Origin of the sequence: Streptomyces sp. NPDC001513, assembly GCF_042894695.1 — a bacterium.
Classification (GTDB): Bacteria; Actinomycetota; Actinomycetes; order Streptomycetales; family Streptomycetaceae; genus Streptomyces.
Genome location: NZ_JBIAVU010000005.1, coordinates 1 through 54257 on the forward strand (window position 1 = coordinate 1; position 54257 = coordinate 54257).

Consider the following 54257-nt stretch of genomic DNA (forward strand, 5'->3'; position numbering starts at 1 on the left):
TTTCAGCGCCGATGGTACTGCAGGGGGGACCCTGTGGGAGAGTAGGACGCCGCCGAACAATCATTGTGGGGAAGCCCCGCACCAAGCCTTCGGGCCCGGTGCGGGGCTTTTCTGCGTTTATCCGGATGAAGTCTGCGTGGTCCGCTGGTTAGGATCGGCGACTATGAGTGATATCCAGCATGTGATACGTCCGGTGCGTGCAGACGAGTGGGAGAAGGTCAGGGACCTGCGGCTCGCTTCGCTCAAGGATCCCGTGGCCCCGATCGCCTTCCTCGATACCACCGAACTCGCCGAGGCCAGGTCGGACAGCTTCTGGCAGGAGCGCACCGCCGGCGCCGCTTCCGGGCGGGCGGTGCGGCAGTTCGTGGCCGAGGGGCCCGACGGGGTGTGGAACGGCTCCGTGGCCGTACTGGTCGAGGAGCTCGGCACCACCGACTTCCTCGACCGTGAGATCGAGACGACCCAGGGACACGTCGTGGGCGTGTACGTCCGCGAGGCCCAGCGGGGTACCGGGGTCGCCGAGGAGCTGTTCCGCGCCGGGCTGGAGTGGGCCTGGTCGCTGGAGGGGCCCGCGCTGGAACGCGTACGGCTGTATGTGCACGAGCGGAACGAGCGGGCGCAGGCCTTCTACCGGCGCATCGGGTTCCGGGACAGCGGTGTGCGGGTGCCGTTGGCGAGCGACCCGTCCGCCATGGAGTTGGAGTTCGTGTTTCCGAGGCCTTAGGGGCAGGTCTTAGGGCACGTGTTAGGGCAGGGGCGCGTCGGGCCAGCGGGAGCGGGCCTGTTCGCGGCTGCGGCACAGGGCCAGGAGGGGGAGGGTCTCCTGGGCCAGGAGCTCCGGGAGCTGGGGGATCGGGGCCACGGCGGCCACGTCGTCCAGGACCAGGGACAGTGGTGGGTCGAGCCGACCGTGGGATGACCGTGCGGCCATGCGGCGGCCGTGCTCGACCACGTGCGAGGCGAGTGCGGTCAGCAGGGGCATCGCACCCGGGTGGGTGCGGGGATCCTCCAGGGGCTCACCCACCATGTAGAGGGTGCCCCCTTCGGTCACGAACGATGCCAGGGTGAGCGCATCTGTTCGGTTCGGATTGCAGGCCTCGCGGATGTGGATCGAGGTCAGGCAGGAGAGGGCCCGGGCCGTCAGGTTCTGGGCCAGTTCGCGGCGTTCGGGGTGGGCGGTGAGTGCGCTCTCCAGCTCGCCGGCCGCGCCGGGGGCGGCCTGGGGGTGGGTGCGGAGGATGCGGACCGGGTCCTGGGCGCTGTTGCCCTGGGCCCAGCGGTGGAGCTGCTTGAACGGGCGGCCGTCGAGGGCGATGGCCTGCAGCCAGCTGCGCAGGAGCGTTTCCGCGGTGTCGGCGACCGCGGCGTCCATGCGGGCCTGGGGGCGTACGGGGGCGAGTAGCGCGATCGCGCGGGCGGCGGCGGTGTCGCGGTCGGCGCAGCCCTCGGCGGGGTTCCAGTGCATGCGGGCCGGGGTGTCGCACAGGTGCGAGGGGTCGTAGAGGAGGACGGGGCCGAGTTTGGCGCGGGCGTCCTTGGTCTCGGCCCAGAGGGCGGGGGAGGAGCTGACGACGAGGGCGGCGCCGGGGGCTTCGCCGATGCGGTGGGCCGCGGCGCGCAGGCGGTCGTCGGGGGCGGCGTAGATGAGGCCGGTCGTGGGGGTGGTCGCCGTGGCTGCCGCCGGGTGGGGGGCGTAGCCGAAGCCGTAGCGGTAGGCCTCGTCCGCCGGGGCGGTGACGGCTGGTGCGGGTGTGTTGCTGGGGGCGCTGCCCCCAGGCCCCCGCGCCTCAAACGCCGGCGGGGCTGGGGTGGGGGGCTGAGGTGGTGTGGCCAGTGCGGGTGAGCTGCTGGGGGCGCTGCCCCCAGGCCCCCGCGCCTCAAACGCCGGCGGGGCTGGAATGGGGGCGCTGCCCCCGGACCCCTGCGCCTCAAACGCCGGCGGGGCTGGGGTGGGGGGCGACGTGGGCTGTTTGGGTTGGGCTCGGCGGGACTTGGTGCGGGCGATCACGCCGATGGCGAAGACGGTGAGGACGAACATCACCAGGAGCTGGCTGACGAACAGGCCCCAGAACAGGCCCCAGCCAGAGAGGGCCGCCGGGTCGGTGTCCGGCCAGGCGGCGGGGATGTCGTGCGGTTCCGCTATCAGGGCGCGCACGGCTTCCGGGGTCCGGGTGAAGGTGACCGTGTCGGGCCAGGTGCCCTTGGCGAAGAGGGCGGCCAGGCCGGTGGCCGTCCAGACGAGGACGGCCAGGCCGAGCAGGAAGGCCAGGAGGCCGACCAGCAGGCCGTCCGGGACGCCGCCACCGCGCGCGGGGGACTCCGTACGTCGTGCGTCGTGCATGGTCAGGCCACCGTGGTCGCGGAACCCGGGCCGCCGTTGCCGCGGCTGCGTTCGATGGACAGGGCGCGTTCCTCCGCTTCGAGTTCGGCGGCCAGCATGTCCTCGGAGAGGCGGATGGGCGTGGAGGATTCGGTCATGGCGCGGTCCGTGAAGACGAGGGGGCGTTCGGCTTCGGTGATCAGGTGTTTGACCACCTGGACGTTGCCGTTGACGTCCCAGACGGCGATGCCGGGGGTGAGGGTGGGGATGATCTCCACCGCCCAGCGGGGGAGGCCGAGGACGAGGCCGGTGGCGCGTGCCTCGTCCGCTTTCTGGGCGTAGATGGTTCTGGTCGAGGCCATCTTGAGGATGGCTGCCGCTTCGCGGGCCGCGGCGCCGTCGACCACGTCCGAGAGGTGGTGGACCACGGCTACGAAGGACAGGCCGAGGCGTCGGCCGAACTTGAGGAGGCGCTGGAACAGCTGGGCCACGAAGGGGCTGTTGATGATGTGCCAGGCCTCTTCGACCAGGAAGATCCGTTTTTTCCGGTCCGGGCGGATCCAGGTGTGCTCCAGCCACACTCCGACGATCGCCATGAGGATGGGCATGGCGATGGAGTTGCGGTCGATGTGGGACAGGTCGAAGACGATGAGGGGCGCGTCGAGGTCGATGCCGACGGTGGTGGGGCCGTCGAACATGCCGCGCAGGTCGCCGTCGACGAGGCGGTCGATGACGAGCGCGACGTCGAGGCCCCACGCCCGGACATCGTCTATGTCGACGTTCATGGCGAGGGCGGATTCGGGCTCTGGGTGACGCAGTTGCTCCACGATGTCGGTCAGGACCGGCTGGCGGGTGGTGATGGTGTCCACCACGTAGGCGTGCGCGACCTTGAGGGCGAAGCCGGCGCGTTCGTCGAGGCCGTGGCCCATGGCGACTTCGATGATGGTGCGGAGCAGGGCGAGCTGTCCGGTCGCGGTGATCGCCGGGTCGAGGGGGTTGAGGCGGATGCCGTCGTCGTTGGCGGCGATCGGATCCAGGCGGATGGGGGTTATCCCCAGCTGCTGGGCGATCAGGTTCCACTCGCCGACGCCGTCCTCGCCCTGGGCGTCGAGGACGACGACCTGGCGGTCCTTGAAGCGGAGCTGGCGCAGGACGTACGTCTTCTCCAGGGCGGACTTGCCGTTGCCGGATTCGCCGAGGACCAGCCAGTGGGGGGCCGGGAGCTGCTGTCCGTAGAGCTGGAAGGGGTCGTAGATGTAGCCCTTGCCGCTGTAGACCTCGCGGCCGATGATGACGCCGGAGTCGCCGAGTCCGGGGGCGGCGGTGGGCAGGTAGACGGCTTGCGCCTGCCCGGTGGAGGTGCGTACGGGCAGGCGCGTGGTCTCGACTTTGCCGAAGAGGAAGCTGGTGAAGGCGTCCGTCAGGGCGGACATGGGATCTCGCATGGGCGGCACTTCCCTCCAGCTAGCGTCGGATGCCGGTGGCGAACGGCAGGGTGTTGACGAAGGCGCGGTGGTGCTCGCGGTCGCACCACTCCAGCTTCAGGTAGGACTTGCCGGCGGAGGCGCGGATCGTCCGCTTGTCGCGGGCGAGCGCTTCGGGCGAACGCGAGGACACCGTGATGTACCCGACGAGGTTGACTCCGGCCGCACCGCTGGCGAGATCTTCACCTCTTTGGTCGAGCCGGCCGTGGGCGGCGATGTCGCGGGGGTCGACGGTGCGGTTCATCTTGGCGGCGCGGGAGGCGTCGGCCTCGTCGTTGGTCTTCTCGGTGAGCATCCGCTCGATGGCGACCTCGGTGGGCTCCAGGTCCATGGTGACGGCGACGGTGCGGATGACGTCGGGGGTGTGGACGAGGAGGGGGGCGAGGAAGTTGACGCCGACGGGCGTCATCGGCCACTCCTTGACCCAGGCGGTGGCGTGGCACCAGGGCGCGCGGGTGGAGGACTCGCGGGTCTTGGCCTGGAGGAAGGTGGGTTCGACGGCGTCGAGTTCGGCCGGCCAGGCGTTGCGCTTGGTCATGGCCTGGATGTGGTCGATGGGGTGGTCCGGGTCGTACATGGAGTGCACGAGGGAGGACAGGCGGCCCTGGCCGAGCGGCTGGCGTACGCGGATGTCGGCTTCGGCGAGGCGGGCGCAGATGTCGGTGAGCTCGCGGGCCATGACGATGGCGAGGCCGGCGTCGCGGTCGAGCTTGCGGCCCTTGCGGGGGGTGGCGGCGCGGGCGATGGTGTGGGCCTCGGCGGCGAGTTCGCGCGTGTAGTGCATGCAGGCGACGAGGTACGCGCGGTGCTGCTCGGAGGAGGTGGACACCATCGACTGGAGCTGCTCGTAGGACTCGCGCAGCCAGCCGGGGGCCTGGGTGTCGCCGCGCTGGGCCACGTCCTTGGCGTGCGCGTCGGGGTCGGCGGGCAGGGTGCGGGCGAGCATCTGGAGGCGGGTGACGAAGCCGTCGCCGTTGGCCACGTGCTTGAGGAGGGTGCCGAAGCGGTCGACGAGGGCCTCCTGGTCCTCGCTGTCGCGCAGGCCGACGCCGGGGCCCTCGATCTCGATGGCGGCGGTGACGGTGCGCCGGTCCGCGTGGAGGAGGACGGCGATCTCGTCGGGGCCGAAGGGGGCGGCGAGCCAGTTGATCCGGCCGATGCCGGGGGGCGGGCCGACCTCCACCTCGCGGCCGTCGGCGGCGCGGGTGCCGGCCTCGATGGCGGAGGAGCGGTAGGTGGTGCCGCGGCGGAGGGTGCGCTTGTAGCTACGGCTGATCTCGAACCAGCGGTAGAAGGTGCGGCCCTTGTACGGGACGTACACGGCGGCGAGCGCGATCATGGGGAAGCCGGCGAGGCTCACGATGCGCAGGGTGAGGTTGGGGACGAGCAGTCCGCTCATCATGCCGAAGAACGCCCCGGCGATGATCAGGGCGATCTCACCGGTCTCGCGGTTCTTGCCGACGATCGCGTTCGGCCGGGCCCGGCCGATGAGATACGTGCGGCGGGGCGCGACCGGGTGCATCTGGTGGGACTGGGTCGTCAACGCCCGTCACCTCCTGTGTTCCTCGTACTCGAACTCGTGCGGGGTGCGGGTGCGGCGGAGGGGACAGATCCGCCGCCTCCGCCGCCGGAGGTGGGGCGGCTGCTGTGGGCGGCCACGCCTCCGGAGAGGGGGTTGGCGGGGCGGGGCGCGTTGTTGCCGCCTCCGCCGTCGCCTCCGCGGTGGGCGCCGCGGCTGCTGTGGGTCTTGATGCCCTGCGAGACGAGGGAGGCCGGGGAGCTGATGACGGCGGCGGCCTGGGCGCCGTCGGTGGCCTTGCTGCGGTTGGAGCGGGCGGAGGCGATCTCGTCGCCGAAGCCGGGCACGAAGCGGTAGATCATCGCGGAGGCGAAGATCGCCAGGAGGATGATGGCGAGCCCGGTGACGACGGCGGAGAAGGCGTTGGGGCCCTTTTCGCCGGTCAGGGCTCCGGCGAGGCCGAGGACGATGACGATGACCGGCTTCACGAGGATGACGGCGATCATGATGCCGGCCCAGCGGCGGACGTGGCCCCAGAGGTTGCGGTCGACGAGGCCGGAGTAGACGACGACGCCGAGGAGGGCGCCGACGTAGAGGAGGGCGGCCCGGATGAACAGCTCCAGGTAGAGCACGCCGGCGGCGAGGACGGTGACGAGCGCGACGACGATCAGCATGATCGGGCCGCCGCCGATGTCGTCGCCCTTCTTGAGGGCCTCGGAGAAGGAGCCGAAGAAGACGTCGGTCTGGCCGCCGGTGGCGGAGGCGATGACGGCGGTGACGCCGTCGGTGGCGGAGACGACGGTGTAGAGGATCAGGGGGGTGAAGGCGGAGGCGAGGACCGTGAGCCAGAGGAAGCCGATGGCTTCGGACATGGCGGTGGTGAGGGGGACGCCGCGGACGGCTCGTTTGGCGACGGCGAAGAGCCAGAGGACGAGGGTGAGGATGGTGGAGGCGGCGAAGACGACGGAGTACTGCTTGAGGAAGGCGGGGTTGGTGAAGTCGACTTCGGCCGAGCCGTTGACCGCTTCGCTGAGCTTGCCGACGATCCAGGCGGCGGCGTCGGCGCAGCCTCGGGCGAGGGAGGCGAGGGGGTTGAGGGCCTCTCCGCCGTCGCTGGGTGCCAGGCCCGTCCCCGGGTTGCCCCCGGAGGTGCCCGTGCCGCTCTGGCAGTACTGCTTGGAGGGGCCGTCGAGCAGGGCGCAGGGGTCGTTGCTGGTCTGCGGGGTGGGAGTCGGCGTGGGAGCGGCGTAGGCGCGGGTCGAGAGTGCCACGACGGCCAGGTGGGCGGAGGCGATCACGCCCAGCCGGGCGGGGAGCCGCAGGCTAGCGGGCATAAGTGAATCCTCCGAATTCCTTGATGGCCTTGCTCATGTCGTCGGACGTCGACACGGGGACATCACCGGGAACCGGGGCGGGCCCGTCCTGCTGGGTGTCGTCGACGACCTTCCAGTCTTCGCCGACCCAGGTGAGTTCGAAGGTCCAGGTCTTCCAGAGGGTGCGGACCGGGTCCGTCGACTTGGCGCCGGACATGCCGATCATGCCCGTGTACCAGACGGAGACCTTCGCGGTGGTCGCGCTGTAGCTCTCGACGCGGGTGCCGATGGGCACGGCCCGGGTGACGAACGTGCTGCCCTGCGGGGGGTTGCCGTTCGCGTCCAGGCCGAGCTTGGCGAGGAACTCGGTCGAATACGCCTCGTCCTGCGGGCCCTTCATCCGGGTCGCCACGTCGGGTGCGTAGATCCCGTCGACGAGGGCGTGCCGGGTGTTCTTCCTGAACATGCCGTCGGAGCCGAGGGCGACCGCGTAGTTGGCGGCGGCCGACTGGGCGCCCTGTTCGTCGTGGGCGAAGCCTCTGGGGATGCCCGAGGTCTTGCCGGTGACCGGGGTCGTGCCTGTGGCCGCGGTGGAGGAGGCGGCCGGGTTGTTGTCCGCGGGTTTGTCCTCGGGGGTGTCCGGGGACTGGTTCGCGAACGCGATGGCGGCGATCAGGAGGACCACGACGCCGACCACCGTGACGAGGCTGCGGGCGGTGCGGGGGGTGCGGCGGGCGGGGCCGTACGGGTCGGCGGGGGAGTCCGGGAGGCGGGTGCGGGTCTGGCCCGTGCCGCCGACCTCGCCGTGGCCGCCGCCGTACTGGTCGTCGTTGCTCATTCCGTGTCGGCCCCCTCCGCGTCGTACGACGGTAGCGCTGGTTCCCGCGTAGGCGCGGTGTGGTGATTCCTCATCAGGTACGGCCTGCGGTGTGGCCCCGGCTAGACGGCCATTCCGTAGACGATGGTGAAGAGGGTGCCCAGGGAGCCGATGATGAAGACGCCCGTGAGGCCGGCCACGATCAGGCCCTTGCCCTGTTCCGCGCTGAACGTGTCGCGTAGGGCGGTCGCGCCGATGCGCTGTTTGGCCGCCCCCCAGATGGCGATGCCCAGGCACAGGAGGATCGCCACGGCCATGACCACTTCGATCATGACCTTCGCTTCGTTGCCGAGACTGCCGAACGGCCCCCAGTTCGGGGCGATTCCGCCGATGATGGTGGTGATGTCGCCCTTTTCGGCTGCCAGGATCATGTAACTCACCGCCCCTGTATGGGTAGTTCCGGAAGCCCACTGCCCGACGGCAGGGGTCACGCACTATCTTCGCCGATGAAACCGCCGCCGTCGTCGACTTGACGGCTCTCTTTACGCGATCTCGCGGACCGCGCCCGGCCTCCGCGCTCTGACCTGGGCAGGGGCGGTGTGTATGCGCAAGAACATGCGGTCACTCTGTGTATCACGAGGGGTGACGCCGGGCAATGATTGTCGTCTCGGCGTACGGGTGGGGCGGGGGGCGGCCGTTCGGCGCAGCCGGGTCGCGTGTCGTTGGGCTGACCCGCTGACATTTGTCCGATCTTTCGTCCGTTCGTCGTCGGTGGCGTTGTCAGTGGGGTGCGGGAGCGGTTCCGGCGGGGGAGACGGTCACGCCGGTCGCCTAGCGGCGGGCTGGGCGGATCGGGGGTGGCCCCGGGCCGTTGCCGGGTGCGGCGCCGTTGCGGGGGCTCCGCCCCCGGGCCCCCGCGCCTCAAACGCCGGCGGGGCTGGAGTGGTGCGGCGGGGCTGGATTTGGTGGGGCTGGGTGGGTGGGCTCCGGTTTGGAGGTCGGGGGCCCGCGACTTGAGTGCCCGGACGGATGGGGTCAGGTCCAGTGGGTGGGGCGGGTGAGGGTGGGGGGGAACTGGGTGGTGGGGTCGCCTTGGGCGGCGTTGAGTTGGGACTGGGTGAGGAAGACGGCGTGGCGGAGGTCCGCGCCGCGGAGGTTGGCGTCGCGGAGGTCGGCGCCGATCAGGTCGGCCGTGCGGAGGTCGGCGCGGCGGAGGTCGGCGGCGATCAGGTAGGCGCCGCGCAGGTTCGCGCCGCGCAGGTCGGCTCCGGCGAGGCGGGCTCCCATCAGGTCGGCGCCCCGGTGGTTCTTCTTCTTGCGGCCCGGCACCTTGGCCCGTACGAGTTCGCTGGTTTCGAGCAGGAGGGTGTTGATCTCCTGGCGGAGCGGGGTGATGTCCAGGGCCGTGAGGGCTTCGGCGTCGGCGCGGGTCCACTGTTCGGTCTGCGCGAGCAGGCGGCGCAGCTCCGCGTGGAGCGGGGCGGCGTCCGGGAGGGTCAGGGCCTCGGCGACGTAGAAGAGCAGCTCGTGCAGCTGCCGCATCACCGGGAAGACCTCGAACATCTCGCCCCGGGTCTCCGGGTGGGCGCGCCAGTCGCGGCCGCCGAAGGTGACCTGGGAGACCTGCTGGCCCGCCCCGAAGCAGTCGAAGACCGTGCAGCCCGGGAAGCCGGTGTCGCGCAGCTGCGTGTGGATTCCGCAGCGGAAGTCCTGCCGGAGGTTCTTGCAGGGGGTGCCGGCGGGCTTGTTCACGGCGAAGTCGTTGGACTTGGCGAAGGGCAGGGCGACGCAGCACAGCGCGAAGCAGTTCGCGCAGTCGGCTTCCAGGAGGGGGAGGGTGGGGGCGGGGTGGTTTGGCACTTGCCCATTGTTACCCGGTGGGGGGAATGTGGCGTGTTTGTGCCTGGGCGTGCTGCTCGGCGGGTGGGCGGCCCGCGTGCGCGGCGCTTCAAGTCTGCCGGTGGCGAGAGGGGTTGATCAGGGGAGGGGTGGGCGTGAGCATCGGCCTATGACCGAAGTGATCGCAGTCGCCGTCATTACTCTTCTCGCCGTGATCAGTCCCGGCGCCGATTTCGCCATGGTGGTCCGCAACAGCTATCTGTACGGGCGGCCCACCGGGCTGTTCGCCGCCGGCGGGGTCGCGGCGGGGGTCCTGGTCCACGTCTCGTACACGATGCTCGGGGTCGGTCTGCTGATCGCGTCCTCCACCGCGCTGTTCACCGCGATCAAGCTGGCGGGTGCGGCCTATCTGGTGTGGATCGGGATACGGACCTTCCGGGCGCGGGCCGAGGTGTCCGTGGACCTGGAGTCGAAGCCGCAGCTGAGCCCGCTGGGGGCGATGCGGTCGGGGTTCCTGACCAATGTGCTCAATCCGAAGACGACGCTGTTCGTCGTCTCGACCTTCACCCAGGTGGTGAACCCGGACACCCCGGTGTGGCAGCAGGCGGGCTACGGGCTGTTCATGTCGGCGGCGCACCTGGGCTGGTTCGGGGTGGTGGCGCTGTTCTTCTCCGACTCGCGGCTGCGCGACCGGATGCTGAAGGCGCAGAAGACGCTGAACCGGGCCATCGGGTCGGTGCTGGTGGGGCTGGGGGTGGGGTTGGGGTTCGCCCGCTGATGATGATCGACCGCCCCTCGACGTCCTCCGGTGGGCGTTGTGGAGTCGGTTACCTGTCGGTAGCGTGCGGGGTATGGGCGCTGCCGAGGGGTTCTTCGAACGACTTGATGCCGGGCGGTTCACCGCCACCGCGTACACGCGCGGGCCGTGGGACCCGGGCTCGCAGCACGCCGGGCCGCCGGCCGCGCTGCTCGGGCGGGCCGTCGAGGAGCGGCCAGGTGCGCGCGCCGACATGCGGATCGCCCGGATCACGTACGAGATCCTGCGCCCGGTGCCGATCGGCGAGGTGGAGATCACCACGAGCGTGCTCCGGGCCGGGCGCAGCACCGAGGTGGTCGAGGCCTCCCTCGCCCCGGCGGGGGCCGCGCCCGTGATGCTGGCGCGGGCCCTGCGGATCCGGGTGGCCGAGGAGGCCGTGCCGGCCGTGGTGCCGGGGCCGCAGCTGCCGCCGCCGGGGGAGGTGGACGTGACGCCGTTCTTCCCGGTGCCGTGGGACACGGGCTACCACTCGGCCATGGAGACCCGGTTCACCGAGGGTGCCTTCGTCGAGCCGGGGCCCGGGACCTGCTGGATGCGGATGAAGGTGCCGCTGGTCGCCGGGGAGGAGACCAGGCCGCTGGACCGGGTACTGATCGCCGCGGACTCGGGCAACGGCATCAGTGCGGTGATGGACTTCGGGCGCTACGTCTTCATCAACGGTGACCTGACCGTGCACCTGCACCGCCACCCGGTGGGCGAGTGGGCGTGCGTGGAGGCCCGTACGAGCGTGGACGCGGCCGGGATCGGGCTCGCGGACGCGCTGCTGCACGACGAGAAGGGGCCCATCGGGCGCAGCGCGCAGAGCCTCTTCGTCGCACCCCGATAGCGGCCGCCCCGGCAGCCCAACCCCCTTGTCGGGGGCGGGGCGTGGATGTGGCAGGCTCGGGCGGATGGAGGCCCTGAGAGACACGGACCCGGCGCACATCGGGGCGCAGGCACTGCTGGCCCGGCTGGGTGCCGGTGGCATGGGGCAGGTGTACCTCGGGCGGTCGCCGGGTGGCCGTCTGGTCGCCATCAAGGTGATCAAGGAAGAGATCACCGGGCATCCGGAGGCCCTCGCGCGGTTCCGCCGGGAGGCCGAGACGGTCCGCGCGGTGCGCTCGGCGTACACGGCGAACCTGATCGACGCGTCGCTGGCGGCGCCGCCCTACTGGCTCGCGACCGAGTACGTGGCCGGGCCGACGCTGAGTCATGCGGTGCGCGAGTACGGGGCTTTGCCGGCCGCGGCGTGCCGCAGGCTGTTCGCCGCGCTGGCGGAGGGCCTGGCGAGCGTGCACGCGTACGGGGTCACGCACCGGGACCTCAAGCCGCAGAACGTGATCCTGGGCGGGCAGGGGCCGCAGCTCATCGACTTCGGCATCGCCAAGGGCGTGGCCGAGACGGCGCTGACGCAGGACGGCGCGGCCCCGGGCACCCCCGGCTACACGGCTCCCGAGGTGCTGCTGCGGGGCGAGGTGGCGGACGCCGCGGACGTCTTCGCGCTGGGTGCCACGCTCGCCTACGCGGCGACGGGCCGGGCGCCGTACGGGACGGGGGAGCCGACCGCGGTCAACTTCCGTGCGGTCCACGGCGAGATCGACGTCGACGGCGTGGAGCCGGACCTGGCCGCGCTGATCAGGGCGTGTGTGGCGACGGAGCCGGGGGACCGGCCGGCCCTGGGCGAGATCATCCGGCGTTGCGCGGTGGACTCGGCCCTGGTCGACGACCCGGTGTACGCGGCGCTGACGGCGACCGCGGGCGGGGCCGCGCAGGTGCCGGGGCTGCCGTCGACGATCGGTCCGGGGCTGCCGGCCGGTTCGGGCTACGTGCCGACGTACGTTCCCGCCGGCCCGGGCCCGAATCAGAACCCGGGCCAAGGCCCAAGCGGGGACGGCGGACGGCGGCGTCCGCCGCGCTGGGCGCTGGCGGCCGTCGGCGGGCTGGTGGCGGGCGGCCTCGTCACGGGCGGGTACCTGTTCCTCCAGAAGGAGGACGGCAAGGACGACAAGGACGGCACGCAGCGGGCCGGGGGCGCGCCGAGCGCCGCGGCCACGCCCGGCGGACCGGCCGCGCCGTCCGCGTCGGGCGGGCCGGCTTCGAGTCCCGCCCCCTCTGCCCCGGGCGGCGGCAGCGGCTCGGGGGCCGTGCCCGACCACATCGAGCCGAACAAGGTGTCGCGGGACCTGTGGACCAGTGCGGGTCCGGGCGGTGGGGGCTGCAGCCTGCCCCCGGAGGAGCGGGCGGAGTTCCTGGTGGGTTCCGTCGTCGACGCCGACGACCCGAAGGCGCAGAACGTCACGGGCAAGGTCAAGATCCGCGTGTACCTGAAGCCGTACAACACGGAGACGGGCCCCTACGCCGTCTCCGTCGGGGTCAAGGCTCCGCACGAGATCGACGAGAGCACCGGGCGCCCGTACGAGTTCGTCCGCGACTACAACCACGGCATCGGCTACACCAGCAAGCCCGTCGACCTCAAGGACCCGGCCACCGGCGGCGAGGTGGAGCTCACGTATCCGGACGACTTCGCCACGCAGCTCGTAGACAACCAGGGGACCCCCAAGAGGTTCCCGGCCATCCCGCTCGCCAACGATCCCGGCGACTGGACGGTGCTGGTCTACCGGGTCAGGAGTGTCAAGGAATACAGCAGCGTCTATTGCACCGGCTTTCCGGTGAAATAGTGCCGGGTCTGGCCGACGAATCCACTGTCAGGTGACGTTCCATGAGGCAGTGTTGACGAGTGCGCAAGTTCTGGATGGCAAGCGGGCTCGGCATCGGTGTGTGCCTGACCTTCGTCGCGCTGCTCGTCGTCGGTACGTACTCGGCGGCGGCGGGGATCGTGAACGGCGGCAGGCAGGGTGCCGTCGGACTGGTCAAGGGAGCGGTGCCGGCGGTCTATCAGCCGCTGGTGGAGAAGTGGGGCAACCTCTGCCCCGCCCTCAATCCGGCTCTGCTGGCGGCGCAGCTGTACACGGAGAGCGGCTGGAAGCCCGATGTGGTGAGTCACGCCGACGCGCGGGGCATCGCCCAGTTCATCCCGGGCACCTGGGCCTCGTACGGCATCGACGGTGACGGCGACGGCGACCGGGACATCTGGGACCCCAAGGACGCGATCCCCTCGGCGGCCTCGTACGACTGCCAACTCGCCAAGGACGTCGCGCAGGTTCCGGGGGATCGGTCCGACAATATGCTCGCCGCCTACAACGCCGGTCCCTATCGCGTGATCAAGGCCGGGGGCGTGCCGCCGATCAGCGAGACGCAGGGCTACGTGAAGGCCATCCGGGCCCTGGAGAAGAGCTTCGCGCGGCCCGTCGGGCGGGTGGCGCCCTCGCAACAGGCGGCCGGTGCCATCTACTTCGCGCAGAAGCAGCTCGGCACCCCGTACCTGTGGGGCGGCAACGGAACGCCCGACCAGGGCGGGCGGTTCGACTGTTCCGGGCTGACCAAGGCCGCGTACGAGACGGTGGGGATCGAGCTGCCGCGCGTGGCCAACGACCAGTACAACGCCGGGTCCCATCCCTCGCGGGACCAACTGCTGCCCGGTGATCTGGTGTTCTTCTCCGACGATCTGACGAATTCCCGGGACATCCGGCACGTCGGGCTGTACGTCGGCGGCGGCTACATGATCAACGCCCCGTATACCGGTGCCGTGATCCGCTTCGACAAGATCGACACTCCCGACTACTTCGGTGCGACGCGCGTGACGAAGGATGGCGCGGAGGCCCTTCCGGACCGGGTCGGTTCTGGTCGGGCGCCCTAGCAACTCTCCGTGAGGCAAAGGCCCTGAGCTGCGACGATGAGTCACTCTTCGATAACGTTGGAGTGATCATTCGGTGGAGAGTGGAACGTGGACGCCAGAACGGGCGTTCCATGAACGCGGGGCTTGATCAAGTGGGGGGCGAAGGGGTGCACACAGGGGTGCGCCCGCAGGGGAACCACGGCAAGGGCAAGGGGCCGCATCACCATGGCTGGACTCACAACAGGTGGGCCGAACGTGGATGTCAGCCTGCTGTACGAGGTCAACGGAGCGGCCCGGCAGGCGCCCCACTGGCTGGACCGGGCCGTGAGCCTGGCCGGTGAGTACGGGATCCTGCTGGCCCTGGTGCTCCTGGTGTTGTGGTGCTGGCGCGGTGCGCGTCGCCAGGACGAGACGACGGCCGTCGAGTCCTTCGCCGCGCTGGTCTGGGCCCCGCTGGCCGCCGGGCTGGCCCTGCTCGTGAACGTCCCGCTGCGCGAATTCGTCGGGCGGCAAAGGCCGTTCCGTCACCACGAGGGCCTGCAGGTGCTCGATCCCGGCTTCGGCGCGGGGATCGGGAACACCGAGTTCTCCTTCGTCAGCGACCACACCACCCTCGCGATGGCCCTGGGCGTGGGCCTGTTCCTGGCGAACCGGAAGATCGGGCTCCTGGGGATCGGACTGGCCCTCGTCGAAGGCTTCTGCCGCGTCTACATGGGCGTCCACTACCCGACCGACGTGATCGGCGGCCTCGCGCTCGGCACCGCCGTGGTGCTCGTGCTCGCGCCGCTCGCCATGGCGCTGCTCACCCCGGTGGTGCGCGCGGTGGCCCGCTCCCCGCGCGTCGGGCGGCTCGTACGGGCCAAGGGCCGGGCGGTGCCCCGGCCGGTCGGGCTCGCGACGCAGACCCAGAACCCACCCGCGGGACAGCGGACGCACGAGAACGACCTCGCCGCCTGAGGGCGACGCGGCATCAGGTCCGCGCGTAGGAATCCCATACGGCGAGCAGCGCGGCCACCAGCAGGCACAGCCCCGCCGCCCCGAAGAACACCCGGACCGCGGGCCGGCGCCGCCGGGGGGTCACGGATCGCCGGCCTCGGCACCGCCGTCGCGGCGGTACCGGGAGCGCAGCCACCAGCCGGTGGCCGCGGCCGCGACGGAGGTGAGCCCGATGGCCAGGGCCACGTCGGCCGGGCTGTCCGCCGAGCCCACGGGTCTGGTCCAGGCCGCGGCGGCCGGGGCGAACGCGATGAGCAGGGCCCAGAGGAGGGCCGTCAGGCGGACTGCGGATCCTGGCATGACTCAAGGGCATCCGCTGCGGCCCGCCCCGGCCAGCCGGGCCGTCCGAACGGGCTAGGAAGGAGCCGGGCCCCCGTCGATGCGGGGTGGGCGTCCCCTCTTCATGCCGCCGGGTGGCGGGCGGCGTCCCTGCGGGCCAGGTCGCGGGAGCGGCGGGCCGGGCCGGACCAGCCGCAGGTGCAGACCGCCAGGGAGAACGATCCGCGTTCGGCGGTGGATGTGGTGTGGCCTGTCGGTGGCTGCGGCTCTGACGTCGGCCGCGGGAGCGGCCCGGAGGCAAGCGGAGGGAGCAGGGTCGCGTCGGTGTGCGGTTCCACACCCCCCACGGTACCCGGGGGCGCCGCCGCCCGGGCAGGGTGCGCCCCCGTGACGGGAAACCCGGGACCTCGTTAAGCGGAGCGGGTGGGGGCCTCGGGCAAGCAGCGGTCATGCGTTGGGGGTTGGCAGGCGATGGTGGTGCACCAGCACAAGCGGCGGCCCGGACGTGCGGGTGAGGCGGTGCGCGCTGCCGGCGTCGCCCTGGCGGTCACGGCGATGAGCGGGTGCGCGGGCGGTGCCGGCGGTGACGAGCGGCCTCCGGCGGACGCGGCGGCGGTGGTCCGCGGGGCCGCGGACGCGCTGACGAAGACGGGCAGCGCCCGGGCCCGTACGGCGATGGAGATGGCCACGGGCGGGACCCGGGTCACGATCCGCGGCGAGGGCGGGGTCGACTTCAAGAACCGGATGGGGCAGCTCCTGGTGATGCTCCCGACCGATGTGAAGGGCGAGGACGAGCACCGGCCCATCACCGAGCTCCTCGTGCCGGGCGCGCTGTACATGAAGAACCGCGGTGCGGGCGTCCCCGCCGACAAGTGGGTCCGGGTCGACACGACGACCCTCGCCGACGGGAACCTGGTCACGGGCGGGGCCACCGATCCGCTGGTCGCGGCCGAGCTGCTGCGCGGCGCGCAGGAGGTGACGTACGTCGGGGAGACCGAGGTGGCGGGCACCAAGGTGCGGCACTACCGGGGGACCACCGACATCGGGCGGGCCGCGGGGAGGGCTTCGGCGGAGGTGCGGGGCGCGCTGGAGGCCGCGGCGAAAGGGTTCAGCAAGGACACCGTGCCGTTCGACGTCTACCTGGACGAGCAGGGGCGCCTGCGGAAGGTCCGGCACCGTTTCACGTACGTCAACAATGGCGTGATCGATGTCTCGTCGACCACGCTGCTGTACGGGTTCGGGACGCCGGTGACCGTCGTATTGCCGGCAAGCGGGGACATTTACGCCGGAAAGATCGCCGAATAGTGGCGCGGGCGGAAGTGGAGCGACGCTATCGGGCCATGGGTGGGTATCCGGAAATGGTCCATCCGTGTCATGTGCCCCGGGGCGCGGCGTCCCTACGCTGAGGAGCCGGGCCCGAGCGTCGATGACCGTAGACGGCAGATTGAGGTGACACGCGTGACTCCCGCAGGCGGTACGACGGTGCAGGACCACGTGGCTCTCGCCGAGATCGAGCTGTGCGGTGAGCTGATCATCGCGGCCTCGGCGGCGGTGGAGGAGCGGCTCAGTCAGGACCGGATCGACGAGGTGCTGATGGGCATCTGGTCGGGCTGACCGCCGCGTCCCGGGGTCACGTGCGCAGGAGGCGGGCGATGGCCTTCGTGGCTTCCTCGACCTTCGCGTCGATCTCGGTGCCGCCCTTGACCGCCGCGTCGGCGACGCAGTGCCGCAGGTGTTCCTCCAGCAGCTGGAGCGCGAAGGACTGGAGGGCCTTCGTGCTCGCCGAGACCTGGGTGAGTATGTCGATGCAGTAGACGTCCTCGTCGACCAGTCGCTGGAGGCCGCGGATCTGCCCCTCGATCCGGCGCAGTCTCTTGAGGTGCTCGTCCTTCTGGTGGTGGTAGCCGTGGACCGCTCCGCCCTCCTGGGGCGCGTCGGCTCCGGAGCCTTCCGCCTCGATGATCGTCATGCGTCCTCCCGTGGTCCGGAACGAAGGGGTATATACCCCTCGTGGGTATAGGGTACTGGGCCTCTGCCGAAGGGGCAGGGGTCCGTGGTCCTCACTCTGCCCGATGGAGGACACTGGGGAACTGCCGGTTAGCCGTGGCCGGGGGATGCGCCTAGCATCAGCCTGACCGAATCCAATGCACCCCGAGGACCTCACGTGCGATTTCGTCTGACCCCCAGGGAGACGAGCTTCTACGACATGTTCGCCGCATCCGCGGACAACATCGTCACGGGCTCCAAGCTCCTGATGGAACTGCTCGGAGCGGACTCCTCCGCCCGGGCCGAGATCGCGGAGCGGATGCGGGCAGCGGAACACGCGGGGGACGACGCGACCCACGCGATCTTCCACCAGCTGAACTCCTCCTTCATCACGCCGTTCGACCGTGAGGACATCTACAACCTCGCTTCGTCGCTCGACGACATCATGGACTTCATGGAGGAGGCCGTCGACCTCGTCGTCCTCTACAACGTGGAGGAGCTCCCCAAGGGTGTCGAGCAGCAGATCGAGGTCCTGGCGCGCGCGGCCGAGCTGACCGCCGAGGCGATGCCGCACCTGCGGACGATGGACAACCTCACCGAGTACTGGATCGAGGTCAACCGCCTTGAGAACCAGGCCGACCAGATCCACCGCAAGCTGCTCGCTCAGCTCTTCAACGGCAAGTACGACGCCATCGAGGTGCTGAAGCTCAAGCAGATCGTCGACGTGCTCGAAGAGGCGGCCGACGCGTTCGAGCACGTTGCGAACACGGTGGAGACCATCGCGGTCAAGGAGTCCTGAACCTCGTGGACACCTTCGCCCTGGTCGTGACCATCGGTGTCGCGCTCGGCTTTACGTATACGAACGGTTTTCACGACTCGGCGAACGCGATCGCGACCTCCGTCTCCACGCGGGCACTGACCCCGCGTGCGGCGCTGGCGATGGCCGCCGTGATGAACCTCGCCGGCGCCTTCCTCGGCAGCGGGGTCGCCAAGACGGTCAGCGAGGGCCTGATCGAGACGCCCGAGGGCACGCGGGGCATGTGGATCCTGTTCTCGGCGCTCGTCGGTGCGATCGTCTGGAACCTGATCACCTGGTACTTCGGCCTGCCCTCGTCCTCCTCGCACGCGCTGTTCGGCGGCATGGTGGGCGCGGCGCTGGCGGGCGGCACCGGTGTCATCTGGAGCGGGGTGATCGACAAGGTCGTCATCCCGATGTTCGCCTCGCCGGTCGTCGGTCTGATCGCCGGTTACCTGGTGATGGTGGTCATCCTGTGGATGTTCCGCCGCTCGAACCCGCACAAGGCCAAGCACGGTTTCCGTATCGCGCAGACCGTGTCGGCGGCCGCCATGGCGCTCGGCCACGGTCTCCAGGACGCGCAGAAGACGATGGGCATCGTCGTGATGGCGCTGGTCATCGCCGATGTGCAGAGCGCGGACGACGCGATCCCGGTCTGGGTCAAGATCGTGTGTGCCGTGATGCTGTCGCTGGGTACGTACGCGGGTGGCTGGCGCATCATGCGCACGCTCGGCCGCAAGATCATCGAGCTGGATCCGCCGCAGGGCTTCGCGGCCGAGACCACGGGCGCCTCGATCATGTTCGGTTCGGCGTACCTCTTCCACGCGCCGATCTCCACCACGCATGTCATCACCTCGGCGATCATGGGCGTGGGCGCGACCAAGCGCGTGAACGCGGTCCGCTGGGGCGTCGCCAAGAACATCGTCATGGGCTGGTTCATCACCATGCCGGCCGCGGCCCTCGTCGCCGCGGTCAGCTTCTGGATCGTGAACCTCGCCTTCGTGTAGCGGGCGAGAAGCACACACGAAAAGCAGGACGCGGGAAGCAGGACGCGAGAAGCAGGACGCGGGAACGAAAGCGGGCCGGCTCCCCCCACCCAGGGGGAGCCGGCCCTTTTTCTTTCTTTCGCCTTGCGGTGGCACCGCCATGCAGCACCGCAGGACGTTCAGCACATCTCTTTAGCCGAAGCGGCCCGAGATGTAGTCCTCGGTCGCCTGCACGGACGGGTTCGAGAAGATCCGGTCCGTGTCGTCGATCTCGACGAGCTTGCCGGGCTGGCCGACCGCCGAGAGGTTGAAGAAGGCGGTGCGGTCCGAGACGCGGGCCGCCTGCTGCATGTTGTGCGTCACGATGACGATCGTGAAGCGCTCCTTCAGCTCGCCGATCAGGTCCTCGATCGCCAGCGTGGAGATCGGGTCGAGGGCCGAGCAGGGCTCGTCCATCAGCAGGACCTGGGGCTCGACCGCGATGGCGCGGGCGATGCACAGACGCTGCTGCTGGCCGCCGGAGAGGCCCGAGCCGGGCTTGTTCAGGCGGTCCTTGACCTCGTTCCAGAGGTTGGCGCCCTGGAGGGACTTCTCGACGATCTCGGCCAGCTCGGCCTTCCGGAAGCTGCCGTTCAGCCGCAGGCCCGCCGCCACGTTGTCGAAGATCGACATGGTGGGGAAGGGGTTCGGACGCTGGAAGACCATGCCGACGGTGCGGCGGACCGCGACCGGGTCCACGCCGGCGCCGTACAGGTTCTCGTCGTCCAGGAGCACCTTGCCCTCGACGCGGCCACCGGGGGTGACCTCGTGCATGCGGTTCAGGGTGCGCAGGAAGGTGGACTTGCCGCAGCCGGACGGGCCGATGAAGGCGGTCACGGAGCGGGGCTCCACGGTCATCGAGATGTCATCGATGGCCTTGTGGGTGCCGTAGAAGGCGGACAGTCCGCTGACGTCGATTCGCTTCGCCATGAGGGGTCACTTCGCTTTCATACAGTCGCGTCAGCGACCGGTCTTCGGGGCCTTCCAGCGGGCGATGCCGCGGGCCACCAGATTGAGGATCATGACGAAGGCGATCAGTACGAGGGCTGCGGCCCACGCCCGGTCGTAGGAGGCTTCACTGCCGACCTTGTACTGCTCCCAGATGTAGAGGGGGAGCGAGGACTGGGCGCCTTCGAAGGGGTTGCCGTTGATCAGCTGGGTGCCGAAGACGAGCAGCATGATCGGCGCGGTCTCACCGGCGATGCGGGCGACGGCCAGCATGAGGCCGGTGGCGATACCGCCGATGGCGGTGGGGAGCACGACCTTGAGGATCACGCGCCACTTCGGCACACCGAGGGCGAGGGCGGCCTCGCGCAGCTCGTTCGGGACGAGCTTGAGCATCTCCTCGGTGGAGCGGACCACGACGGGCATCATCAGGATCGACAGGGCCATGGCGCCGGCGAAGCCGGAGGGGCCGAAGCCGAGCGCCAGGTTCCAGGTCGTCAGGATGAACAGACCCGCGACGATGGAGGGGATGCCGGTCATGACGTCGACGAAGAAGGTCACGGCCTTGGCGAGCGTGCCCTTGCCGTACTCGACCAGGTAGACGGCGGTCAGCAGGCCGATGGGCGCGGCGATCGCGGCTGCCAGGGCGACCTGCTCGATGGTGCCGAGCAGCGCGTGGTAGACGCCGCCGCCCTCCTCGAAGCTGGTGACGCCGTTCATCGAGTGGCTGAGGAAGTCGGGGCTCAGGGTCTCGATGCCGCGGCTGACGGTGGTCCAGATCAGCGAGAGCAGCGGGATGACCGCGAGGATGAAGCAGACCCACACGAGGGAGGTCGCGACCCGGTCCTTGGCCTGGCGGCGGTTCTCGACGACCGCGCTGGCCGTGTAGGTGATCGCGATGAACAGGATCGAGGCGATCAGGCCCCACTGGATCTTGCTGTGCAGGTCGGCGACGATGCCGATGCCGCAGCCGAGGGCGATCGAGAGGACCGCGACGGCGGCCGGGGTCCAGCGGGGGAGGCCGCCCCGGGTGAGGCTGGCGGGGGCGGCGGACTTCGGGGCCCGGGCGGGCCGCTTGTCCTGGAGTGCGTGGCTCATCAGGCGTTCGCCCCCGAGAAGTCCTTGCGGCGAGCGATGATCAGGCGAGCTGCACCGTTGACCAGCAGGGTGAGCAGGAAGAGGACCAGACCGGAGGCGATCAGCGCGTCCCGGCCGAATTCGTTGGCCTCGTCGAACTTGGCGGCGATGTTCTGCGCGAACGTGCCGCCGCCCGGGTCGAGGATGTGCCCGCTGATCAGGAAGCTCGGGGAGAGGACGGTCGCGACGGCCATGGTCTCGCCGAGGGCGCGGCCCAGGCCGAGCATGGAGGCCGAGATGACGCCGGAGCGGCCGAAGGGCAGCACCGACATGCGGATGACCTCCCAGCGGGTCGCGCCGAGGGCCAGGGCGGCCTCCTCGTTCATGCGCGGGACCTGCAGGAAGACCTCGCGGCTGACGCTGGTCACGATCGGCAGGATCATGATCGCGAGCAGGATGCCGACGGTGAAGAGCGAGCGGGCGACGCCGACCTGGGTCTTGTCGAAGACGTAGGTCCAGCCCATGTACTCGTCGAGCCAGAGGTTGAGGCCTCCGAGCTGCGGGACGAGGAAGAGGGCGCCCCAGATGCCGTAGATGATCGACGGCACGGCGGCCAGCAGGTCGACCACGTAGGCGAGGGGCGCGGCCAGCTTGCGCGGTGCGTAGTGCGAGATGAAGAGGGCGATGCCGACGGCGATCGGAACCGCGATGGCCATCGCGATGATCGAGCTGACGACGGTGCCGAAGAGCAGGACGGCGATGCCGAAGACGGGCGGGTTGGCCGACGCGTTCCAGTCGAAGGTGGTGAGGAAGTTGCCCTCGTTCTTCGACAGTGCGATCGAGGCACGGTAGGTGAGGAAGCCGGCGATCGACGCCATGATCACCAGGAGCAGGATGCCGGAGCCCTTGGAGAGCCCGGCGAAGATCTTGTCACCGGCGCGGCCGGTGGACCTCTTGCTCGTGGAGACAGGCGGAGCCTGGTCTATCTGGGTGGGTGTGGTGGAAGCCATGGTCTTTCCGGTCTGTGTGGGGGCAAGGCCCCCTGGCGGCGGTGCACCGGATTCCCCCGGGTGAAGGGGAAGGGTCTCCGGGGCCGGTCCGCCCGTCCCCGGACGGGGGGAGGGAGCGGACCGGGCCTCGGAGGTCAGGACTACTTCAGGCCGGCGATGGTCTCGCGGACCTTGGCGTTGATCTCGGCCGGGATCGGGGCGTAGCCGTTCTCCAGCAGGACCTTCTGGCCCGCGTCGGAGGCGGTGTAGTTCAGGAAGGACTTGACGGTCGGCAGGGTCTCCGCCTTGTTGCCGTTGTCGCAGACGACCTCGTACGTCACCAGGACGATCGGGTACGCACCCTCGGCCTTGGTGGTGTAGTCGAGCTTCAGGGCCAGGTCGGAGCCGGTGCCGGAGATCTTGGCGGCGGCGATGGCCTTGGAGGCGTTCTCACCGGTGGCCTTGACCGGGGCGGCGGCGCCCGTGTTCACGTCGACCGTCTTGATGTTCTGCGAGGTGGCGTAGGAGAGCTCGAAGTAGCCGATCGCACCGTCGACGGCCTTCACCTGGGAGGCGACACCGGAGGAGCCGGACGCGCCCTGGCCACCGGGGGCCGGCCACTTCTTCGCGGCCTCGTAGGTCCAGGCGTCGGGGGCCGTGGCCTTGAGGTACTTGCCGAGGTTCTCGGTGGTGCCCGAGTCCTCGGAGCGGTGGAAGGCCTGGATGGCGGTGGGGGGAAGCGCGACGCCGGGGTTCAGCTTCTTGATCGCCTCGTCGTCCCACTTCTTGATCTTGTCGTTGAAGATGTTGGCGATCGTGGCGGCGTCGAGGTTCAGCTTGTCGACACCCGTGACGTTGAAGCCGAGGGCGATCGGGCCGCCGACCATGGGCAGGTCGATGCCCTGGCCACCGGTGCAGATCTTCTTCGACTCCTCGACCTGCTCCGGCTTCAGCGCCGAGTCGGAGCCGGCGAAACCGACGGTGCCCTGGTTGAAGGCGACGATGCCCTCACCGGAGGAGGAGGACTTGTAGTTCACCTCGACGCCGGAGCAGGCAGCCATGTAGTTCTTGATCCACAGGTCGATCGCGTTCTTCTGCGCGGACGAGCCGGAGGCGAGGAGCTTGCCCTTGGCGTCGTCGCACTTGATCTCGCCGGCGGCCGCGGAGGGCTTGGCCGTGCCGTCGGCGGTCTTCGTGTTGTCGTCCGAGCCGCACGCCGTGAGGACCAGGGCGCCGGACACGACAAGCGCCCCGAGGGCGGAGGCACGAAGCATGTTCTTGCGCTGAAGCTTCACTTTCGGGTGTTCCTTCCAGAAGCCGCCGGCCGCTTTCTGTATCGGGGCGGCGTGCGAAGAGGACTACGTCGGTTTGCCCGGCTGAGCTGCTCGATTTCCGTGCGGCTCGCTCCGTGCATCACCGAAATTAGGCAGAACAGGTGAAGCAGCTGACCGGCCCGAGTGAACGGACGGTGAACCGTGGCGGACGACCCGGTGCGTTCCCGTCCGTTCGTACACGGTCGTCATCATCCGTTATCCGCCCGTTACCGCGGTGTGACCGCGGGCTCCCTCAGCCAGAGATGATCGAAATCGAGCCGCGCCGCCTCCACCTCGTGGCGCTGGTCGGCGTGCAGGACGCCCAGGGCGTACGCCGTCGCCGGGGCGATGCGCGGGGTGCGGGCCGCCGTCGCCGAGGCGGCCGCCGCCTCCGCCGCGTCGCGGTGGCGGTCCAGGGCCTCGCCCGCCGCCGCAGGCCTGCTCACGTCCTCGCCGAGTGCCTCCCGGGCGTACCGGTGGACCCGCAGGAGGCGGCGTACCTCGTGCCAGAGACCGTCGTGGTCCGCGTTGTACGGGCTGGGCGCCGCCTGTGTGCTCCCGCCGCGCGGCGGGAGGGCCGAGACCGCCGCCGACAGTCGGGTTTCGGCCACCGCCGCCAGGGGGACCAGGACGTCCCCGACCCGCCCCCGGGCCGCGACGGAGTCCAGCGGGACCTCCGAGGCCAGCACCGCGACCGCGTCCGCGACCGCGTGGAAGCGGGAGGAGCCGAGGGCCTGGAGGGTGGCCGAGTGGGCGCGCGTACGGGCCAGGGTGAGCTGGCGCTCCAGCAGGGCGCCGGCCCGCGCCGAGCCCACCGTCAGGGCACCGGCCGTGCCGCGCGGCGCCGGGAGCTCGGGGGACCCCGACAGCCGGTGCAGCGCGTCCATCAGCCGGGCCAGCCGGGCGGCGTACGCGTGCTCGTCGGCCAGCGTCGAGGACAGCCACACCAGCTCGGTGCGCAGCCCGTCGGCCCAGGAGGACTCGGTCACCACCCGGAAGGTGGCGAGGGAGCCGCTGATGCGGCGCGCGGCCCCCCGCAGGCTGCGCGCCGCGTCACTGCCTTCGGCCGCGTCGGCCCCGCTCTCCTCGTGCAGGCGCAGCCCGCGCAGGAAAGCGGTGGCCTGGGACCGCAGGTACGTGCCGAGCACGTCACCCGCGTCCGCCGTCGCCGTAATCGGGTCATGGTTTGGCTGAGCCACGCCGGCGCCTCCGGGCGTCTATGAGCGTCTCCTGTACGTGCCGCAGCGGCTGGCCTTCCGCGTCCGTGCTGTGCCGGGTCCACTCGCCGTCCGGGCCCAGGTGCCAGGACGAGGTGGCGTCGGACATGCCGGTTTCGAGCATCCGGTCCAGTGCCGCGCGGTGGGCCGGGTCGGCGACCCTGACCAGTGCCTCGATACGGCGGTCGAGGTTGCGGTGCATCATGTCGGCGCTGCCGATCCACACCTCGGGCTCGCCGCCGTTGCCGAAGGCGAAGACCCGGGAGTGTTCCAGGAAGCGGCCGAGGACCGAGCGGACCCGGATGTTCTCCGAGAGCCCGGGGACCCCGGGGCGCACGGCGCAGATGCCGCGCACCCAGATGTCGACGGGCACGCCCGCCTGGGCGGCCCGGTAGAGCGAGTCGATGATGGCCTCGTCGACGATCGAGTTCATCTTCATGCGCACGTAGGCGGGGCGGCCGGCCAGGTGGTGGGCGGCCTCCTTGTCGATCCGTGCGATCAGGCCGTCGCGCAGCGAGCGCGGGGCGACCAGGAGGCGGCGGTAGGTCTCGCGGCGCGAGTAGCCGGACAGCCGGTTGAAGAGGTCGGAGAGGTCCGCGCCGACCTGTGGGTCGGCGGTGAGCAGGCCGAGGTCCTCGTAGAGCCGGGCCGTCTTGGGGTGGTAGTTGCCGGTGCCGACGTGCGAGTACCGGCGCAGCTGGTCGCCCTCCTGGCGGACGACGAGGGACAGCTTGCAGTGGGTCTTGAGGCCGACGAGCCCGTACACGACGTGGCAGCCGGACTCCTCCAGCTTGCGCGCCCACTTGATGTTGGCCTGCTCGTCGAAGCGGGCCTTGATCTCGACGAGGACGAGCACCTGCTTGCCGGAGTCGGCGGCGTCGATCAGGGCGTCCACGATCGGGGAGTCGCCGGAGGTGCGGTAGAGCGTCTGCTTGATCGCGAGGACGTCCGGGTCGGCGGCGGCCTGCTCCAGGAAGGCCTGCACCGAGGTGGAGAAGGAGTCGTACGGGTGGTGCAGCAGGACGTCCCGCTCGCGCAGGGCGGCGAAGATGTCGGGCGCGGACGCGGACTCGACCTCGGCGAGGTCCCGGTGGGTGCCGGCGACGAACTTCGGGTACTTCAGCTCGGGCCGGTCCAGGGAGGCGATGCCGAAGAGGGCGGTCAGGTCGAGGGGCCCGGGCAGCGGGTACACCTCGGAGGCGTTGACGTTCAGCTCCTGGACCAGGAGGTCCAGTACGCCGGGGTCGATGGACTCCTCGACCTCCAGGCGCACGGGCGGGCCGAAGCGGCGCCGCATGAGCTCCTTCTCCAGGGCCTGGAGGAGGTTCTCGGCGTCGTCCTCCTCCACCTCCAGGTCCTCGTTGCGGGTCACGCGGAACATGTGGTGCGCGAGCACCTCCATGCCGGGGAACAGCTCCTCCAGGTGCGCGGCGATGACGTCCTCCAGCGGGACGTAGCGCTGCGGGGAGGCCTCCAGGAAGCGGGAGAGGAGCGGCGGGACCTTGACCCGGGCGAAGTGGCGGTGGCCGCTGACCGGGTTGCGTACGACGACGGCCAGGTTGAGGGAGAGGCCGGAGATGTACGGGAACGGGTGCGCGGGGTCCACGGCCAGCGGCGTCAGCACCGGGAAGATCTGGTTCCGGAACAGCGTGAAGAGGCGGGCCTGCTCCTTCTCGGTGAGATCGGGCCAGCGGATGAGGTGGATGCCCTCTTCGGCCAGCGCCGGGGAGATGTCCTGCTGGAAGCAGGCGGCGTGGCGGGCCATGAGCTCGCGCGAGCGCGTCCAGATGAGGTCCAGCACCTCGCGGGGCTGCAACCCGGAGGCGGACCGGGTGGCGACACCGGTCGCGATACGCCGTTTGAGGCCGGCCACGCGAACCATGAAGAACTCGTCGAGGTTGCTCGCGAAGATCGCCAGGAAGTTCGCGCGCTCCAGCAGGGGCGTGGTGGGGTCCTCGGCGAGCTCCAGGACGCGCTCGTTGAAGGCGAGCCAGCTGCGCTCCCGGTCGAGGAAGCGCCCCGGGGGGAGCTCGTCGCCGTCCTTGTCGTCGTACGCGTCCAGGTCGGCGTCGATATCGGGCTCGAGGTCGACGTGCGGACGGTGCGCGGAGATGGAGCCTATGCGGGCGTGGGCGCCGGTGACGGCGTTGGCCGGGCCGCCGGCCGCCTGGCCGGCGGGGGACGTCTGAGACGGGTGCTGGGCGGGGACCTCTTTGGGGCCTGCGCTGGGCTTGTGGCTCATGACTCCATTCTTCCGCGCACGCGGGAGGACAGGCGCGTCGGAAGTGTCGGCCGTCAGTCGGAGTCGGGGCTGCATTGGGGGAGAGTCGCAAGCGCGTCTTAATGCCCGGTTAATGGCGTGTGGCTTCCCGGCTCCGCCTGGCGCACGAGTCGCCTCCCGGCGGGGGTGACGGGGGGCGGGGCGCGCGCCGGCGCCCTTGCGGTGCCGGGTGCGCCCCGGCCCCGCCGGGCGCTGCCCGGACCCCGCGCCCGCGGCGTCGGCGGGGCTCAAAGATCGGGGCTCCGCCCCGGGCCCCGCGCCTCAAACTCCCCCAGCTACCGCTGGGAGGTGCCCCCAGGCGAGGCTGGATTGTGCCGGCGGGGCTGGATTGTGCGGGGCCCGGGGTGGTCAGCTTTCTGTGCGGTACATCAGGTCGACCTCGTGGGTGGTGAAGCCGAGGCCCTCGTAGACGGCGAGGGCGGCCGGGTTGTCGGCGTCGACGTAGAGCATGGCCGTCGGCAGGCCCTGGGCCGCCAGGTGGCGCAGGCCGATCGCGGTGAGGGCCTTGCCGAGGCCGCCGCCCTGGGCGCCCGGGCGGACGCCGAGCACGTAGACCTCGCCCAGCTGCTCCGCCGCGTGGACCTTCGTCCAGTGGAAGCCGACGAGCTCCCCGTCGCGCTCCGCGAGGAAGAAGCCCTTGGCGTCGAACCACGGCTGCGCGATCCGGTCGTTCAGGTCGCGCTGGGTCAGCGAGCCCTGCTCGGGGTGGTGGGCGAAGGCGGCCGCGTTGGTGGCCAGCCAGGCCTCGTCGTCGGTGCCGGGCACGAAGGTCCGTACGGTCACGCCGGGCGGGAGCGCCGCGTCCGGCAGCGGGTCGGTGTCGGCCAGCGGCCGGCGCAGCTGGCGCAGCTCGCGGAAGAGGGTCAGGCCGAGCACCTGCGCGAGGTGCCGGGCGGCCGACTTGCCGCCGTGGGCCCACACCCGCAGCCGCTTCCCGGAGGCGGCGAGCAGGGCCATGCCCATCGCCCGCCCGTGTCCGCGGCCGCGCAGGGCCGGGTGGACGACGAGCTCGGCGGCGGGGGCCTCCACCGCGTCGGTGTCCTCCAGTTGTCCGTACCCGGCGAGCCGGTCCCCCTCGGTGAGCAGGAAGTGCCGGATCCCCTCGCGCGGTCCGCCGCGCAGCTGGAGCCGTCCCTGCTCGGACACGGCGGTGGTGCCGTCCGTACGCGCCGCGTCCTCGATCAGGTCGAGTACGGCACCGGCCTGTTCCTCCGTCAGCTCGTCGAAGGTCTGAATCTGCCGTCCCGGCTCCACGGCCGTTGCTGCCTCAGTCATGACACGAGCCTACGACCGCGGCGGGTGGCGGGCGGAGTGCGGGCGCGGGGTCTGTCCGTCTTCTGCGCGTAACCAACGCGATACCCGTTACCCCCTGGTAGAGCTACGCGCGTTGACCATAGGCTTCCCCGGACCTCCCAAGCAGTATCGCTGTCCACAAAGGGGACTAAATGTCAGCGACGCCACAACGGCACCGCCGAAACCGCCGGTTGACCTTCGCCGCCCTCGCCGTCACGGCCGGGGCCGGGGCCATGGTCGCCGCCGCTCTGCCGGCCGGTGCCGCGAGTGGTGGCGGTACGGCCAAGAGCCGGACCGTCGACGTGCAGATGCTGTCGTTCAACGACTTCCACGGCACGCTGGAGCCCCCGCAGGGCTCTTCCGGCACCGTGACCGAACGTCAGGCCGACGGCACCACCAAGGCCATACCCGCGGGCGGGGTCGAGTACCTCGCGACCAGCCTGCGCGAGGCCCGCAAGGGCCACGAGTACTCCGTCACCGCGGCGGCCGGTGACATGATCGGCGGCAGCCCGATGCTGTCCGGTCTCTTCCACGACGAGCCGTCCATCGAGGCGCTCAACAAGCTCGACCTGGACGTCACCAGCGTCGGCAACCACGAGTTCGACGAGGGCAAGACCGAGCTGCGGCGCATGGCCTACGGCGGCTGCCACCCGGTCGAGGGCTGCTACGAGTTCGGCAAGGAGTTCACGGGCTCCCAGTTCCAGTACCTCGCCGCGAACGTCACCGACGAGAAGACCAAGCGCCCGCTGATGTCGCCCACCTTCGTGTGGAAGAAGGGCGACGTGAAGATCGGCTTCATCGGCGTCACCCTGGAGGGCACTCCGGACGTCGTGACCGCCGAGGGCGTCAAGGGCCTGAAGTTCGGCGACGAGATCGAGACGATCAACAAGTACGCCGCCGAGCTGAACAAGCAGGGCGTGAAGTCCATCGTCGCGCTCATCCACGAGGGCGGTCTGCCCGCGAACGGCGCCTACAACTACGACTGCAACGTCCCGGGCGCCGGCGCCGGCATCTCGGGCGCGATCGTGGACATCGCCAAGAACGTGGACTCCAAGGTCGACGCGCTGGTCACCGGCCACACGCACCAGGCGTACGCCTGCAACATCCCGGACCCGGCGGGCAACCCGCGCACGGTGACCTCGGCCGCCTCCATCGGCCGCCTGTTCACGGACACCACCCTCACCTACGACCGGCAGACCAAGGACATCGTCCGTACGCCGATCGCCTCGCCCAAGCCGGTCAACAAGGTCGTCACCCGGGACCAGCCCAAGGCCCCGGACATGACCGAGCTGATCGACCGCTGGAAGACCCTCGCGGCCCCGATCGCCAACCGCCCGCAGGGCTTCATCGCGGCCGACATCCCGGGCCGCGGTTCCGAGGCGCCCGAGAAGCCGCTCGGCGACCTGATCGCCGACGCGCAGCTGGAGGCGCTGGCCCCGGCGGACAAGGGCGGCGCGCAGCTGGCCATCATGAACCCGGGCGGCATCCGCTCGGACCTCGCCTACAAGGCCTCGGGTGACGAGGGCGACGGCGTGGTGACGTACGGCGAGTCCTTCACGGTCCAGCCGTTCACCAACATGATGAACATCGTGGACCTGACCGGCGCCCAGCTGATCACCGCGCTGCAGCAGCAGGTCAGCGGCCCGGTCAACGGTGCGAACCCGAAGATCCTGCAGGTGTCGAAGGGCTTCACGTACACCCTGGACCTGACGAAGGCGGGCGTGGACCGCATCGTCGTGGACTCGGTGAAGCTGAACGGCGCGCCGATCGACCCCGCCAAGACCTACCGGGTCGCGATGAACGAGTTCCTCGCGGGCGGCGGCGACGGCTTCACCGTCCTGAAGGAGCACAAGAACAAGCTGGTGGGCGCGTCCGACCTGGACTGCTTCAACGCCTACCTGACGAACAACTCCTCGGCGGCCAACCCGATCGCCGTGCCGGCGGCGAACCGGATCACCGTCGTCAAGTAACACCGGGCGGTACCGTGCGAAAGCGCGCGCGAAGGGGCGGTGGGCCGGTCGGCCCGCCGCCCCTTCGGCGTTCCCCGCGCACCCCCGTGGGGCGGGGATCAGAGGGTCGCCAGGAACGTCCCGACGGCCGCGTGGAATCCCTCGGGGTCCGTGAACGGGACGAAGTGGTCGCCGTCGAGGGGCACGTACGAGGTCTTCGGGCGCCGGGCGACCATCGCGTCGGCCACGGTCTGCGGGAGCGCCTGGCTGCGGGTGCCGTGGATCAGCAGGGCCGGGCAGGTGCTCGCGAGCCAGGTGCCCCAGTGGTCGCCGCCGCACGCCCGGATGGAGTCGAGCATGTCCTGGGGGTGGTAGGCGAGGCGCCAGCCGCTGCCGTCCGGGAGGGGGCGCAGCCCGTCGGCGATGAAGAGCGCGCCGACCGGCCCGGCGGCGGCGAGGAGCTCCTCGCGCGTGGGGGCGGTGTAGGGGAGGCCCTCGAGGAAGTCGAACCAGTCCGGCCCCGCGCGGAGGGGGGTCTCGATGGTGGTGTCCACGCCGATGAGCGCGGAGATCCGGTCGGGGTGGGCGGCGGCCAGGTGGTAGGCGTTGAGCCCGCCGAGGGAGTAGCCGAGGAGCGCCACGGGGGCGTCGAGGCCCAGGTGGTCGAGGAGGGCGACGGCGTCGGAGACGTAGCCCTCGCGGCGGTAGTCGGGTGCCCGGCCGGACTCGCCGTGGCCGCGCTGGTCGGGGGCGATGACCCGCCATCCGTCGCCGAGGGCGGCGGCCAGTCCCGTGAAGGCGAGGGCTTCGGACATGCCGCCGTGCAGGGCGAGGAGCGGGCGGCCGGGGCCGCCGAAGTCCAGGTAGGAGAGGGTCCGGTCGTCGATCTTCAGCTCGTGGCGCATGGCGCGTGCCTCCCGTGGGCTCGTGGATCTTCCGATGGCCTCACCCTGCCAGGATTTGGGCAAGCGCGCAATACGATTGTGTAGCGCGCTTGCCCAAAAACCTGCGCGGATACGATCCCGGCATGGGAAATCGCGAGGACCTGCTGGCCGGAGCGCGCCGCTGCCTGGAGGAGAAGGGGTACCTGCGCACGACCGTGCGCGACATCGCCTCGGCGGCGCAGGTGAGCATGGCCGCGATCGGCTACCACTTCGGGTCCCGGGAGGCGCTGCTCAACCAGGCGCTCTTCGCCGCCATGGACGAATGGGCCGCGGGGTCCGGCCGGCTCGCCGGGCAGGGGGACACCGCCGCGGAGCGGTACGCCGACACCTGGGACCGCAAGATCCGGGACTTCGCCGACATGCGCTGGCTCTGGACCGCCAACGTCGAGGCCTTCGTGCACGCGCAGTCCTCGCCCGAGCTGCTCGCGATCCTGGCCGAGGAGCAGCGAAAGTCCCGGCCCATGGTGGCCGCCCAGCTGCGCGGGGTGCCCCAGGAGGCGGTCGACGAGGGGGACGTACGGGCCCTGGGGTCGGTGCACCTCGCGCTGCTGACCGGGGTGATGGTCCAGTGCCTGACCGATCCGGAGGGGGCGCCGAGCGGCCGGGAGCTCGTCCGGGGGCTGCGGACGATGGTGGAGCTGCTCGAAGGCTGAGGCCCGGCGCCCGGGGGCGAGCCGGGGCCGGGTGGAGGACGGGTCCAGGCCTGAGAACGGGCCCTACCGACGGGTACCCATTTTGAGGTGTCCACGCCATAATCCGTTGCCATCACCGGGTCGGCAAAGGGGCGGGCATGGGCGTGGACATCGGCACGGGCAGCGGCGCGGGCGTGGGCAGACGGGCCTTCCTGGCCGGAGCGCTGGCCGCGGGCACGGCACTGGGACTGGGCGTTGCGGGGACGGCCCCGGCCTCGGCCGCGGCCCTCGGCACCCAGGACTGGATGGCCGCACTGGGAGACTCCACCGCCCTCCAGCGGATGACCATCCCCGGCACCCACGACTCCGGCGCCACCAAGGGCGGCCTCTACGTCGCCTGCCAGAACACCTCGATCGCCCAGCAGCTCGACTCCGGCATCCGCTTCCTCGACGTCCGCTGCCGGGTCTCGGGCGGGTCCTTCGCGATCCACCACGCGGCCTTCTTCCAGGACCTGATGTTCGGCGACGTCCTCGTGGCCTGCTGGAACTTCCTCGCGGCGCACCCCTCCGAGACCGTCCTGATGCGCCTCAAGCAGGAGTACTCCACCGACAGCGACGCCACCTTCCGCGCCGTCTTCGACGACTACCTGGACAACCGGGGCTGGCGCCCGCTGTTCCGGATCGCCGACGCCCTGCCCACCCTCGGCCAGGCCCGCGGGAAGGTCGTGCTCCTCGCCGACAACGGCGGTCTGCCCGGCCTGCGCTACGGCGACGGCAACGTCTTCGACATCCAGGACGACTACAACACCGAGCCCTTCGCCAAGCGCGGCCGCATCGAGAACCACTTCCGCAAGGCCGTCCAGCAGCCCGGCAGACTCTTCGTGAACTACGTCAGCACCGCCGCCTACATGCCGCCGCGCTGGAACTCCGACCGCCTCAACCCGCAGGTGCACTCGTTCGTCGACGGCGGTGAACTCGCCGGCCGGACCGGGCTCGGCATCGTCCCGATGGACTTCCCGAACACCCGCTCCGGCCTGGTCCCCTCACTGATCCGGCACAACTGACGGCTCGGAGGGCGGCGGGGTCGGCGCCCCCGGGATGCGGAGCACCGCCTCCGTGCCGGGGCCGCCGTCGGCCGCCGCCCGCAGCTCGGCGCTGCCGCCCGCGCGTGCCGCCGTACGGGCCACGATCGACAGGCCCAGCCCGCTGCCGGGCAGGGCGCGGGCCGACGGGGACCGCCAGAACCGCTCGAAGACGTGCGGCAGGTCCTCGGCCGGGATGCCCGGCCCGTGGTCCCGTACGGTCAGCTCGCCGGCCCGCAGCGTCACCTCGACCGCGCCGCCCGGCGGGCTGAACTTCACCGCGTTGTCGAGGACGTTGACCACCGCCCGTTCCAGCGCGGCCGCCTCGCCCCGTACGTACCAGGGCGCCAGGTCCGAGTCGAAGCGGAGCTCCGGACCGCGCAGGCGGGCCCGGGACAGCGCGGCCCCGGTGATCTCGTGCAGGGCGACCACCTGGAGCGGGCCGGGCGAGGCCGCGTCGGGCCGGGACAGTTCCTGGAGGTCGCCGATCAGCGAGGCCAGTTCCGTCATCTGGGCCTTGACCGAGGCCAGCAGCTCCCGCCGGTCGTCGGGCGGGATGGCCCGGCCGGTCTCCTCACTGCGGGCGAGCAGCTCGATGTTGGTGCGCAGCGAGGTCAGCGGGGTGCGCAGCTCGTGCCCGGCGTCGGCGATCAGCTGGGCCTGCCGGTCCTGGGAGGAGGCGAGGGCCGCCGTCATCGAGTTGAAGGACCGCGACAGGCGGGCGATCTCGTCGTCGCCCTCGTCGGGGATCCGTACGGTGAGGTCCTCGGTGCGGGCGATGTGCTCGACGGCGTCGGTCAGTTCGTCGACGGGCCGCAGTCCCGTACGGGCCACCCACAGGCCGGCCGCGCCGGCGCCGACGACCCCGACGCCGCAGACCAGGAGCAGCACCCAGGCCAGGGTGTACAGGGGCTTGTCGATGTCGGCGAGCGGCTTGGCGACGGACAGCGCGGCGGCCCGCCCGTCGAGGAGGGCGGGCTGGGTGTAGACGCGCACGGCCACCCCGTCGGAGGTGGTCGCGTCGTAGAGGACGGCCCCGCGCCGGCGCTGGGCGACTTCGAGGTCGGTGGCGCTGACCGGCAGGGTGCCCTTGCCGTCGACCCAGCAGTGGCCGCCGTCGGGCAGCACGATCTGCACCTGGGCGCTGAGGTTGTTCGCGGGCCGCTCCGGCAGGGCGTTGCCGGAGACGCAGCTGAGCGCCCGGAACACCTGGTTGGCCTGCGCCTCCGCGTTGGTGGCGCGCAGCGAGCTGTCCAGCTGGTCGCGCAGCTGGGCCCGCACCATCACCCACGACACCGCGGCGACGGCGGCGACGGCCAGGGCCACCGCCACCGTGACGAGCAGCGCCAGCCGGGAGCGCAGCGGGAGTGCGCGGAACCGGGCGCTCGGGCTCACTCGGGCCCGCTCTCGCCGGCGCGCAGGACGTAGCCCACCCCGCGCACGGTGTGGACGAGGCGGGGCTCGCCGCCCGCCTCGGTCTTGCGGCGCAGGTACATCACGTACACGTCCAGGGAGTTGGAGCTGGGCTCGAAGTCGAAGCCCCAGACGGTCTTGAGGATCTGCTCGCGGGTCAGGACCTGGCGCGGGTGCGCGAGGAACATCTCCAGCAGCGTGAACTCCGTACGGGTCAGTTCCACCGGGCGCCCGCCCCGGGTGACCTCGCGGGTCGCGAGGTCCATGCGCAGGTCGCCGAAGGTCAGGGCGTCCTCGTGGCCGTCGCCGCCGGCCTGCGGGGCCGCGTAGGAGCTGCGGCGCAGCAGGGCGCGGACGCGGGCGAAGAGCTCGTCGAGCTCGAAGGGCTTGACGAGGTAGTCGTCGGCGCCCGCGTCGAGGCCGGTGACGCGGTCGCCGACGGTGTCGCGGGCGGTGAGCATCAGCACCGGCGTGACGCTGCCGGCGGCGCGCAGCCGGCGGGCCGCGGTCAGCCCGTCCATCCGGGGCATCTGGATGTCCAGGACGATCAGGTCGGGGGAGTACGAGGCCGCCCGGTCGAGGGCGTCGAGCCCGTCGACGGCGGTCTGCACGGCGTACCCCTCGAAGGCGAGGCTGCGGCGCAGGGCCTCGCGTACGGCCGGTTCGTCGTCGACGACGAGGATCCGCGCTTCGCCTTCGGCGGGATTCATGGATGGGTCTCCCAGAGGTGGTGGTCGGCCGTGGGGCCCGACGGGTGACGGCGCCTCCCAGCCTCGCACGGACGCGGGGAGACACCGCCTAGAACGAGGTGCCGAAGCCGTTGGCGGTGGAGCCGTTGCCGTCGGTGCCGGAGGAGCCCGAGCCGCCGGGGCCGCCCTTGCGGAGGGAGTCCAGGTCGGCCTTGACGGTGTTGACCGGGATGGCGAAGCCGAGGCCGACGCTGCCCGCGGCGGAGCCGCCGGAGGAGGGGGAGTAGATCGCGGAGGGCATGCCCACGATCTCGCCGTTCATGTTGACCAGGGCGCCGCCGGAGTTGCCGGGGTTGAGGGAGGCGTCGGTCTGGAGGGCCTTGTACGAGGTGGTGTCCGAGCCGGTGTCCCCGTTGAACTCGCGGCCGCCGAAGGAGAAGGGCCAGCTGTCGCCGCCCTGCTGCCGGCCCTGCGGGGACTGCTGCTCGGACTTCGGCACCTTCACCTCACGGTTCAGCGCCGAGACGATGCCGCTGGTGACGGTGCCGGTCAGACCGTCGGGGGAGCCGATGGCGACGACCTCGTCGCCGACCTTGACGTTGCCGGAGTCGCCGAGCTTGGCGGGCTTGAGGTCGCTCGCCCCCTGGAGCTTGATGAGGGCCAGGTCCTTGTCGGGGTCGGTGCCGACGATCTTGGCCTGGTACTTCTTGCCGTCGCTCATCGTCACCTGGATCTCGGCGGCGCCGTCCACGACGTGGTTGTTGGTGACGATCTCCCCGTCGGCGGTGATGACGATGCCGGAGCCGGTGCCCTGGCCGGACGCGGTGCGGGTGTCGATGCGGACGACCGACGGGCTGACCTGTTCGGCGACGCCGGAGACGGTGCCGGTGCCGGTGCTCTGCGAGACGTTGGTGCCGTTGACGCCGCCGGAGCCGCCGCCCTGGTGGACCATCAGCTGCTGGACGGCGGCCGCGGTGCCGCCGCCGACCAGGGCCGCGGCGAGCGCGACGGCCGCCAGCAGGGCCACGGGCCGCTTCGCGCGGGCCGCGGGGGCGGCGTGGGCGGGGCCGTCGTGGCGGGCGTCGGGGACGGTCTCGCCGCGGATGACCGGCGGCTGGTGCGCTTCGTGCCAGCCGGGCGCGGCGGGCGGGTACGAGGGCGGCGGCGGGTACGCCGCCCCCGCCTGGGTCGGGCGGTGCTCCTGGGGGTACTCGCCTTCGCGGCGGAAGCTGTCGGTCATGGCTCTGACTCTGGCCGCCGATGATGAGAGCTTCCTGAGTCTGGCCTCAGAAGCCCGACAGAACCTTGTATGCCCCTTATAAGAACCGCTGTTGGCCGCACCGCCGCCGCCGGGCCCAGCCCCGGACCGCGGGGTCAGCGACAGCCGCAGGAGCGGCGGATCACCAGGGCCGAAGGGAACTGCTTCAGGCGTTCGCGGCGGGAGCCGGCCACGCGGAGGCCGTCGTCCAGGACGAGGTCCACCGCGGCGCGGGCCATCGCCGGGCGGTCCGAGGCGATCGTGGTCAGCGGCGGGTCCGTGAGGGCCGCCTCCTTCACGTCGTCGAAGCCGGCCACGGCCAGTTCCCCGGGCACGTCGATGCGCAGCTCCCGCGCCGCGCGCAGGACACCGATCGCCTGGTCGTCCGTGGCGCAGAAGATGGCCGTCGGCCGGTCGGGCCGCGCCAGGACCTCCAGGGCGACGGTGTACGCGTCGTAGCGGTTGTACGGGGCCTCGATGAGCCGGCCCTCGACGGAGCGGCCGGACTCCTGCATGGCCCGCCGCCAGCCCTCGACGTGGTCGGCGACCGGGTCGCCGACGGACGGGGTGTTCTCGACGCCGCCGATGCAGGCGACGTACTCGTGTCCGTGCTCGAGCAGGTGGCGGGTGGCGAGCTGGGCGCCGCCGATGTCGTCCGTGACGACGGCGACGTCGTCGATCGCCTCCGGGCGCTCGTGCAGCAGCACGACCCGGGCGTCCCAGGCCTCGATCTCGCTGGCGGCCTGCTCGCTCATGCCCTGGCTGACCAGGATGAGGCCGGAGACCCGCATGCCGAGGAAGGCCCGCAGGTAGTGGACCTCGCGCTCGGTGCGGTAGTCGGAGTTGCCGACGAGCACCATCTTCCCGCGCTCGGCGGCGGCCTGCTCGACCGCGTGCGCCATCTCCGCGAAGAACGGCTGACGGGCGTCGGGGACGATCATGCCTATGAGGTCGGTGCGCCGCGACGCCATCGCCTGGGCGACCCGGTCCGGGCGATAGCCCAGATCCTTGATCGCGGCGAGGACACGCTCGCGCGTGGCCGGGGCAACCGGCCGGGGTCCGTTGTTGATGACGTAGCTCACGACGGCGGTAGACGTACCCGCAAGTCGTGCCACGTCATCCCGCGTCACCTTGGCCACGCGCGGCAGTCTACGCGGGGTGACCTACCTCTGGGCAGGCCGTCCTGCCGAGTGAATGATCGCCGGGTTCTCCGCCGATCGGGTGACGGCCTGGGCCGGCTGCGCGGAGGTCTGCGCGGACGTCTGTGCGGACGTCTGTGCCGCGGCCTTGGCAGCCGCCTGGGCCGCGGCCTCCGCCGCCGCCCGCTCGACCTTCTCCGGCGTGACGAAGCGGTAGCCGACGTTGCGGACCGTGCCGATCAGCGACTCGTGCTCGGGGCCGAGCTTGGCGCGCAGCCGCCGTACGTGGACGTCCACCGTCCGGGTCCCGCCGAAGTAGTCGTAGCCCCAGACCTCCTGGAGCAGCTGGGCGCGGGTGAAGACCCGGCCCGGGTGCTGCGCGAGGTACTTGAGCAGCTCGAACTCCTTGAAGGTGAGGTCCAGCACCCGCCCCTTGAGCTTGGCGGAGTACGTCGCCTCGTCCACCGAGAGGTCGCCGTTGCGGATCTCCATCGGGGAGTCGTCCGAGCCGAGCTGCTGACGGCCGGTGGCCAGCCGCAGCCGCGCCTCGACCTCGGCCGGGCCGGCGGTGTCGAGGAGGACGTCGTCGATGCCCCAGTCGGCGGTGACGGCCGCGAGGCCGCCCTCGGTGACGACGAGGATCAGCGGGCAGCCGGGTCCCGTGGAGCGGAGCAGCTGGCACAGCGACCGCACCTGCGGCAGGTCGCGGCGGCCGTCCACGAGGATGACGTCGGCACCCGGGGTGTCCACGAGGGCCGGGCCCTCGGCCGGGGCCACCCGGACGTTGTGCAGCAGCAGGCCGAGGGCGGGCAGCACCTCGGTGGACGGCTGCAGTGCGTTGGTGAGCAGCAGGAGAGAGCTCATGACCGACCACCTGTCCGGTCCGGACGGTGCGCGGTTCGCTGGTCCATCACGTCGGTTCCTCCTCGGTCCCGTCGAGGACATGCGCGGTACTGCTTCGTACGTCTTGCCTGGCGCCCCTGCGGTCCCCGCGCCCTGGGGTCCGCATGGATACCACTGTTCTCGGTTCGTTCAACGCGCTGAAAGCACAAAAGGACCCGGGGGCAACGTTGCCCGGATCCTCTCGCCAAGCAGAATAGCCCACCGGCCCGTGCGCGGCCGAGCACTCTTCGACATCGCTCGCTGTGGGTTCTGCCACGCCCGCGCCCTGTGTATGCCCCGTTTTCACCGGATCGGCGGCCCGCCGGGCGGTGACGCGGGGCCGCCCCGGCGCACACGCGATGCGTTGGCGCACGCCGGGGCGGACGGCCGGAGGGGCCATCATGGAGGCCGACGGTAGAGAGCCGACGATGGGAGCAGTGCAGTGGCAACCGGAACCATCCGCTACTGGGCGGCGGCCAAGGCCGCGGCCAAGACGGCGGAGGAGCCGTACTCGGCGCGCACACTGGCCGAGGCGCTCGACGCCGTGCGGGAACGCCACCCCGGGGAGCTGACCCGGGTCCTGCTGCGCTGCTCCTTCCTCGTGAACGACGAGCCTGTGGGCAAGCGCCCGCACGATGCCGTCCTGCTGACCGAGGGGGGCACCGTCGAGGTGCTCCCCCCGTTCGCGGGCGGGTGAGCGGGAGCCGATGAGCACGCCTGAGGAACACCAGCAGCACCAGCAGCAGGAGCAGGAGGAGCTGCGGCGCCGGCAGTACGCGCAGCAGCAGGACCCGTACGGGACCCAGACCTGGCAGTCCGACACCTGGGACACCAGCCACCAGCCGGTGTATCCGGCGCTGGGCGCGGTGCCGGGGCAGCCGGCGGCGCCCGAGGGCTGGTTCCGCGACGAGGCCCCGGCCGCGCAGCCGCAGGCGCAGCCCCCGGCCCCGGCCGGCGGCTCCGACGGGTCCTGGCCGGACGGTTCCGTGGCCGGGTCCGCCGATCCCTACACGGGGTCGTACGCGGGGTCGTACGAGTACCCGGCGGCCGGCGGGCCCGCGCAGCAGCCCGTGGCTCCGGAGGGCTGGTTCCGCGACGAGGTCCCGGCCCAGGCCCAGACGCCCGCTCCGGCTCCCGTCCAGGACTGGTCGCAGGGCGGCCAGGGCGCGGGCATGCCCGCCGCGGCCGCCGAGCAGACCGCCTACATGCCGCCGTACCCCGGTCCCGCGCAGGAGGCCGCCGAGCAGACGGCCTATGTGCCGTACCCCGGCCAGGCGCAGCAGCCCGTGGCTCCGGAGGGCTGGTTCCGCGACGAGGTCCCGGCCCAGGCGCAGACGCCCGCTCCGGCTCCCGTCCAGGACTGGTCGCAGGGCGGCCAGGGCGCGGGCATGCCCGCCGCGGCCGCCGAGCAGACCGCCTACCTCCCGCCGTACCCCGGCCCCGCGGAGCAGCCGATCCCCGCCGAGCAGACCGCCTACCTCCCGCCGTACCCCGGCCCCGCGGAGCAGTCGGCCCCGGCCGAGGAGACGGCCTATCTGCCGCCGGTGCCCGCCCCCGCTCAGGACGAGGACGGCGCCGAGGCGGTGGAGGTCACCACCTGGTCCCCGCCCACCCTCGCCGGGAACACCCTGCGCGCCGTCGACCCGGCCCAGGCCCGCGCCGAAGGCCGGTCGCCGATCATCGACCCCGGTCCGCAGTCGGCCATACTGACCGCCGCCCTCGGCCTGCTGCTCGCCGGGGCCGCGGCCCTCGGGCAGTACGCCCTGCTCGTGCCGCTGATCGCCCTGCAGGCGCTCACCGCGGCCGGCTGGTTCCGCCTCAACGGCATGTGGCCGGCCCGCCAGGGCATCGCCCTCGCCTTCGCCGGAGCCGTGGTCGCCGACGTGGCCGTGCTCGCGGTGGACCGTACGTACGGCCCCGGCGCGATCGTCGGCACCCTCGGCGCCTGGGTGCTGCTCACCCTGGTCCTCCAGCTGCGCAGCCACGCGGATCCCGACGAGCGCATGTCCGGGCTGATGGCCTCGGTGGCCTCGGCCGCCCTCGCCATCATCTGCGCCGGCTACCTGGCGGCCGGTTCCGCCGCCGTCAGCGTCGGCGCGGCCGCCGTGGCGGTCGCCGTCTTCGCCCGTGCGCTGCCGCTGCCCACCGCTCCCTCGGTCGGCGTCTCGCTGGCCGCGGCCGCCGGTGCGGGCATCGCGGTCGGCGGACTGACCTCCGTCGGGGTGGGCGGGGCGCTCATCGGCCTGGTCTGCGGGGTGTGCGCGCTGATCGGGCTGCGCGTGGCGGCGTACGACTACCCGTCGAAGTTCGTGCACATGACGGCCGGTGTCGCGCTGCCGCTCGCGGCGGCCGCTCCCGCCGTGTACCTGATCGGCCGGGTGGTGGGCTGACGTTCCACTGACGGGCGCACATGGTCCACTAGATCGCTCGTACCGACTAGTAGGGGGAGGGCACGTGCGTGCTCTGCGGATCGTTGTGATCATCGGAGTGGTGCTGGGGGCGATCTTCGCCGGCGTGGACCGATGGGCCGCCGGGTACGTCGAGAACCAGCTGGCCGACAAGATCCAGGCCCGCCAGGGCCTGGCCGGCAGCTCGGAAGTGGAGATCCGCGGATTCCCCTTCCTGACCCAGGCGTTCAGTCACGAGCTGGACCGGGTCGACCTGAAGCTCAGAGGTGTCGAGGTGGTCGCTGAGGGCCGCAAGACGCGGCTCTCGGAGCTCGACGCGAGCTTCCGCAGCGTGAAGCTCAACGGTGACTACAGCGGGGGCACCGCCGAGCGGGCCGAGGGCACCGGGCGCATCACGTACGAGGACCTGACCGCGGCCTCGCAGACCGGCGCGACGCTCACCTACGGCGGGGCGCCCGGCAAGGTGAAGGTCACCGCGGCCGTGGACGTGCTCGGCAAGACCGTGACGCACAGCGTGGTGTCGACGATCTCCCTCGTGGACGCGCCGGACGGAAAGGGCGCCAAGCTCGTCCGGGTGCACGCCGACGAGGTGCCGGGCTCGGGCATACCCGGCGTGGAGAAGCTGATCCGCAAGAAGACCGACTTCGAGCGCAACCTGGAGGTCGGCATGCCGGCCGGGCTCCACCTCTCGGCCCTGACCTCGGACGAGGCCGGTGTGCACCTCACGCTGGGCGGTTCGAACGTGGTGGTGGCCGGATCGTGAGACAGTGCGGTCCGATCCGCAGAAGGGCGGGCCGCACGGCGGCTCCCGGGGGCGGCGCGGCGGCCGCCCGGGGAGTTCTTATCCCACTATCCGGACGATCCTGTCTCGGAATATGACACACCGGTGACAGGGCGGCCGATTCGTCCCTACGATCCATGGCTATGAAGCATCAGCAGGCGGACCTCACGAAGCGACGGGCAGTAGACCTGTGTCGCGTCGCCGCCATGCTCTGTCGATCCATGTGACCTGTGAGCGCATCCGCTCCATCAGCCGGACGACGGCCCCAAGGCCCTTCCCGCGTGACCGCACCCGCCTCCTGATCGCCTGACGCCTCCCCGCTCAGGGTCCGGAGCGCACCCGCAGGCACGCAGCACGCGTCACCCGCACCACCCCGCCGCACACTGCCCCGGAGGAGAACATCATGAGCCGCAGCGACGTCCTCGTAGACGCCGACTGGGTCGAGGCCCACCTGAACGACGCGAACGTCGTCGTCGTCGAGGTGGACGAGGACACGTCCGCCTACGACAAGAACCACATCAAGAACGCCGTCCGGATCGACTGGAAGCAGGACCTCCAGGACCCGGTCCGCCGCGACTTCGTGGACCAGGAGGGCTTCGAGAAGCTGCTCTCCGCCAAGGGCATCTCCAACGACGACACCGTCGTCCTCTACGGCGGCAACAACAACTGGTTCGCGTCCTACGCCTTCTGGTACTTCAAGCTCTACGGCCACCAGGACGTGAAGCTCCTCGACGGCGGCCGCAAGAAGTGGGAGCTCGACTCCCGCGACCTGGTCGACGGCAAGGACGTCCCGAGCCGCGCCGCCACCGCGTACAAGGCCAAGGCCCAGGACACCTCCATCCGCGCCTTCCGCGACGACGTCCTGGCCGCGATCGGCAGCCTGAACCTGGTCGACGTCCGCTCGCCCGACGAGTTCTCGGGCAAGCTGCTCGCCCCGGCGCACCTCCCGCAGGAGCAGTCGCAGCGCCCCGGCCACGTGCCGAGCGCCCGCAACATCCCGTGGTCGAAGAACGCCAACGACGACGGCACCTTCAAGTCCGACGAGGAGCTCAAGGCCCTCTACGAGGCCGAGGGCGTCGACCTGTCGAAGGACACCATCGCCTACTGCCGCATCGGTGAGCGCTCCGCGCTCACGTGGCTCGTGCTGCACCAGATCCTGGGCCAGACGAACGTCAAGAACTACGACGGCTCCTGGACCGAGTACGGCTCGCTCGTCGGCGTGCCGATCGAGCTCGGCCCCAACAAGTAATCCCGGGCACGCGACGCCCCGTAGTACGACCTCTCTAGGACAGGACAGAGAACATGTGTGGAGCACAGATCGGCGGGCCCGACCTCGCGACGCTCAAGCCCGGTGAGACCGCGATCCAGGGCCAGGTGACCAAGGGCGGCGAGCCCATCAGCGGTTACGTGCGGCTGCTGGACGGCGGTGGCGAGTTCACCGCCGAGGTCCCGACCTCGGCGACCGGCCAGTTCCGCTTCTACGCCGCTCCCGGCACCTGGACGCTGCGGGCGCTCGTCCCGGGTGCCCAGGCGGACCGGGCCGTCGTGGTCGCCGAGGCCGGCGGTGTGACGGACGTGGCGATCGCGGTCTGAGCACCGCACGTGTGATCGCTCGACAGATCGGCCGGAGGGCCGCACCCCAGGGGGTTGGACGCCACTGGAACGGGGTGCGGCCCTTCGTGCCGTCCCGGACCTACTCTGGAGGCATGTACGCCCGGCGCCGGCGCGCCTATTTCCTGCTCATGGGCGGATGCCTGGTCCTCTTCGTCTCCGCCTGGGCCTTCGTGCGCCTGTGGTCGGTCGAGGCCGCGGTGGCGATGTGCGTGGTCGCCATGGTCATCCCGCCGGTCGCCGCGATGATCGCGAACCGGCGCGGACCGGACGACCGCTGGTGGGACGACCCCTCGGGCGATCCGAAGTCCGACGAGTGGTGGGACGAACTGGACGGAAAGCGGCGTCACGAGGATTGATGCAGCCTTCAGATATAAGACTGTAATAAGCATTCATACAACTGCCTCCCTCCGGTGCGGGTCATGGGGTACGCGCGGGTAATCAACCTGCGCCTCCAGGCTTGTGGGGGACCCTTTTGGAACACGAACAGACCATCCCTGAGCAGCGAAAAGGGGAGGAAAGCGGTCCGGAATCGGACGCTTCGGCCCCCCGCCGCCGGATGGGCCGCACGACCCTCCTGATCGCGGGCGCGGCCGTCCTCGGCGTCCTCGCCGGGACGGTCACCGGCTACGCGGTGCAGTACCACCGCGAGCCCACCCCGCTGCCGCCGCTGGCCCAGCAGGAGATGGCCGCGCCGAAGCCGGCGGCCGTGAACGACGCGACGAGCCGGCGCTCCATCAACGCCAACCGCTGGCACAAGGCGGACGAGGACCTCGCCAAGAAGCTGGTCGAGGTGCCCGGCGGCACGAAGGACAGCTTCTCGGGTCCGGTGTCCCCGGACGCGTTCTCCGCGCTCTACTTCGTCGACCCCGCCGACGGGCTCGGCCCGATCGGCCGCCATGTCAAGAGCATCGCCAATGTGCGGTGGTCCAAGGGCGACAGGGACTTCATCGACATCCACCTGCTCCAGTACCGCGAGCGGAACGGAGCCGAGGACTTCTACGCGGGCATGGTGCAGTACATGCCCACCAAGAAGTACGCGGGCAACGACGGCAAGGACTTCCCGGGCGTTCCGGCGGACTTCGGCCACATGTGGATCGACTCCGAAGCGGACGAGAAGCCGGGCTACCACCCGGTGCGCCAGGGCCGTGCCGTGGTCCGCCGCGGCGACATCGTGATGGTCGTCGAGTGGGCGAACAACCGTGGCGACGTCGACGAGGAGGCCCTCGTCGAGCTGGCCAAGCGACAGATGGAGCGGCTGTGAGCGAGCAGCAGAACGTGACCGCCGCCGACGCGGGGGACCGGGACGGGCAGGAGCCCGCGGTCACCGCCGCGCCCGTGCGCACGGGGAACCGCAGGACGCTGAAGCTGGTGTCGGCGGCCGCGGGTGTCGTCGTACTGGCGGGCGCCGGCCTGTGGGGCGCCTCCGCGCTGTCGGGCGCGGACCGGAGCGCGCCGACGCGGTACTGGATGGCCGAGGACCACACGACGAAGGGCACGCAGCCCCCGGTGCCGTCCGTGCCGCCCAACGAGCTGACGGCCAAGCTGCTGCCGCTGCCCAAGGAGTACTGGCTCGGCCCCGACCTCGACCCCGAGGGCAACGACTACTACGTCCCGAGCGAGAAGGCGCTGCAGAGCTTCAAGGACGGCCGCACCGGGCTCTCCGGCAGCCAGCGCGCCGAGCGGGACAAGGCGCTGGCGGACCTGAAGCTCAAGGGCCTGGCGGGGCGCAGCTACGCCAGGCAGGAGGGCTACGGCTCCGCCGTCGCCGAGATCCGGCTCATGCAGGCCGATCCGCAGCAGGTCGCCAAGTTCGCCGAGTTCTCCAAGAAGCTCATCGAGCTCACCGAGGCGGGCGACGGGGCGCCTCAGGTGGAGGGCCATCCGCAGGCCAAGTGCGGGCTGTCCCCGCTGAGCGGAGGGGAGGACGACAAGAAGAAGATCGACGTCCTCGACTGCGTGGCCGTGGAGGGGGACGTCCTGGTCAGCTTCCGGATGTACGGGTCCACGGGCTTCGCGGTGAAGGACGCCGCGAGCCTGTTCAAGCAGCAACTCGACCACATCAAGTCCCCCGGGGAGTCCGCGTGAGCGAGCAGACCGAGACCGCCGCCGTGCCGACGCCCGAGCCCGAGCCCGCGTCCGCCACGGAGGCCGCCGAGGCTGTGGCCGAGCCCGCCGCCGAGCCCGCCGAGCCCGCCGCCGAGGCTGTGGCCGAGCCCGCTGCGGAGGCCCCGGAGGCCGTGCCGGCCGCGCCCAAGGACCGGCGGGTGCTGTTCGCCGCCCTGCGCTGGACCGCCGCCGTCGCCGTCTTCGCCACCGTCGGCGCGGGGGTCGCGTACGGGATCACCCAGCCCGACCGCACCGACGTCCCCGGCCTGTCCACCGAGGACGACGGCCGCTGGACCTTCCCCACGCTGTCCCGGCCCGCGCTGCCCGCCGGCGCCCCGGTGCCCCAGGGCCCGGACAACAAGGACGGCACGCACTACGCCCAGCTCAGCGGCCTGCTGCTGCCCGCTCCCACGGGCGCCAAGGCCGACGACGCGGTCAAGGCGGACAAGGACGGGGCGGTGTCGCCCGACACCTTCCTGGCGGAGTACACGCCCGACACCCGCGAGAAGCTGAAGCAGTCCCTCGAATGGGACGGGCTGCGGCAGATCGTCGGCCGGGGCTGGACGACGGCCGACGGCACGCGCACGCACGTGTACCTGCTGCGCTTCCACTCGGCGGGCTTCGTGGACGCGTTCAAGGGCTGCGACACCAACGCGCGGTTCGACGGCGTCTCGGCCCTCGACCTGGACGACGTGTGGAGCAAGGCCAAGAACACCCAGATGAACAGCACCACGCTGGACTTCCCGGGGGCGGCCAACTTCGACGGCACCGAGCTCAGCGTGTACCAGGAGGTGAAGCCCTTCCTCGGCGACGAGCAGAGCAAGATCGGCTGCCTCCGGACGGGTGACGTCCTCGGCATGGTCATCCAGACCCGCAAGGGCGAAGTGGCCCCCGTCCCCTTCCACCAGACGGTGATCCTGCAGAGCCAGCTGCTGAGCTGACGGCCGGGCCGGCCGCCGGGGCAGACCGGTACGGCCCACCTCGCACCGTGCGCCGGTCCCCGGGCCAGTAGGCTTGGGGACCGGCCCCGTACAGCCCCGAAACGATTCCGAGGAGCACCCCGTGCTTGAGGCAGTCTTCACCTCCCTGCTGGTCCTGGTCTGCGTCGGCGTGATGGCCTTCACCGGCCTGGCCGTCAAGAAGCTGTACCAGGGTCAGCGCTGAGCGTCGGCTCGGCAGACCGCCCCGGAACCCCTCCCACAGATCGCCTGAGCAGCCATTCATGATCCAGATCCCGTCCGACCTGAACCCGGGCCTCGTCCCCCTCGCCTTCCTCCTCGGCACCTGGGAGGGCGCGGGCGTCTTCGACTTCCCCGGTGAGGAGAAGTGCAACTTCGGCCAGGAGGTCGTCTTCAGCCACGACGGCCGGGACTTCCTGGAGTACACCTCCCACAGCTGGGTCCTCGACGCCGAGGGCAACAAGGTCCGTCCGCTGGAGTCCGAGTCCGGTTACTGGCGCATCGACAAGGACCGCAAGGTCGAGATCGTCATGGTCCGCGACCAGGGCGTCGTCGAGGTCTGGTACGGCGAGCTCGCCGACCAGAAGCCGCAGATCGACCTGGTCACCGACGCGGTCGCCCGGACCGCGGCCTCCGGCCCGTACAGCGGCGGCAAGCGGCTCTACGGCTACGTGAAGAGCGACCTCATGTGGGTCGGCGAGAAGGCCACCCCGGACGTCGAGCTGCGTCCGTACATGTCGGCCCAGCTGAAGAAGGTCGTCACGCCCGAGGAGGTCGCCGAGATGGCGCGCAACCTCCCGGACATGCCGGACGACGGCATCGCCTTCTTCCGCTGAGCGCACCGGCGCGCTGGGCGCGGCGTCCACAGGCTGTGCACGAAAGGGGACCGCGGGCTCGACCGCGGTCCCCTTCGCACACATACACTGGCGGAGTGGTGAGCACCGAGAGCACCGAAGGAACACCCGGCACCGACTGGAAGAGCGACCTGCGGCAGCGCGGATACCGGCTGACACCGCAGCGCCAGCTCGTGCTGGAAGCGGTCGACGCCCTGGAGCACGCGACTCCGGACGAGATCCTCGTCGAGGTGCGCAAGACCGCCTCCGGGGTCAACATCTCCACGGTCTACCGCACCCTGGAGCTCCTGGAGGAGCTCAAGCTGGTCTCGCACGCCCACCTCGGGCACGGGGCCCCCACCTACCACCTCGCCGACCGGCACCACCACATCCACCTGGTCTGCCGCGACTGCGGCGACGTCATCGAGGCGGATGTGGACATCGCCGGCGAGTTCACGGCGAAGCTCCGCGCCACCTTCGGTTTCGAGACCGACATGAAGCACTTCGCGATCTTCGGCCTGTGCAAGAAGTGCGCGGCCGAACAGCGTGCCGCCCAGGCGTAGCAGGGTCGTACGCTTGGTCCCATGACCAGCAGCCCCTTGCTCCATCTCCCCGGCGCCGTGCAGGCCGAAGGCCGCGACGAGGGCGTCGCCGCCCACTACGGCGAGCTGTACGGCGAACAGCGCGCCCTCGCGGACGGGCGCGGCTTCGTCGACCTCTCGCACCGCGGGGTCGTCACCGTCACCGGTCCGGAGCGGCTGAGCTGGCTGCACCTGCTGATCACCCAGCACGTGACCGAGCTGCCGGCCGGGCAGGCCACCGAGGCGCTGATCCTCTCCGCGAACGGCCACATCGAGCACGCGCTCTACCTCGTCGACGACGGCGAGACCACGTGGGCGCACGTGGAGCCGGGCACCCAGGGCGAGCTGATCGCCTACCTGGAATCCATGAAGTTCTTCTACCGCGCCGAAGTCGCCGACCGCACCGAGGAGTTCGCGGTCGTGCACCTGCCGGCCGGCTCCATCGCCGAGGTCGCCAAGGAACACGTCGTACGGGAGACCGCGCACGGCCGTGACGTCTTCCTGCCCCGCGCCGAGCTGGAGTCCTTCGCCGCCTCGCACGGCCCGGCCGCCGGCCTCCTCGCCTACGAGGCCCTGCGCGTCGAGGCGCACCGGCCGCGGCTCGGCCAGGAGACCGACCACCGGACCATCCCGCACGAGCTGGGCTGGATCGGCACCGCCGTGCACCTGCAGAAGGGCTGCTACCGCGGCCAGGAGACGGTGGCCCGCGTCCACAACCTGGGCAAGCCCCCGCGCCGCCTGGTCTTCCTGCACCTGGACGGCTCCGAGGTGGTCCTCCCGGCCCACGGCGCACCGGTCCGGCTCGCCGCCGACGGGGAGGAGGGCCGCCAGCTGGGCTTCGTGACCACCGCCGTCCGCCACCACGAGCTGGGCCCGATCGCCCTCGCGCTGGTCAAGCGGAACGTGCCCGTCGATGCGCCGCTGCTGGTCGGGAAGACCGCCGCCGCTCAGGAGGTCGTCGTGGCCCCCTGAGGGGCCCAAGCCCCATGGGGGACCCCGGGGATCAGACGTCGATGACGATGGTGAACGGGCCGTGGTTGGTCAGCGAGACCCGCATGTCCGCGCCGAACCGGCCCGTCGCCACCGTCGCGCCCAGCGCGCGCAGCTGCGCCACGACCTCGTCGACCAGCGGCTCGGCCACCGGGCCCGGCGCCGCCGCGTTCCACGTGGGGCGGCGGCCCTTGCGGGCGTCGCCGTAGAGCGTGAACTGGGAGATCACCAGCAGCGGCGCGTTCACGTCGCTGCAGGACTTCTCCGCCTCCAGGATCCGCACCGACCACAGCTTGCGGGCCAGTACGGCCGCCTTCTCCGGCGTGTCGTCGTGGGTCACCCCCACCAGCACGCACAGTCCTTCGCCGACGATCTCGCCCACGGTCTCGCCGCCCACGACGACGCTCGCGCCGTCCACCCTCTGCACCACTGCTCGCATACCACCTGTGTACCAGCAGTGCACCCGTCCGGGGCCGATCGGGTGGAGTGGGACTGCATCGGGGCCACGGAGAGTGGCACCATGCACGCAGGCGGTGCGGGTGCGCCGCACCGGTCGAGGGGACGGACTCGTTCGTATGAATACTTCTGGTACCTCCGTACCTGCTTCACCCGCTTCCATCGCAGCTGCCGCGGTACGACCGCCCGCGCAGCGCACGGCCGAGACGCAGGGCACGCCGACCCCGACCACCGCGCTCGGGCTGCCGGAACTGCGCGCGCTGCGCCGTGACGCGCAGCGCGACGAGGCCGATCTGAGCTATGTGCGCAGACTGCTCCAGGGCCGCATCGACATCCTGCGCGCCGAGCTCGCCCGCCGCAGCGACCCCGAGCTCGCCCGCCGGACGGACCCCGAGGCGCCGGTGGTGGACCGGCTCTCGGTGATCCTCGCCGACGCCCCCTCCAGCCGCAGCGCCTCCGCCCGGCACGTCACGCTCGGCACCCCGCACAGCGAGGAGTACCGGCTGCTGGCGGCGGAGATGCTGGCCGACGTGGAGCTCTCGGACCTGGGCGCCCGGACCGACGACGAGCTGCACGACGGGATGGGGAAGCTGGTGCGGTACGAGCAGCAGGTCTCGCGGCGCCGGCAGCAGCTCCAGCGCACGGTGGACGACTGCAGTGTGGAGATCACCCGGCGCTACCGGGAGGGAGAGGCGCAGGTGGACGACCTGCTGGCGTAGGAAATTCGGGCGACTGGCGGCGGTCGGGCGATTAGCGTGGCCCGCTATGAGTGCTGACGTCCGGCCGATCGCCGCATCCGAGCTGCCCGAATGGCTGCGAACCGTGAACACCGGGTTCCTGACCGCGGCCCGAGTGACCGACTCGGACGTGGCCATGCGGGCCAAGTACAACGATCTCGCCCGCACCCAGGGGGCGTTCGACAGCGACACCGGGCGTTGCGTGGCGGCCTTCCGCTCCTTCGAGCAGGAGCTGACGGTGCCCGGCGGGGCCGCCGTCACGTCCACCGCGATCTCCAACGTGGGCGTGCTGCCCACCCACCGCCGCCAGGGCCTGCTGACCCGGATGATGGCCGCCGAATTCGCCGCGGCCGGGGCGCGCGGCGACGCGCTGGCGACGCTGGTCGCCGCCGAGTACCCGATCTACGGGCGGTACGGCTTCGGGCCCGCCACCTCCCTCGCCGAATGGGAGATCGACGTACCGCGCACCGGTCTGGACCCGCGGCTGTCGGTGCCCGCGGACGGCGGGCGGATCGACCTCGTGGACGAGGCCGAGGTCCGGCAGATCGGCCCGGAGCTGCACGAGCGGCTGCGGGCGCGCACCCCCGGCATGATCGACCGCGGCGAGCGCTGGTGGCGCATGACGACCGGCCTGGAGCAGGTCTCGTGGCGCCAGTACCAGGAGAAGTTCTTCGCGGTCTACCGCACGGCGGAGGGGGAGCCGGCCGGACTGGTCACGTACCGGGCCGACGACCACTGGACGGACGCGAAGGTCCCGCAGAACACCGTGCAGGTCCACAACCTGCTGGCGCTCACCCCGCAGGCGGAGCGGGCGCTGTGGCATTTCCTGTGCTCGATCGACTGGGTGCTGAAGGTCCGCACCGGCTACCGGGCCCCCGACGACCTCGTCCCGCAGCTGCTGCCCGACCCGCGGTCCGCCCGGATCGTCACCTGCGCGGACTTCCTGTGGGTGCGGGTGCTGGACGTCGTACGGGCGCTGAGCGCGCGGACGTACGAGGTGCCCGGAGAGCTCGTACTGGAGGTCACCGACGCGTCGGGGCCGGCGGCCGGCCGCTACCGGCTGGACGCGGGCACCGGCGCGTGCGAGCGGACCGAGGCGGCGGCGGACCTGCGGCTGGACGTGTCCGCACTGGGCTCGCTCTACCTCGGCGACGAGTCCGCGGTGCGGCTGGCGGCGCTCGGGCGGATCACGGAGGAGCGGCCGGGCGCGGTCGCGCTCGCGGACGCGGTGTTCCGGACGGCGCGCCGCCCGTGGTGCCCGGACATCTTCTGAGCCGTACCGTTCCCCGTGATCGGAAAACTGAGGACTGAGGTACGTGACGTCACTTGTGGAATCGCTGCGCGCCGCCGGCTGCGTCTTCGCCGAGGAGGAGGCGGAGCTGCTGACCGGGGCGGCCCGGGACGACGGGCACCTGGCGGAGCTGCTGGCCCGCCGGGTGGGCGGCGAACCGCTGGAACACGTGGTGGGCTGGGCGGAGTTCTGCGGTCTGCGCGTGGAGGTGGGCGCGGGGGCGTTCGTACCGCGCCGGCGCACCGAGTTCCTGGTCGGGGAGGCGGTGGCGCTGGCCCGGCCCGGTGCGGTGGTGCTGGACCTGTGCTGCGGGGTGGGCGCCCTGGGCGCGGCGGTGGCTTCGCAGCTGCCGGGCGGCGCTGAGCTGCACGCGGCGGACATCGACCCGGCGGCGCTGGCGTACGCGCGGCGCAACGTGGCCCCGTACGGCGGCCGGGTGTGGGAGGGCGACCTGTACGGCGCGCTCCCGGAGTCGCTGAAGGGCCGGGTGGACGTGCTGGTGGTCAACGCCCCGTACGTGCCGACGGACGAGATCGGCCTGATGCCGTCGGAGGCGCGGGAGCACGAGCCGCTGGTCTCCCTGGACGGCGGCCGCGACGGCCTGGACATCCACCGGCGGGTGGCGGCGGGCGCCCTGCCCTGGCTGGCCCCGGGCGGCCACCTGCTGATCGAGACGAGCGCCCGGCAGTCCCCGTCGACGGCCTCGGCCCTGGCCTCGGCGGGCCTCGCGGTCCGCGCGGTCACCTCGGAGGAGCTGTACGCCACGGTGGTGATCGGCACGGCCTGAGGGTGTCGCGGGCCCGTCGAAAAGAACTTTCGCGGGCCTGTCACATCGGTGCGGTGCGGCGGGTCAGAGGAGTGAAGCAGGCGGGAAACCGACCGGAGCGCGTCCGCACCGGCGCCCGCCTGAGGGGAGCTCGGATGTCCACCACCGCCGTTGTTTTCGCCCTGGTCGGCGCGTTCATGGTCGCCTTCTCGGCCGCCTCGGTCTTCTTCAAGGCCACGTGGGTCGTGGAGCCGATGGTGGAGTACGGCGTCCCTCGCTCGTGGTGGAACCTGCTCGGCGCCGCCAAGGCGGCCGGGGCGGCGGGCCTGGTGGCCGGGGTGTTCGTACCGGCCCTCGGCATCGCCGCCGCGATCGGCATCGCCCTGTACTTCACCGGGGCCGTGATCACGGTGCTGCGGGCGAAGTCGTACGCCCACGTCGCCTTCCCGCTGATCTACGCGGCCCCCGCGGTCGTCGCCCTGACACTCGGCTTCAACGGCTGAGCGGCCCCGCGGCGGGGGTGGCGGCGGTGGCGGCGGCGGAGGGACGGTGCGTGGGAGATGTTGCAAGCAGTGTGCTTGCAATAGTTAGCGCGATGGGGCAGGATCGCAGCATGGCATCGCTCAACGTCGGAAACCTCGGCGAGTACCTCCGTGAGCAGCGTCGGCAGGCCCAGCTTTCGCTGCGGCAGCTGGCCGAGGCGGCGGGGGTGTCGAATCCGTACCTGAGCCAGATCGAGCGCGGGCTGCGCAAGCCGAGCGCGGACATCCTCCAGCAGCTGGCCAAGGCGCTGCGGATCTCCGCGGAGACGCTGTACGTGCAGGCCGGGATCCTGGATGAGCGGGACCCGGACGAGGTGGAGACGCGAGCCGTCATCCTCGCCGACCCGAGCATCAACGAGCGGCAGAAGCAGGTGCTGCTCCAGATCTACGAGTCGTTCCGCAAGGAGAACGCGCTCGACGTGCCTGCCGCACCCGCCGCACCCGCCGAACCCGCCGACGAGATGCCGTCGAAGACGAACCGAAGTTGATCCGGGAGGACCAGCACATGGCCATCGCCGATGACCTGAAGAAGACCCTCACCGACCCCACCCCCCTCTACTTCGCCGCCGGCACGGCCGATCTCGCCGTGCAGCAGGCCAAGAAGGTGCCCGAGCTGATCGAGCAGCTGCGCGCCGAGGCCCCCGCGCGCATCGAGGCCGTGAAGAACACGGACCCGAAGGCCGTGCAGGAGGCGCTCACCGCCAAGGTCGCCGAGGTGTTCGGCGCGATCGACCCGAAGAAGCTCGGGGAGACCGCCCAGGACCTGGCGCTGCGCGGTGTCGGCGTGGCCGCGGAGTACGCGGTGCGCGCCAAGGAGACGTACGACAAGGTCGCCGAGCACGGCGAGCAGGCCGTGCGGACCTGGCGGGGCGAGTTCTCCGAGGAGATCGTCGACATCGCCGTGGCCGTCGAGCCCCAGCCGGAGGCGGCGGCCGAGCCGGCCGCCTCGTCGCCGTCCGGGACCGAGCCGGTGGCCGGGGCCGCCGACGAGGAGAAGCCGGCCGCGAAGAAGTCCACCGCGCGCAGGGGCTCGGCCAAGAAGGCCGCCGTCACGGCGGACGACGCGAGCTGAACCGGAACCGCATGAGCGACGACGGGCCGGGCACCCTTCAGGGGCCCGGCCCGTTGAAGTTCATGAGGGCGCCCGGGCCGGTAGCGTGGAGTCGGGCGGCATCGGAAGTGCGAAGCAGAGGCATGAGAAGGCGGTCGAAGCGATGTTGATGGACGGGTTCGATCGGGGCGTGCTCCCGCTGTTCGGGTACGCCATGCTGCTGCTTGCCGTCGCGGCCTTCGTGATAGCGCTGCTGGCGCGCGAGGACGCGTACCGGGCGGCCGACAAGCAGACCAAGACCTTCTGGCTGGTCATCCTCGGCATCACCGTCCTGGTGGACGCCTTGCTGGGGATGCTCTTCCTGCAGATCGCCGGTCTGGTCGCGACCATCGTGTTCTTCGTCGACGTACGCCCCGCGCTCAAGCAGGTCTCGGGCGGCGGTCGCGGCGGCCGGCGCGGCGGCAGCAGCAGTGACGGGCCGTACGGGCCCTACAACGGCGGGCGCTAGCGCCCCGGCCGTGCTCCCGTTCCCCGTGCCGCCGGCGGTCAGCCCTCGGCGCGGGAGAGCAGGACCACGGCCACGTCGTCGGTGAGCTCGCCGCCGTTGAGGCGCCGGGCCTCGGTGACGGAGGCCTCCAGCAGGCCCTCGCCGCTCAGCCCGCGGTCCAGGTGGCGGTTGATCATGTCGATCATGCCGTCCTGGCCCAGCCGCTCCTTGCCCTCGCCGATCCTGCCCTCGATGAGGCCGTCGGTGTAGAGCATCAGGCTCCAGGTGCCGCCCAGCTCGACCTGGCGGCGCGGCCAGCGGGCCTTGGGCAGCAGGCCGAGGGCCGGGCCGCTGTTCTCGTACGGGAGCAGTCGCGCGCGGCGGCCCGGCCGGGAGATCAGCGGGGCCGGGTGGCCGGCCAGGCACAGGCCCGCGCGGCGGCCGTCCGGGGCGATGTCGACGGTGCAGAGCGTCGCGAAGATCTCCTCGTGCGGCCGCTCCACCTCCAGGACCTCCTGGAGGGTGGCCAGCAGGTCGTCGCCGCACAGGCCGGCCAGCGTCAGGGCGCGCCACGCGATGCGGAGCTCGACGCCGAGGGCGGCCTCGTCGGGGCCGTGGCCGCAGACGTCCCCGATCATGGCGTGGA

General features: G+C 71.4%; 58 protein-coding genes (1 of these 58 running past the window's edge). 33 read left to right on the forward strand and 25 right to left on the reverse strand.

Annotation, left to right across the window (positions count from 1 at the left end; genetic code table 11):
- Positions 1-172 precede the first annotated feature (172 nt).
- Positions 173-724: a GNAT family N-acetyltransferase gene (locus ACFYZ4_RS11895; protein ID WP_390784011.1), complete on the forward strand. Its 552-nt coding sequence runs from the start codon at positions 173-175 to the stop codon at positions 722-724.
- Between the two features lie 21 nt (positions 725-745).
- Here the strand turns inward: ACFYZ4_RS11895 and ACFYZ4_RS11900 are convergent, their stop codons facing one another.
- The 7 genes from ACFYZ4_RS11900 to ACFYZ4_RS11930 form a co-directional block, all read right to left on the reverse strand.
- Complete coding sequence (locus ACFYZ4_RS11900) at positions 746-2341, reverse strand: type VI secretion protein (RefSeq protein WP_390783834.1); 1596 nt, start codon at positions 2339-2341, stop codon at positions 746-748.
- Between the two features lie 2 nt (positions 2342-2343).
- Complete coding sequence (locus ACFYZ4_RS11905) at positions 2344-3765, reverse strand: ATP-binding protein (protein ID WP_351303923.1); 1422 nt, start codon at positions 3763-3765, stop codon at positions 2344-2346.
- 19 nt (positions 3766-3784) lie between these two features.
- Entirely contained in the window at positions 3785-5347 is a 1563-nt protein-coding gene (locus tag ACFYZ4_RS11910) for an SCO6880 family protein (protein WP_351303919.1), read from the reverse strand.
- A complete protein-coding gene (locus ACFYZ4_RS11915) occupies positions 5344-6657 on the reverse strand; it encodes a hypothetical protein (protein ID WP_390783835.1) in 1314 nt (437 codons plus the stop codon). Before ACFYZ4_RS11915 ends, ACFYZ4_RS11910 begins: the two co-directional genes overlap by 4 nt.
- Positions 6647-7474, reverse strand: a complete 828-nt coding sequence (locus ACFYZ4_RS11920; protein ID WP_390783836.1) for a hypothetical protein — start codon at positions 7472-7474, stop codon at positions 6647-6649. The genes ACFYZ4_RS11915 and ACFYZ4_RS11920 overlap by 11 nt, the downstream gene beginning before the upstream one ends.
- A 101-nt stretch (positions 7475-7575) precedes the next feature.
- Positions 7576-7884 (reverse strand): hypothetical protein, encoded by a 309-nt coding sequence (locus ACFYZ4_RS11925; RefSeq protein WP_008742356.1) that lies wholly within the window; start codon positions 7882-7884, stop codon positions 7576-7578.
- Positions 7885-8488: 604 nt separating this feature from the next.
- Entirely contained in the window at positions 8489-9313 is an 825-nt protein-coding gene (locus tag ACFYZ4_RS11930; RefSeq protein WP_351299780.1) for a pentapeptide repeat-containing protein, read from the reverse strand.
- A 148-nt stretch (positions 9314-9461) separates the two neighbouring features.
- On the opposite strand from ACFYZ4_RS11930, the gene ACFYZ4_RS11935 reads away from it, so the two are divergent.
- The 5 genes from ACFYZ4_RS11935 (at position 9462) to ACFYZ4_RS11955 (ending at position 14781) form a co-directional block, all read left to right on the forward strand.
- Positions 9462-10070: a LysE family transporter gene (locus ACFYZ4_RS11935; protein ID WP_351299777.1), complete on the forward strand. Its 609-nt coding sequence runs from the start codon at positions 9462-9464 to the stop codon at positions 10068-10070.
- A 73-nt stretch (positions 10071-10143) separates the two neighbouring features.
- Positions 10144-10935, forward strand: a complete 792-nt coding sequence (locus tag ACFYZ4_RS11940; RefSeq protein WP_351299774.1) for a thioesterase family protein — start codon at positions 10144-10146, stop codon at positions 10933-10935.
- A gap of 64 nt (positions 10936-10999) precedes the next feature.
- The gene (locus ACFYZ4_RS11945) at positions 11000-12766 is read left to right on the forward strand and encodes a serine/threonine-protein kinase (protein WP_351299771.1); all 1767 of its coding nucleotides are present in this window, start codon (positions 11000-11002) and stop codon (positions 12764-12766) included.
- 74 nt (positions 12767-12840) lie between these two features.
- A complete protein-coding gene (locus ACFYZ4_RS11950; protein ID WP_384348162.1) occupies positions 12841-13845 on the forward strand; it encodes an NlpC/P60 family protein in 1005 nt (334 codons plus the stop codon).
- Between the two features lie 204 nt (positions 13846-14049).
- Positions 14050-14781: a phosphatase PAP2 family protein gene (locus ACFYZ4_RS11955; RefSeq protein ID WP_351299764.1), complete on the forward strand. Its 732-nt coding sequence runs from the start codon at positions 14050-14052 to the stop codon at positions 14779-14781.
- 120 nt (positions 14782-14901) lie between these two features.
- Here the strand turns inward: ACFYZ4_RS11955 and ACFYZ4_RS11960 are convergent, their stop codons facing one another.
- Together ACFYZ4_RS11960 and ACFYZ4_RS11965 are read right to left on the reverse strand one after the other, a co-directional pair.
- Positions 14902-15120: a hypothetical protein gene (locus ACFYZ4_RS11960; protein ID WP_351299761.1), complete on the reverse strand. Its 219-nt coding sequence runs from the start codon at positions 15118-15120 to the stop codon at positions 14902-14904.
- Positions 15121-15221: 101 nt separating this feature from the next.
- A complete protein-coding gene (locus tag ACFYZ4_RS11965) occupies positions 15222-15437 on the reverse strand; it encodes a hypothetical protein (RefSeq protein WP_351299758.1) in 216 nt (71 codons plus the stop codon).
- A 133-nt stretch (positions 15438-15570) separates the two neighbouring features.
- Here ACFYZ4_RS11965 and ACFYZ4_RS11970 point away from each other — a divergent pair, with 133 nt between their 5' ends.
- The gene (locus ACFYZ4_RS11970) at positions 15571-16404 is read left to right on the forward strand and encodes a hypothetical protein (protein WP_390783837.1); all 834 of its coding nucleotides are present in this window, start codon (positions 15571-15573) and stop codon (positions 16402-16404) included.
- A gap of 153 nt (positions 16405-16557) precedes the next feature.
- Positions 16558-16713, forward strand: coding sequence for a hypothetical protein (locus ACFYZ4_RS11975; protein ID WP_327419582.1), 156 nt, complete (start codon positions 16558-16560; stop codon positions 16711-16713).
- Positions 16714-16729: 16 nt separating this feature from the next.
- Here the strand turns inward: ACFYZ4_RS11975 and ACFYZ4_RS11980 are convergent, their stop codons facing one another.
- Positions 16730-17068, reverse strand: coding sequence for a metal-sensitive transcriptional regulator (locus ACFYZ4_RS11980; protein WP_351299756.1), 339 nt, complete (start codon positions 17066-17068; stop codon positions 16730-16732).
- A gap of 195 nt (positions 17069-17263) precedes the next feature.
- Between ACFYZ4_RS11980 and ACFYZ4_RS11985 the strand changes: the two genes are divergently transcribed.
- Complete coding sequence (locus tag ACFYZ4_RS11985) at positions 17264-17884, forward strand: DUF47 domain-containing protein (RefSeq protein ID WP_008742369.1); 621 nt, start codon at positions 17264-17266, stop codon at positions 17882-17884.
- A gap of 5 nt (positions 17885-17889) precedes the next feature.
- Complete coding sequence (locus ACFYZ4_RS11990) at positions 17890-18888, forward strand: inorganic phosphate transporter (protein ID WP_351299753.1); 999 nt, start codon at positions 17890-17892, stop codon at positions 18886-18888.
- Positions 18889-19059: 171 nt separating this feature from the next.
- Here ACFYZ4_RS11990 and pstB read toward each other — a convergent pair whose 3' ends face one another.
- From pstB to mshD, 7 genes are all read right to left on the reverse strand, one after another.
- A complete protein-coding gene (gene pstB / locus ACFYZ4_RS11995) occupies positions 19060-19836 on the reverse strand; it encodes a phosphate ABC transporter ATP-binding protein PstB (protein WP_351299750.1) in 777 nt (258 codons plus the stop codon).
- Positions 19837-19866: 30 nt separating this feature from the next.
- Positions 19867-20949 carry a phosphate ABC transporter permease PstA gene (gene pstA, locus ACFYZ4_RS12000; RefSeq protein ID WP_351299747.1) on the reverse strand — a complete coding sequence of 361 codons (1083 nt, stop codon included), beginning with the start codon at positions 20947-20949 and terminating at the stop codon, positions 19867-19869.
- Positions 20949-21938, reverse strand: coding sequence for a phosphate ABC transporter permease subunit PstC (gene pstC, locus ACFYZ4_RS12005; RefSeq protein WP_351299745.1), 990 nt, complete (start codon positions 21936-21938; stop codon positions 20949-20951). The genes pstA and pstC overlap by 1 nt, the downstream gene beginning before the upstream one ends.
- 140 nt (positions 21939-22078) lie before the next feature.
- Positions 22079-23212 (reverse strand): phosphate ABC transporter substrate-binding protein PstS, encoded by a 1134-nt coding sequence (pstS, locus tag ACFYZ4_RS12010; protein ID WP_351299742.1) that lies wholly within the window; start codon positions 23210-23212, stop codon positions 22079-22081.
- 245 nt (positions 23213-23457) lie between these two features.
- Positions 23458-24429, reverse strand: coding sequence for a CHAD domain-containing protein (locus ACFYZ4_RS12015; protein WP_351299739.1), 972 nt, complete (start codon positions 24427-24429; stop codon positions 23458-23460).
- On the reverse strand, positions 24410-26689 hold the full coding sequence (locus ACFYZ4_RS12020) for an RNA degradosome polyphosphate kinase (RefSeq protein WP_384348146.1): 2280 nt from the start codon (positions 26687-26689) through the stop codon (positions 24410-24412). Before ACFYZ4_RS12020 ends, ACFYZ4_RS12015 begins: the two co-directional genes overlap by 20 nt.
- Positions 26690-27076: 387 nt before the next feature.
- The gene (gene mshD / locus ACFYZ4_RS12025) at positions 27077-28003 is read right to left on the reverse strand and encodes a mycothiol synthase (RefSeq protein ID WP_351299733.1); all 927 of its coding nucleotides are present in this window, start codon (positions 28001-28003) and stop codon (positions 27077-27079) included.
- A 170-nt stretch (positions 28004-28173) separates the two neighbouring features.
- Here mshD and ACFYZ4_RS12030 point away from each other — a divergent pair, with 170 nt between their 5' ends.
- Complete coding sequence (locus ACFYZ4_RS12030; protein ID WP_351299730.1) at positions 28174-29991, forward strand: bifunctional metallophosphatase/5'-nucleotidase; 1818 nt, start codon at positions 28174-28176, stop codon at positions 29989-29991.
- Between the two features lie 98 nt (positions 29992-30089).
- On the opposite strand, the gene ACFYZ4_RS12035 is transcribed toward ACFYZ4_RS12030, so the two are convergent.
- Positions 30090-30875: an alpha/beta fold hydrolase gene (locus tag ACFYZ4_RS12035; RefSeq protein ID WP_390783838.1), complete on the reverse strand. Its 786-nt coding sequence runs from the start codon at positions 30873-30875 to the stop codon at positions 30090-30092.
- A 122-nt stretch (positions 30876-30997) separates the two neighbouring features.
- Here ACFYZ4_RS12035 and ACFYZ4_RS12040 point away from each other — a divergent pair, with 122 nt between their 5' ends.
- Together ACFYZ4_RS12040 and ACFYZ4_RS12045 are read left to right on the forward strand one after the other, a co-directional pair.
- Positions 30998-31567: a TetR/AcrR family transcriptional regulator gene (locus ACFYZ4_RS12040; protein ID WP_390783839.1), complete on the forward strand. Its 570-nt coding sequence runs from the start codon at positions 30998-31000 to the stop codon at positions 31565-31567.
- A gap of 137 nt (positions 31568-31704) precedes the next feature.
- The gene (locus ACFYZ4_RS12045; protein ID WP_351296801.1) at positions 31705-32610 is read left to right on the forward strand and encodes a phosphatidylinositol-specific phospholipase C; all 906 of its coding nucleotides are present in this window, start codon (positions 31705-31707) and stop codon (positions 32608-32610) included.
- Here ACFYZ4_RS12045 and ACFYZ4_RS12050 read toward each other — a convergent pair.
- From ACFYZ4_RS12050 to ACFYZ4_RS12070, 5 genes are all read right to left on the reverse strand, one after another.
- Complete coding sequence (locus ACFYZ4_RS12050; protein WP_351296798.1) at positions 32590-34023, reverse strand: HAMP domain-containing sensor histidine kinase; 1434 nt, start codon at positions 34021-34023, stop codon at positions 32590-32592. The two genes, ACFYZ4_RS12045 and ACFYZ4_RS12050, sit on opposite strands and share 21 nt — an antisense overlap.
- Positions 34020-34751 (reverse strand): response regulator transcription factor, encoded by a 732-nt coding sequence (locus ACFYZ4_RS12055; protein WP_351296795.1) that lies wholly within the window; start codon positions 34749-34751, stop codon positions 34020-34022. The genes ACFYZ4_RS12050 and ACFYZ4_RS12055 overlap by 4 nt, the downstream gene beginning before the upstream one ends.
- Before the next feature lie 88 nt (positions 34752-34839).
- Positions 34840-35970 (reverse strand): S1C family serine protease, encoded by a 1131-nt coding sequence (locus ACFYZ4_RS12060; protein WP_390783840.1) that lies wholly within the window; start codon positions 35968-35970, stop codon positions 34840-34842.
- 134 nt (positions 35971-36104) lie between these two features.
- Positions 36105-37127: a LacI family DNA-binding transcriptional regulator gene (locus tag ACFYZ4_RS12065; protein WP_327263186.1), complete on the reverse strand. Its 1023-nt coding sequence runs from the start codon at positions 37125-37127 to the stop codon at positions 36105-36107.
- Positions 37128-37151: 24 nt separating this feature from the next.
- The gene (locus tag ACFYZ4_RS12070; RefSeq protein ID WP_390783841.1) at positions 37152-37991 is read right to left on the reverse strand and encodes a response regulator transcription factor; all 840 of its coding nucleotides are present in this window, start codon (positions 37989-37991) and stop codon (positions 37152-37154) included.
- 460 nt (positions 37992-38451) lie between these two features.
- Between ACFYZ4_RS12070 and ACFYZ4_RS12075 the strand changes: the two genes are divergently transcribed.
- The 13 genes from ACFYZ4_RS12075 to ACFYZ4_RS12135 all read left to right on the forward strand — a co-directional run bounded on the left by ACFYZ4_RS12075 (position 38452) and on the right by ACFYZ4_RS12135 (position 48263).
- Complete coding sequence (locus tag ACFYZ4_RS12075) at positions 38452-38706, forward strand: MoaD/ThiS family protein (RefSeq protein WP_030718384.1); 255 nt, start codon at positions 38452-38454, stop codon at positions 38704-38706.
- 10 nt (positions 38707-38716) lie between these two features.
- Entirely contained in the window at positions 38717-40399 is a 1683-nt protein-coding gene (locus ACFYZ4_RS12080; protein ID WP_390783842.1) for a hypothetical protein, read from the forward strand.
- A 64-nt stretch (positions 40400-40463) separates the two neighbouring features.
- Positions 40464-41180, forward strand: coding sequence for a DUF2993 domain-containing protein (locus ACFYZ4_RS12085; protein WP_384347510.1), 717 nt, complete (start codon positions 40464-40466; stop codon positions 41178-41180).
- A 161-nt stretch (positions 41181-41341) separates the two neighbouring features.
- A complete protein-coding gene (locus ACFYZ4_RS12090; protein ID WP_350206375.1) occupies positions 41342-41425 on the forward strand; it encodes a putative leader peptide in 84 nt (27 codons plus the stop codon).
- A gap of 176 nt (positions 41426-41601) precedes the next feature.
- Positions 41602-42447 (forward strand): sulfurtransferase, encoded by an 846-nt coding sequence (locus ACFYZ4_RS12095; RefSeq protein ID WP_351296783.1) that lies wholly within the window; start codon positions 41602-41604, stop codon positions 42445-42447.
- Positions 42448-42500: 53 nt separating this feature from the next.
- On the forward strand, positions 42501-42791 hold the full coding sequence (locus ACFYZ4_RS12100; protein ID WP_030718391.1) for a DUF1416 domain-containing protein: 291 nt from the start codon (positions 42501-42503) through the stop codon (positions 42789-42791).
- 113 nt (positions 42792-42904) lie between these two features.
- Positions 42905-43168: a DUF3099 domain-containing protein gene (locus ACFYZ4_RS12105; RefSeq protein ID WP_189973161.1), complete on the forward strand. Its 264-nt coding sequence runs from the start codon at positions 42905-42907 to the stop codon at positions 43166-43168.
- Positions 43169-43368: 200 nt separating this feature from the next.
- Entirely contained in the window at positions 43369-44073 is a 705-nt protein-coding gene (locus tag ACFYZ4_RS12110) for a hypothetical protein (protein WP_384347514.1), read from the forward strand.
- Positions 44070-44897, forward strand: a complete 828-nt coding sequence (locus ACFYZ4_RS12115) for a hypothetical protein (RefSeq protein WP_351296777.1) — start codon at positions 44070-44072, stop codon at positions 44895-44897. Before ACFYZ4_RS12110 ends, ACFYZ4_RS12115 begins: the two co-directional genes overlap by 4 nt.
- Positions 44894-45859 carry a hypothetical protein gene (locus ACFYZ4_RS12120; RefSeq protein WP_390783843.1) on the forward strand — a complete coding sequence of 322 codons (966 nt, stop codon included), beginning with the start codon at positions 44894-44896 and terminating at the stop codon, positions 45857-45859. Before ACFYZ4_RS12115 ends, ACFYZ4_RS12120 begins: the two co-directional genes overlap by 4 nt.
- A gap of 281 nt (positions 45860-46140) precedes the next feature.
- Positions 46141-46713 carry an FABP family protein gene (locus tag ACFYZ4_RS12125; protein WP_030157076.1) on the forward strand — a complete coding sequence of 191 codons (573 nt, stop codon included), beginning with the start codon at positions 46141-46143 and terminating at the stop codon, positions 46711-46713.
- 98 nt (positions 46714-46811) lie between these two features.
- Complete coding sequence (locus ACFYZ4_RS12130) at positions 46812-47273, forward strand: Fur family transcriptional regulator (RefSeq protein WP_351296771.1); 462 nt, start codon at positions 46812-46814, stop codon at positions 47271-47273.
- Between the two features lie 21 nt (positions 47274-47294).
- Entirely contained in the window at positions 47295-48263 is a 969-nt protein-coding gene (locus tag ACFYZ4_RS12135; protein WP_384347521.1) for a YgfZ/GcvT domain-containing protein, read from the forward strand.
- Positions 48264-48294: 31 nt separating this feature from the next.
- Here ACFYZ4_RS12135 and dtd read toward each other — a convergent pair whose 3' ends face one another.
- The gene (gene dtd / locus ACFYZ4_RS12140; RefSeq protein ID WP_351296765.1) at positions 48295-48720 is read right to left on the reverse strand and encodes a D-aminoacyl-tRNA deacylase; all 426 of its coding nucleotides are present in this window, start codon (positions 48718-48720) and stop codon (positions 48295-48297) included.
- A gap of 136 nt (positions 48721-48856) precedes the next feature.
- On the opposite strand from dtd, the gene ACFYZ4_RS12145 reads away from it, so the two are divergent.
- The 7 genes from ACFYZ4_RS12145 to ACFYZ4_RS12175 all read left to right on the forward strand — a co-directional run bounded on the left by ACFYZ4_RS12145 (position 48857) and on the right by ACFYZ4_RS12175 (position 53632).
- Positions 48857-49456: an AmfC protein gene (locus ACFYZ4_RS12145; RefSeq protein WP_351587152.1), complete on the forward strand. Its 600-nt coding sequence runs from the start codon at positions 48857-48859 to the stop codon at positions 49454-49456.
- 46 nt (positions 49457-49502) lie between these two features.
- Positions 49503-50747, forward strand: coding sequence for a GNAT family N-acetyltransferase (locus ACFYZ4_RS12150; RefSeq protein ID WP_390783844.1), 1245 nt, complete (start codon positions 49503-49505; stop codon positions 50745-50747).
- A gap of 34 nt (positions 50748-50781) precedes the next feature.
- The gene (locus ACFYZ4_RS12155) at positions 50782-51552 is read left to right on the forward strand and encodes a putative protein N(5)-glutamine methyltransferase (protein WP_351296812.1); all 771 of its coding nucleotides are present in this window, start codon (positions 50782-50784) and stop codon (positions 51550-51552) included.
- A gap of 134 nt (positions 51553-51686) precedes the next feature.
- Positions 51687-52034, forward strand: coding sequence for a DoxX family protein (locus tag ACFYZ4_RS12160; RefSeq protein ID WP_390783845.1), 348 nt, complete (start codon positions 51687-51689; stop codon positions 52032-52034).
- Between the two features lie 110 nt (positions 52035-52144).
- Complete coding sequence (locus tag ACFYZ4_RS12165; RefSeq protein WP_351296753.1) at positions 52145-52561, forward strand: helix-turn-helix transcriptional regulator; 417 nt, start codon at positions 52145-52147, stop codon at positions 52559-52561.
- 17 nt (positions 52562-52578) lie between these two features.
- Positions 52579-53145 carry a hypothetical protein gene (locus ACFYZ4_RS12170; protein ID WP_351296750.1) on the forward strand — a complete coding sequence of 189 codons (567 nt, stop codon included), beginning with the start codon at positions 52579-52581 and terminating at the stop codon, positions 53143-53145.
- Positions 53146-53287: 142 nt separating this feature from the next.
- The gene (locus ACFYZ4_RS12175) at positions 53288-53632 is read left to right on the forward strand and encodes a DUF2516 family protein (RefSeq protein ID WP_390783846.1); all 345 of its coding nucleotides are present in this window, start codon (positions 53288-53290) and stop codon (positions 53630-53632) included.
- Positions 53633-53670: 38 nt separating this feature from the next.
- Here ACFYZ4_RS12175 and ACFYZ4_RS12180 read toward each other — a convergent pair whose 3' ends face one another.
- Positions 53671-54257, reverse strand: the end of a protein-coding gene (locus ACFYZ4_RS12180) for a PP2C family protein-serine/threonine phosphatase (protein WP_384347534.1). It continues 823 nt past the right edge of the window; 587 of the gene's 1410 nt are visible here — the last part of the coding sequence; its start codon lies beyond the right edge, outside the window; the stop codon is at positions 53671-53673.

What these genes read in the sequence shown, in the direction of transcription:
- ACFYZ4_RS11900 (WP_390783834.1), bottom strand. Translation starts at nt 2,341, where the DNA reads ATGCACGACGCACGACGTACGGAGTCCCCCGCGCGCGGTGGCGGCGTC.
- ACFYZ4_RS11905 (WP_351303923.1), bottom strand. Translation starts at nt 3,765, where the DNA reads ATGCGAGATCCCATGTCCGCCCTGACGGACGCCTTCACCAGCTTCCTC.
- ACFYZ4_RS11915 (WP_390783835.1), bottom strand. Translation starts at nt 6,657, where the DNA reads ATGCCCGCTAGCCTGCGGCTCCCCGCCCGGCTGGGCGTGATCGCCTCC.
- ACFYZ4_RS11920 (WP_390783836.1), bottom strand. Translation starts at nt 7,474, where the DNA reads ATGAGCAACGACGACCAGTACGGCGGCGGCCACGGCGAGGTCGGCGGC.
- ACFYZ4_RS11925 (WP_008742356.1), bottom strand. Translation starts at nt 7,884, where the DNA reads ATGATCCTGGCAGCCGAAAAGGGCGACATCACCACCATCATCGGCGGA.
- ACFYZ4_RS11935 (WP_351299777.1), top strand. Translation starts at nt 9,462, where the DNA reads ATGACCGAAGTGATCGCAGTCGCCGTCATTACTCTTCTCGCCGTGATC.
- ACFYZ4_RS11940 (WP_351299774.1), top strand. Translation starts at nt 10,144, where the DNA reads ATGGGCGCTGCCGAGGGGTTCTTCGAACGACTTGATGCCGGGCGGTTC.
- ACFYZ4_RS11945 (WP_351299771.1), top strand. Translation starts at nt 11,000, where the DNA reads ATGGAGGCCCTGAGAGACACGGACCCGGCGCACATCGGGGCGCAGGCA.
- ACFYZ4_RS11950 (WP_384348162.1), top strand. Translation starts at nt 12,841, where the DNA reads ATGGCAAGCGGGCTCGGCATCGGTGTGTGCCTGACCTTCGTCGCGCTG.
- ACFYZ4_RS11955 (WP_351299764.1), top strand. Translation starts at nt 14,050, where the DNA reads ATGGCTGGACTCACAACAGGTGGGCCGAACGTGGATGTCAGCCTGCTG.
- ACFYZ4_RS11960 (WP_351299761.1), bottom strand. Translation starts at nt 15,120, where the DNA reads ATGCCAGGATCCGCAGTCCGCCTGACGGCCCTCCTCTGGGCCCTGCTC.
- ACFYZ4_RS11970 (WP_390783837.1), top strand. Translation starts at nt 15,571, where the DNA reads ATGGTGGTGCACCAGCACAAGCGGCGGCCCGGACGTGCGGGTGAGGCG.
- ACFYZ4_RS11980 (WP_351299756.1), bottom strand. Translation starts at nt 17,068, where the DNA reads ATGACGATCATCGAGGCGGAAGGCTCCGGAGCCGACGCGCCCCAGGAG.
- pstB (WP_351299750.1), bottom strand. Translation starts at nt 19,836, where the DNA reads ATGGCGAAGCGAATCGACGTCAGCGGACTGTCCGCCTTCTACGGCACC.
- pstA (WP_351299747.1), bottom strand. Translation starts at nt 20,949, where the DNA reads ATGAGCCACGCACTCCAGGACAAGCGGCCCGCCCGGGCCCCGAAGTCC.
- pstC (WP_351299745.1), bottom strand. Translation starts at nt 21,938, where the DNA reads ATGGCTTCCACCACACCCACCCAGATAGACCAGGCTCCGCCTGTCTCC.
- ACFYZ4_RS12020 (WP_384348146.1), bottom strand. Translation starts at nt 26,689, where the DNA reads ATGAGCCACAAGCCCAGCGCAGGCCCCAAAGAGGTCCCCGCCCAGCAC.
- mshD (WP_351299733.1), bottom strand. Translation starts at nt 28,003, where the DNA reads ATGACTGAGGCAGCAACGGCCGTGGAGCCGGGACGGCAGATTCAGACC.
- ACFYZ4_RS12030 (WP_351299730.1), top strand. Translation starts at nt 28,174, where the DNA reads ATGTCAGCGACGCCACAACGGCACCGCCGAAACCGCCGGTTGACCTTC.
- ACFYZ4_RS12035 (WP_390783838.1), bottom strand. Translation starts at nt 30,875, where the DNA reads ATGCGCCACGAGCTGAAGATCGACGACCGGACCCTCTCCTACCTGGAC.
- ACFYZ4_RS12040 (WP_390783839.1), top strand. Translation starts at nt 30,998, where the DNA reads ATGGGAAATCGCGAGGACCTGCTGGCCGGAGCGCGCCGCTGCCTGGAG.
- ACFYZ4_RS12045 (WP_351296801.1), top strand. Translation starts at nt 31,705, where the DNA reads ATGGGCGTGGACATCGGCACGGGCAGCGGCGCGGGCGTGGGCAGACGG.
- ACFYZ4_RS12055 (WP_351296795.1), bottom strand. Translation starts at nt 34,751, where the DNA reads ATGAATCCCGCCGAAGGCGAAGCGCGGATCCTCGTCGTCGACGACGAA.
- ACFYZ4_RS12060 (WP_390783840.1), bottom strand. Translation starts at nt 35,970, where the DNA reads ATGACCGACAGCTTCCGCCGCGAAGGCGAGTACCCCCAGGAGCACCGC.
- ACFYZ4_RS12070 (WP_390783841.1), bottom strand. Translation starts at nt 37,991, where the DNA reads ATGAGCTCTCTCCTGCTGCTCACCAACGCACTGCAGCCGTCCACCGAG.
- ACFYZ4_RS12080 (WP_390783842.1), top strand. Translation starts at nt 38,717, where the DNA reads ATGAGCACGCCTGAGGAACACCAGCAGCACCAGCAGCAGGAGCAGGAG.
- ACFYZ4_RS12090 (WP_350206375.1), top strand. Translation starts at nt 41,342, where the DNA reads ATGAAGCATCAGCAGGCGGACCTCACGAAGCGACGGGCAGTAGACCTG.
- ACFYZ4_RS12095 (WP_351296783.1), top strand. Translation starts at nt 41,602, where the DNA reads ATGAGCCGCAGCGACGTCCTCGTAGACGCCGACTGGGTCGAGGCCCAC.
- ACFYZ4_RS12100 (WP_030718391.1), top strand. Translation starts at nt 42,501, where the DNA reads ATGTGTGGAGCACAGATCGGCGGGCCCGACCTCGCGACGCTCAAGCCC.
- ACFYZ4_RS12105 (WP_189973161.1), top strand. Translation starts at nt 42,905, where the DNA reads ATGTACGCCCGGCGCCGGCGCGCCTATTTCCTGCTCATGGGCGGATGC.
- ACFYZ4_RS12110 (WP_384347514.1), top strand. Translation starts at nt 43,369, where the DNA reads ATGGGCCGCACGACCCTCCTGATCGCGGGCGCGGCCGTCCTCGGCGTC.
- ACFYZ4_RS12125 (WP_030157076.1), top strand. Translation starts at nt 46,141, where the DNA reads ATGATCCAGATCCCGTCCGACCTGAACCCGGGCCTCGTCCCCCTCGCC.
- ACFYZ4_RS12135 (WP_384347521.1), top strand. Translation starts at nt 47,295, where the DNA reads ATGACCAGCAGCCCCTTGCTCCATCTCCCCGGCGCCGTGCAGGCCGAA.
- dtd (WP_351296765.1), bottom strand. Translation starts at nt 48,720, where the DNA reads ATGCGAGCAGTGGTGCAGAGGGTGGACGGCGCGAGCGTCGTCGTGGGC.
- ACFYZ4_RS12145 (WP_351587152.1), top strand. Translation starts at nt 48,857, where the DNA reads ATGAATACTTCTGGTACCTCCGTACCTGCTTCACCCGCTTCCATCGCA.
- ACFYZ4_RS12150 (WP_390783844.1), top strand. Translation starts at nt 49,503, where the DNA reads ATGAGTGCTGACGTCCGGCCGATCGCCGCATCCGAGCTGCCCGAATGG.
- ACFYZ4_RS12160 (WP_390783845.1), top strand. Translation starts at nt 51,687, where the DNA reads ATGTCCACCACCGCCGTTGTTTTCGCCCTGGTCGGCGCGTTCATGGTC.
- ACFYZ4_RS12165 (WP_351296753.1), top strand. Translation starts at nt 52,145, where the DNA reads ATGGCATCGCTCAACGTCGGAAACCTCGGCGAGTACCTCCGTGAGCAG.
- ACFYZ4_RS12170 (WP_351296750.1), top strand. Translation starts at nt 52,579, where the DNA reads ATGGCCATCGCCGATGACCTGAAGAAGACCCTCACCGACCCCACCCCC.
- ACFYZ4_RS12175 (WP_390783846.1), top strand. Translation starts at nt 53,288, where the DNA reads ATGTTGATGGACGGGTTCGATCGGGGCGTGCTCCCGCTGTTCGGGTAC.